Source organism: Longimicrobium sp. (assembly GCF_036388275.1).
GTDB lineage: Bacteria > Gemmatimonadota > Gemmatimonadetes > Longimicrobiales > Longimicrobiaceae > Longimicrobium.
The window spans coordinates 229,933-286,281 of sequence record NZ_DASVSF010000002.1 but is presented as its reverse complement, the minus strand read 5'-3'; the positions used below and the strand labels follow the sequence as shown (position 1 = coordinate 286,281).

Below are 56,349 nucleotides of genomic sequence, written 5' to 3'. Positions count from 1 at the left end.
CACCACCATCGTCCCCTCGAACACCCCCACGCCGCCGGGAACGTGGCTGACCAGCCCCAGCAGCTGCGCGGCCAGAAAGGCACCCAGGAACTCGGCGAAGGTCAGCTGCGTCTTCGGCAGCAGGACGAAGAAGACGGCCGCGGCAAGCGCCCAGTCCACCGTCGACAGCAGGTACTGCATGGCGACGGTGCGCATCGGCGGCACCGGGATCCGCCACTTCCACATCTTCACCGGCTCGCGGCGCACCCCGGCCGCCACCAGGTACGAGAAGGCGGTGATCAGCAGCGCCCAGCCGATGAGGGACACCGTGGTGGCCCCCAGCATGGTCTTCATCCCGGGAAGCGGGTCGAAGGCCAGGCTCCATCCTGCCAGCACCAGGAACCCCAGCCAGAAGGTGCCGGTATAGAAGACGACGATGCGCGAGATGTCCTCGGCCCCCAGCCCCCAGCGCGAGTAGAAGCGGTAGCGCACGGAGGTGCCCGAGATGATGGCGAACCCCACGTTGTTGGCCACCGCGTAGCCGATGAACGAGGTGACGGCCACCTTCCAGTCCGTCAGCCGCCTGCCCACGTAGCGGAACGCCAGCAGGTCGAAGGCGCAGAGGATGGCGTAGTTGGCCGCGGTGGCCAGCACGGCCAGCAGCAGCGACAGCGCGGGAAGGTTGTGGATGGTCGCCCGCACCTCGCGGTAGCTCACCTCGCGCAGCGACTGGTTGAGCACCCACACGGCCGCGGCGAACAGGCCCAGCCCCACCGCCGGGGAGAGCCAGCGGAAGGCGAGCGTCGCCAGCGACGCGCGCTGCGGTGTCGGCTCCTGCGGCGGAGCAGCGGGCGAGGTCTGGGTATCCACGAAAACGCTTGAAATGGCTCGTCAGAGGGGGCGGGGAATATGGCGCCGCCGCAAGGCCGCCGAAAGGCTGCCGGAGGAGGGCACGTGCACCAGATGAAGCGCACGGTTCCGGGTCCCACCGCACTATTCTGGTGCACTCAAACGGCGGAGCAGATGCCGTGTGAAGATGCTAATTACTGAAACGGTATACACTTAGGGTGATGGGCCAGAATGGTCCCGCGCTTGCCTTTCCAGGGGGCGTCCCATCCGCGGGCACCGGTGGGCCTCCCCTGGCCCTAGCCTGCGCCTCTCACCCACCCGGAGGAGATTCCATGCGTCGTTCCATCCCCCTCGCCGCGCTCGCCGCACTGAGCCTGGCCGCCTGTCAGGACGGGCCCGTGACCACCCCGGCGGCCGATGCGTCGCTGTCCGCGTCGGAAAACGCGCCCATCTACATCGTCACCTTCAAGCCCGGCGTCGACGTGGCCTCGGCCGCCGCCGACCTGGCCCGCGGCAACGGCTTCGCCGTCCGCTTCCTGCGGCAGCATGCGGCGCCCGGCTTCTCGGCCGTCATTCCGCAGGGCCGGCTGGCCGCGGTGATGGCCGACCCGCGGGTGGACATCGTAGAGAAGGACGGCGTCGTCGGCCTGCGGCTTCCGCGTGAGACGGCGCGTCCGGGTGGCGGCGGCAGCACGACGCAGACCACGCCCTGGGGCATCACCCGCGTGGGCGGCGCCGGCGACGGCACCGGCAAGACGGCGTGGATCATCGACAGCGGCATCGACCTGAACCATGCCGACCTGAACACCAGCCGCGCCTGCCACACCTACTACGCGGGCACCAGCCCGGCGGACGGCAACGGGCACGGCACGCACGTGGCCGGCACGGTGGCGGCCAAGAACAACGGCCTGGACGTGGTGGGCGTGGCGGCCAACGCCTACGTCTGCTCGGTTCGCGTGCTGGGCAACAGCGGCAGCGGCAGCTGGGAAGGCGTGATCAACGGCATCAACTTCGTGGCAGCCAACGGCGCCTCGGGCGACGTGGCCAACCTGAGCCTGGGCGGCAGCGGCAGCAACGCCACGCTGGAAAAGGCCGTGACCGACGCGGCGGCCAAGGGCATCCGGATGGTGCTGGCGGCCGGCAACGACGGCCAGAACGCGGCCAACTTCACCCCGGCCCGCGCCAACGGCAACAACGTCTTCACCATCTCCGCCATCAACAACGTCGACTGCATGGCGTCGTGGAGCAACTGGGGCAACCCGCCGGTGGACTACGCCGCGCCGGGCGTGAGCATCCTGTCCACCAAGAAGGGCGGCGGCACGACGACGATGAGCGGCACCTCGATGGCGGCGCCGCACGTGGCCGGCGTCCTGCTGATGGGCAGCATCCGCACCAGCGGCAGCGCCAAGTGCGACCCCGACGGCAACCCGGACCCGATCGCCTCGCGGTGAACCGCGGGTAACAACGGTCACTACGGTCGGGAAGGTCACGACGACGGGTGAATGAAAGAGGCCGGCTCCGCGATGCGGGGCCGGCCTCTCTTGGTTCGATGTTACGTTAGTTACCGTTTTGACCGTAGTTACCGTAGTTACCCGCCCCTCGTCCGCGGACGCTCCCAGTCGCGCAGGTGCCCCAGCAGGTAGTCGATGCCGAACACGTGGCGCGAGCCGTCGTCGTCCGCGCGGAACACGACGGACGACCAGCCGCGCATTCCCGTGGGCGTGTAGCGTCGCCCGTGCATCCACAGCTTCTGCCCGCTGATGGCGCGGATCAGCACGCGCTCGTAGCGGCTGCGGCTCAGCTCGGTTTCCGGGAACAGGTTGTCCCAGGTGCACAGCCGCCCCACGTCGTCGTACTCCGCCGGCCGGTCGTCCAGGTCCAGCAGCGACGGCGCGCGCCCCCGCATCACCGAGCCGATCAGCCGGAAGGTCCACGGGTCGCTGATACGGCGGATGGGGTGCCAGAACGTCTTGGTGATCAGCCCCGCGATGTGGCGCAGGCTCATCGTGCGGCCGTCCGTGGTGTCCCACACGGGCGAGTCGATGTCCTGCGCGAACGGGTCCTGGCTGTAGCAGTCCTTGCGCGCCAGCCATCCCTTGCGCGACGTGTGCGGCATGGGCTTGTAGCCGGCGATCACCGGAATGTTGTGCTCCGCGAGCATCTCCAGCTCGAACGACTGCCACTTCATCACCTCGCGGACGATCCCCACGATCAGCGTGCCCGTGGCGATCATCAGGCTGGCGCTGGGGGTGAAGTCCACCGTCACCTCGATGCGGTCGCCGCGCGGACGCACCCCCACGCCGCTCGACTGGCGGTTGGTGGCCAGCAGCATCACCGGCACGGGGAGGATGTAGGAAAGCAGCAGCGCCAGCTTCCGCACCGTGCGGCTGCGCCCCTGCTCCTCACGCGGGAGCTCGAACGACACGTTGTAGTGCGCGCTGAAGCCGGTCAGGCGCACGTCGCGGCCCTCGCGGCGCTCCCACTCGTCGAGCTCCTCGCGCAGGTACAGCACGCTCTCCCACAGGCTGCGCCCCGCGCGCGCCGCACAGCCGCGGTCGATCTCGATCACCGGCGTGGCGACCTCGATGACGCCGGTGTCGAAGTACACGGCCCCGCCCGTGGGCAGGTGGTACGAGGTGCCCACGCGGTGCATCAGGTTGCCGCGCACAAAGGCGCGCGGGCTGCCGAACACGTCTTCGGGCCGCACCAGCTCGCCGTCCACGTGCACCTGGAACTCGGCTTCCATGCCGATGGCCGCCAGCTCCAGCCGGCCGCCTCCGCCTCCTGAACCGGCCGAGCGGGACTCGCCCTTGGCCGAACTGAGCTTCTTGGTATCGTCAGGCATCACGCCTCAGTCTCGCGGGTTTCGGTTTCGTCCGCGTCCCCGCCCTGCAACGGCTCCGCATCTTCGTCGTTCTCTTCGCTGGCACCTTCGTGCGGCGCCAGGGTGGCGTATCCCACGTCCAGGTGCAGGTGGTCGTCCGTTTCGCCCAGGCTGTGCCCGTACGGCAGGGCGAAGAACGCGGCCGACACTTCGCGCGCCAGCCGGGCGTACCGGGTGATGTTCTTCTCGTCGTCCAGCCAGTCGTCGCCAATGCGGTACAGGTTCACCGCCGTGCCCCAGAAATGCGGCGACGCCGGGCCGCTCAGGCGGTGCGCCGGCGAGCGGTACCCCCCGTTGGCCGCCACGTGCACGTAGGTGTTCACCTCTGCCCGGAACACCTCCAGCGCCGCCGCCAGCAGCCCCACGGCCATCGGCAGGTAGCGGGGCCAGCGCAGGCGCTGAAGCTCGTGCTCGCGCACGTCCACGTTCAAAAACTCCCACACCTTGAAGTTGGGCGCCAGCTGCGTTTCGAGCGCCGCCTCCCACGAGGGCACCTCGTAGAACCAGCGCGGAAGCCGGCGCGCCTTGCCGTCGCGTCCCCGCACCAGCTGGCCCGGGCGCAGCACCTGGCGGTGCGCCTCGGCCAGCGTCAGCCCGTCCACCACGCGAAGCAGGGGCATCAGTCCCCCTTCTCCGCTAGGTGGTGGTAGATGGCGCGCGAGATGCGCGCGATGGTGTCCTTGCGCCCCGACGACCGGTCCTTGTCCCACTCCGTCAGCACCACCAGCGCATACGGCTTGCGCCTGGGCAGGTACACGATGCCCGCGTCGTGCGCCACGGTGCTGATCTCCCCCGTCTTGTTGGCCACCTTCGCGCCTTCCGGAAGCCCCGCGGGAATGCCGCTGCGAAACTCCTGCGCGTGAAGGATGTCGAGCATCTGTTCCGATGCCTGGGCGCTGAACGCCTTGCGGTCTTCGATGGCTCGCAGCACGCGCAGCATGCCGTCGGCCGTGCACCGGTTGCTGATGCCGCGTTCGAAGGCGTGCTCGTCCTCTACCCCGCGCCGGAACTCCACCCCGTCGTCCAGGTTCAGGTCCGCCAGCGTCTTGCGCACCGCATCGATGCCCACCACGTCGATCAGCAGGTTGGTGGCCAGGTTGCTGCTGGTGGTGATCATGTGGTACGCCAGGTCGCTCACCTTCATGGTCTTGCCGATGGCCTGCTGCACGTCGGCGTTGGCGTCGCGCGAGCTTCCCACGCGAAACGAGCTGCCGTCGGCCACGCTCAAGAAGCGGTTGCGAACGTGCACGCGGGCGTTCAGCGCCAGCTCGCCCCGGGCGATGGCGGCGAACACCCCCAGCAGCACGGGAACCTTGATGGTGCTGGCCGCGTGGAACCACTCGTCGCCGCGAAAGCTCCACGCCGTGCGCGTTTCGTAGTCGTGATACGCCACCGCCACCGAGAGCGCACCCGCGTCGTCGGCGATCTTGCGGACCTGGGTGCGCAAGGGGTCGTCGTCTTCCTTCCGGTCTTTCCTGGCTGCCATCTGGGTCGTGGCGGGTCGGCGGGCCGGCCGGTCCGTCCCGGCCGGCTGATCGCTCAGAGAAGCGGTCCGCATTGCAGGTTGTACGCCAGCCAGGGGCACAGGCAGGGGTGAGCAGGGCTCAGTTTCACCCGCGCCGCGGAGGGGCCGGACAATGATAGGACGTCAATTATGAGTGTCTCCGGCATGCTACCTGCTTTGGCTGAACGCCGCAGCTTCCTTCGGTCCCGTATCAGGAGATGAGAGCCATGCATGCAGCCCGAGGCGGTACGGCGATGGGGTGGAAGATGGTCGTTTTTGCCCTCGTTCTCTGCGCGATGCCCACACCGCCGGTGCACGCCCAGGATTCGGTGGCATCTACCACGACCACCACCGTCGAGCACGAAGAACGCGAGGGAGGTGGATTCCCGTGGGGCCTGCTCGGCTTGCTGGGTCTCGCGGGGCTCCTGGGCCGGGGCAAGAAGGAGGAGGTGCACACCCATCGCGAGACGGTACGGCCGGTGGAAACGCACCGTGCCACCACGAGCGGGCCGGTGGTCGACCACACGATCGTTCGCCCGGACGACACGCCGGGAAGCATGGGCCGCGGTGGAACCACCGGGGGTGGCAGCCGCAACGTGTAGAAATTTCGGTGTGCGGGGCCCCGGCGCCGTGTTTCCGGGGCCCCGGCCCCGTCGCACCCGCAGGTTCCTGATGTTCAGCCGTTCACCAACGCATTCCGGGGTAAATCATGGATCAGAACGATCACCTGGGTGGGAGCGCCGGCAGCAGCGGTTCCGGTGCCACCGGAGGGTCCGGTACCGGGACCGGGCACTCGGCGGCGTCGGATGATTTCGACGCGTACGATTCGCACTACTACCGGCGCGACTTCGACGCACGTACGGACCGCCCCGCGACTCACAACTACGAGAACGCGCGGTCCGGGTACCAGCTGGGCCACACCGCTGCCGCGAAACCCAGCTACCAGGGTCGTTCGTTCCAGGAAGTGGAGATCGATCTCGAGAAGGAGTACAAGCCGCAGGGGAACAGCACCTGGGTAGACGTGCGGGACTACGTTCGGGGCGGCTTCGAGTGGAAGACGCTTCTGGGTGGGCTGGCCGTCGCGGCCGGAAGCTGGTGGGCCGGGAAGCAGGTGCTGGAGGCGTTCTCGGAGCACAGCGAGGACGACGAAACCCACTACCGCGCCCACTACCAGTCACATCCCGCGCGGACGACCGTCACCTACCCGCAGGCGAGGAACTACTACACCCTCGGCTACGCGGCTTCGCGCAATCCGGAGTACAACGGCCGGAGCTACACCGAGGTAGAACCGGAGATCCGGCGCGGGCTCACCGGCCCGAACGCTGCTTCGTTCGACACCATGCGCGATTTCTGCCGCACCGGGTACGAGCGCGGCACCACCCGGTCCGGGCAGGGCACCGCGAGCTGAGCGCTTCGCTCCCGTCAGCGGTCGGGTAGCCGGGGTTTCGGAGCGGGGGCAGCTTCACCACGTGAGGCTGTCCCCGCTGTTCGATGTTCTTGCCTCGCGCGGGCGCGCCGCACCCAGAGAAGGAGGGGGATCAGCAGCACGCCCGCGATCCCCCCCGCGGTGGCCAGGATGCGCCCCTCCGTCGGGGTGCCGCCGAACGCCGAGGCGGCCGCCTTCAGCACGCCGGAGACGCCCAGCACCAGCGTGGCCGCCACGACGGCGCCCATCACCACGTTGGTCATGGGTCGGTTGATGCCGTCGTCGCCCATCAGCGCGCGGTCGTTCACCACGACCAGCAGGAACACCGCGGCAAAGGGCAGCACCACCCCGTTCAGCGCCTGCGCCAGGATGATGGCCGGGATGGGCGGCACGCCGGCCAGCCCGAACGCCGCGCCCACGGCCAGCACCCCCATCCACACGGCGCGATAGCGCGGGCCGCGCGCGTGCCAGCGGCCGGACCCGTCCTCGAACAGGCTTCCCGCCGTCACCGCCGCCGCCAGGGGCGCGGTGATGGCGGAGGAAAAGCCGGCCGCGAACAATCCCCACGCGAACATCGCCCCCGCCCATCCACCCAATCGCCCCGACAGCATCGCCGACACGGCCTCGTAGCTGAAGGTGCCCCGCAGCCCCGCCCCGGCGACCAGGATCGCCATGGAGATCAAGCCGCCGAGGATCACCGCCACCGTCAGCCCGAAGCGGATCTCGCGCAGGTTCTGCCCCCGCGCCGCGGCCGAGCCCAGGAACAGGTTGTAGGGCACCACCGTCGTCCCCACCAGGCCCAGCAGGAGCAGCCCTGACCCGGTGGGGGCGGACGGAACGAGCGAGCCGCGCAGCACCTCGCCCAACGGCGGCCACAGCATCACCGCGGTCACCAGGAAGGTGATGCCCATCACCCCGACGGTCGCCGCGAGCACGGTGGTCACCACCTTCGGCGTGCCCACCCAGAGGACGGCGAAGGTGACGATGACGATCAGCGCCGTGGCGGCTCGCGACGAGATGGGCGAGCCGAGCGCCGCGCCAGCCGCCGCCCCCAGCACGTTGCCCGCCTCGTACGCCGCGTTGCCGAGGACGATGGCGCCCAGGACCAGGAGGATGACCAGGAGACCGGTTGCGCCGCCGCGGAAGCGGTCGCGGATGGCCTCGGCCAGGTTGCGGCCCGAGATCACCGTCACCCGCGCGCTGGCCTCCTGCAGCACGACGGTGGCGATCGTCGAGAACGTCAGCGCCCACAGCAGGCCGTAGCCGAACCTGGCCCCGGCCGAGGCGGCGGTCGTCACGGTGCCCGGCCCGATGAAGGCGGCGGGGATCAGCGACCAGAACAGCACCTGGAGAAAGCGCTTCATGGGATCGGAAGGAAGGGAAAGCGTGCGTCGCCGGCGGGATGCGTAATGTACACGGGCCCCCCTTCACCCGCACCCGTGCAGAGACACCAGCCAGCTACCGCTAACCTACAATTGTGCGGTGATGAGCGAAGTGAGTAGGCCGGCTATAGCGGCCCGGACGCGGTGGGGCGGGAGTGAGGGGGAGCGGTCGAGAAAGCGGGGCCTCCGTTCTGAAGCCCCCGCTACTCGCTCAGAATAGCCGGGCAGAAACCCCGGTAGCGCGGCCCTGCTGCGGTTGTAGCGGTTCCAAGTAAATAACCGCGTCGATCTCGTTCGGGCCGGGTGCACCATAATGAGCGCTGTGGATGACGTTCCGCACCCGTTGCGGGTCATCGTCCCATACCCGCACCATCTCGCCTATGCAGGGCACCCGCGAAAGCGTGACCTTGATCGGTTCATTCTCGCTGTACCGATCCGCTCCGACAATCTCAACGTATGCAAATCCGGGCTGTCGTTCCATCACAGGCATATGCATCACTCCTGTAGGTAAGATAGTGTGTTCTCCCTCTGGCGTGCCGCACCCGTGAGAGCACTCGGGCGTAGTCACCGGGCGGGACGGAGGCAGTCGGGACCAATGCGCCTTACTCGGCGTCTGGAGCGTACGGGTGGCGTCGAATCACACTACGAATCTGATGCACGGGGACGGCTGCCTGATCCCAGATCGTTGGGTAGTAAACGGCCCCGGCAGTGGTGAACCGCGTGATAGCTTGCGCGATCGTTTCACCCGCCAAGATCTCCGGGCGGACCGTCCTTCGATCAAGCTCCAGCCATACCGACGTAAGCGGCGCGCGCAACGTGAGCCACGGGGTGGGCTGCTGAGCGTCGTCCGCGGTGATGGTAGCTTGCACCCACCCGTCGATCACAAATCGGCGCCGCACAAGCTCAAATCTATCCTGTTGGTCGGCATAGTTGAACGTGCTCACAGGAAGGGGGACACTGGATTCCAGCCACTCCCCATCTGTTGACAGGCGGGCAAATCCAGCGCCTTTGTCGATCTGCCGCTCAACGTCTGAATAGGTCTTGTCAACCCATGGTCCGAGGCCACTGGAAGTGTAGTTCAATTGCGCAAGTTGCGTCTCGTGAAGGTACCTGCGTACATCGTTAGATTCGGTTGGCATCGTATCTCCGATAAAAAAAGCGTGAGCGTGAGGCTAATTTAGCCCCCCGCGTCGTGGGCCGGTAGCGGCGCACTCGATCGGCTTGGCAGTTGTCAGCGCGGGTGTCCACAAAGCCTTTCGTTACACACTTAGCCAATTACGGGAAAACGAATCGAGGCGGTAACAGCGCGCGCATTGTTTCGTAGCGTATGCACGCACAGCACGGACACTTGTGCCGCATCGGCAGGGGCGCCGCCGAACCGGCATCTGGCCACCAGAACCCAGCCGCTTTGGCAGCGGACCGGATTCCGTGGGTTAAGTGTAGATTAGGCAAGCGATTACGGGGCACGCGGGAACCCCTGGAGGGGTATACGAGCGTGGCCGCAAAGATGCAAACTCGATCGACAGCAAGCGGCGGGGACACAGCCGGCCGCATTCGTCTAAAGGATAGACAACATGAGCGAGAAGTTGATGCTGCCCGTTCTGCCCCTGAGGGAAACGGTCATCTTCCCGGGAACGGCCGTGCCCATCTCGGCGGGCCGCCCCGGGACGCTGCAAGCCATCGAGGCGGCGCTCGCGGGCGACCGGCGGATGTTCGCCGTCGCCCAGAAGGAGAACCGCGACGACGTGGAGCACGACAACCTGTACACCGTCGGCACCATCGTGCGCATTGCGCAGGTGCAGAAGGGCGGCGGTGGGGTGCAGCTGCTGATCCACGGCGAGTCGCGCGCCATGGCGCTGCAGTTCGTGGACGCCGGGCACGGGCTGACGGCGCACGCGCGGGCGATGACGGAGCAGCCGCCGGTGAACGCCGAAGACCCGGCGTTCGTGGCGCTGAACCGCGAGCTGCGCGACCGCGCGGCCGAGCTGGGCCGGCGCCGCGGGATCCCCGCCGAAATGCTGCAGCAATTCATGGAGGGCGTCACCGAGCCCGGCGCGTTCGCCGACCTGGTGTCGTTCTACGTGGAAATGCCGCCGGAGGCCAAGCAGAAGCTGCTGGAAAGCCTTTCCGTCGAGGAGCGGCTGCGCTCCCTGCTGCTGATCGTGCAGCGCCAGCTGGCCCTGATCGAGGCGCAGGAAGAGATCCAGCAGCAGGTGCAGGAGGAGCTGGGCGAGCGCCAGCGCGAAATGCTGCTGCGCGAGCAGATGAAGGCCATCCAGCGCGAGCTGGGCGAGGAAGACGAGGGCCGCGAGGTGGAGGAGCTTCGCGAAAAGATCGAGGCGCTGGGGCTGTCGGAGACCGTGCGCGAAGACATCGATCGCGAGCTGGGGCGGCTGGAGCGCACCAACCCGCAGAGCGCCGAGTACCAGGTGATCCGCACCTACCTGGAGTGGGTGACGGACCTGCCGTGGAGCACGCGCACCGAGGACAGCCTGAACCTGGGCGCGGCCGAAGAGGTGCTGAACGAGGACCACTACGGCCTGGAAGACGTCAAGGACCGCGTGCTGGAGTTCCTGGCCGTGCGCCAGCTGGCCGCGCGCCGCGCCGAGGCCGAGGTCAAGGAAGATGCGGCGGTCGAAGCCGAGGCGCTGGAAGGCACCGAGGCCGAGCAGCCGGTGGAGGTGCTGGAAAAGGAGATCGCCGAGGCCAAGGCCAAGGCGACCGCCAAGGGGCCCATCCTGCTGTTCGCGGGCCCTCCGGGCGTGGGCAAGACGTCCATCGCCAAGAGCATCGCGCGGGCGCTGGGCCGCAAGTACGTGCGCATCGCCCTGGGTGGCGTGCGCGATGAGGCGGACGTGCGCGGCCACCGGCGCACCTACGTGGGCGCCATGCCCGGCCGCATCGTGCAGGCGCTGAAGCAGGCCAAGAGCCGCAACCCGGTGATCCTGCTGGACGAGGTCGACAAGCTGGGCGTGAGCTACCAGGGCGACCCGTCGTCGGCGCTGCTGGAGGTGCTGGACCCGGCGCAGAACCACGAGTTCACCGACCACTACCTGGGCGTGCCGTTCGACCTCAGCGAGGTGCTGTTCATCGCCACGGCCAACTACACGGAGAACATCCCGGCGCCGCTGTACGACCGCATGGAGGCCGTGGAGTTCCGCGGGTACACGGAGCTGGAGAAGAAGAACATCGCCCAGCGCTACCTGGTTCCGCGCCAGACGGAGCAGTCCGGGCTGGAAGAGGGCGAGCTGGAGCTCAGCGAGGCGGCGCTGGAGCGGCTGATCACCGAGTACACCCGCGAGGCCGGCGTTCGGCAGCTGGAGCGCGAGGTGGGCAAGGTGGCGCGCAAGGCGGCCCGCCGCATCGCCACGGGCGGCACCACGCGCGTGGTCGTCGAGCGCGACGACGTGAACGAGTTCCTGGGCCGCACGCGGGTTCACCCGGAGCGCGCGAGCACCGAAGACGTGCTGGGCGTGGCGACGGGGATGTACTACACGCCGGTGGGCGGCGACATCATGTTCATCGAGGTGTCGGCGCAGCAGCGCGCGCACACGCCCGCCAGCGGCGACGCCGACGGGGCGCAGCCCGGGTTCGGAAACCTGGTGCTGACCGGGCAGCTGGGCGACGTGATGAAGGAGTCGGCCCGCGCGGCGCTGACCTACGCCCGCGCAAACGCGGCGCGCTACGGCATCGACCCCCGCAAGGCATGGGGATCGGAGCTTCACATCCACGTCCCCGCCGGCGCCATTCCCAAGGACGGGCCGTCCGCGGGCGTGGCGATGACGGCGGCGCTGGTGTCGGCCCTGTCGGGAACGCCCGTCCGCAACGACGTGGCGATGACGGGCGAGGTCACGCTCACGGGGCGGGTGCTGCCCATCGGCGGCGTCAAGGAAAAGCTGCTGGGCGCCCACCGCGCGGGCATCCGCATCATTCTCCTGCCCAGGGAGAACCTGGCGGACCTGGAGGACCTGCCGGCCGAGGTGCTGGAGCAGATGGAGGTGCACGGCGCCGGCACCATCGACGAAGCGCTCTCCATTGCGCTCCGCGGGGCCAAGATGAGCGAGGGCCGCCTGCTCTTTCCCGAGCTGCCGCTGCCCGGCGGCGGTGGCCGGGGGATGGAAGGCGAGCTGCGCCTTCACCGCGGCGCCTGACCCCTCGGCGAAGCAGCAACCCAGCGGCCCCGGAGGATCATCCTCCGGGGCCGCGTCTGTTTGCTCGCAGATGTGATCCCGACGGAGCGGCCCCGCCGCCCCTGCACGCACACCGAGGACGGCAGCGGCCGAAGGATCCGCCACACACTCGACGAAGCGGACGATCCCTCAGAGTGCCCCCGGCTATCGGTTCGGTCCGTCGAAGGCGTTTCGAAGCTGCCGAAGCGCGCCTGTCATCCCGACGGAGCGGCCCCACCGCCCCTGCACACACACCGAGGACGGCAGCGACCGAGGGATCCGCCACACACTCCGCGCCGCGCCGCACCCCGGCCGTGCTCCGGGCCGATCCCGTCCCATCCTTCCCCCCGCGTCCTCCGTATGAGGCCCACCGATCCAGAGTTGTTGATCCACCCGCCGAGCCACGGACGAAAGTAGATGCCCGATCGCGTTCATCTCGTTGCGCGATATTCACTTACGCGGTTCGATGGCGCAATGTCAAGACATTGATCCAGCCCGTATGACAGGTGTTCATGTAGCAGATGTTTCCTGCGCCCTGCCTGGCTGATCCCCCCAAACGGGTGAAGCGACATGACCCTCGTAAGTCGAGTTTCTTGACAGCCACTCCGAACCGCATTACTGTCGAAGTCCCACTCCGCGGTGCAGTACCGTTTCCCAAGACCAAGCAGGTCCGCATGCCGTATCCCGCCCTGCTCGCGTTCGTAGCCGCGTTTTCCGCGGCGACGCCTCCGGACACCACCGTGCCGCCCGACCGCTCGGCGCGCCACGAGCTATCGTCCGCCGCCGCGGCGGGCTTCAGCGCCAGCGCGCTGATCCGCGCCGAAGACGCGGTGCGCGACGAGATCCAGCGCGGCTCCTTTCCCGGGGCCAGCCTGTCGGTGGGCCGCTGGGGTCGCGTGGTGCTGGAGGAGGGCCTGGGCCGCACGGGACGCGGCGAGGGCGAGGTGGATCCGGAAACCACGGTGTACGACCTGGCCTCGCTGTCCAAGGTGGTGGGCACCACCACGGCGGTGATGCTGCTGGTGGAAGACGGCCTGATGCGGCTGGACGAGCCCGTATCGGCGTACCTGCCGGAGTTCCGCGGCGGAAACAAGGACCGCGTCACCATCCGCCACCTGCTGACGCACACGTCGGGGCTCCCCGACTGGGTGGAGCTGGGAGGCAGCACGCCCGAAGAGTCGCTGCGCCGCCTGCTGAACGTGCAGCTGCGGTCCGCCCCCGGCATGCGGGTGGTGTACTCCGACGTGGGATTCGCGGTGCTGTTCGCCGCCGCCGAACGCGCCGCGGGCGAGCCGCTGTACCGCCTGCTGGACCGCCGCGTGTTCGAGCCGCTGGGCATGCACCACACCAGCTACGTGTACGGCGAGGCGTGCCGCGCCTGCGCATCCACCCACCGCCCCATGGGCGACGCCTACCGCGGCCGGGTGCACGATCCCATCGCGCGCAAGCTGGGCGGCTTGGCCGGCAACGCGGGGCTGTTCAGCACCGGCCACGACATGGCGCGCTTCGCGGCGATGATGGCCAACGGCGGCGAGTTCGAGGGCGTGCGCGTGCTGCGCGAGTCCACGGTGCGCGCCTTCAGCCAGCGGCAGCCGGGCACGGGAACGCGCGCGCTGGGGTGGGACACGCCCAGCGGCCCCGGGCAGGGCGCCTCGGGCACGCGCATGTCCAGCCGCTCGTACGGGCACACCGGCTTTACGGGAACCTCCATCTGGATCGACCCGGAGCGCGGCACGTGGGTGGTGCTGCTGGCCAACCGCACCTACGAAGAGGGCCCCAACCGCATGCAGACGCTTCGGCGCACCGTTCACGACCGCGTGGCCGACGCGGTGCGCCCCGGCTCCGAAACGGGCGCGGCCGGACGGTAGGGATTACGAGCCGCCACCGAATGCACCTCTGCGACACCGCGCCGGACATCCGGGCGCGGTGTTTGCTTTTTTGAGCTGAACGACAGCGACCCAGACAGGGAGAACACGCACATGCCCAGCGCAACGCTCCGGACCCGCGGGTCCGTCATTCGGCCGACGGGGCAGCAGGACGAGGAAGCCCTTCGCGAGCTGCTGGGCCCCGCGGCCGACCTTCCCGCGCCCCCCTCCCCCGACGACCGCACCGACCCCACGGAGCAGACGGGCGGCATCATCCCCGGAACGGGCCGCCGGATGGAGGACCACGAGCCGGCGCCGGAGCAGGGGGGAAGTGCGTGAGGTTCGTGAGTGCGGAAGTGCGACGGCGTCCCTGACGTCCATCTGTCATCCAGAGGCCCGAGCGCACCGCACCTACCCGTACGCCATCCTATGCGGGCCGAAGGATCTGGCCTGAATCAGCACTAAACTGGGCGCGGCAGCGACACGCCGGCCCGCCATCCGGATCCCGTCGCCGGAGCGCCGGCTGCCGTGCTGGGGCGGTTGAAACCGCGGCAACCACGGCCCGAAGTCCGCCTTCGCGGACTGTGCGGAACGGTGCCTGCGCGTGTCTGCGGGTGCCGTGTGGCGCCGCCCGAGGCCCACACATCCGTGCCGCTGCCGCGCCCGGGCTCTGATGCGTCCGCCGCAAGATCCTTCGCCCCGCGAGGTGGCGTGCGCGGGCGAGTGTCGCTCGCCTGGGGCTCAGGATGACAGGTCTGTGTGCCGACGGGAGTGAGCGATGTGTCATTCAAGGGCCCGAGCGGCACCATCCCAAAACCACCGTACTCACCCGTGCAGTCCGCGCAGGCGGACTTCGTGCCTTTCCAGCCGCGGTTTCAACCGCCCGTCCCGATGCGGCGGCCGCGCATCCGCTACACGCTGACGCCGGTTGATCGTCCGTCCACCGCGCCTGTCGGTCCACCCCACCCGTCCCGATGTGGCGGCCGCGCGCCCGCAAACGGCTCCGCGCCGGTTGATCGGCCGTCCACCGCGCCAACCGTCCACCGCGCCCGTCACAGAAACAACTTGAGAAAGCCGAAAATCCCGTAACTCGTTTCGTGCTTTCGCACTACGCCCATCCCCGCTGATCCGCTGCTATGGAGCCACCGCCAAGACTCTGGCGCGAGGCGAAAGCGCGCACTATCATGCGCCCACCCGATCAACCTTTACGTCGTGAACGCAGCACCGCCCGCCCGCGCTCCCGGGCACGGCACCGCTCGTTCAGTCCCGGGCCGGCGAAGGTCCCCCGATCGGCGGCAGTATCGGAGCAGCGGTACCCCGGTTCCCTCTCCCGGCCCCAGCGGTCGGAGACCTCAGCGACAACGGCAAACCCGCCGAAAGGCGGCGACGCAAAGCTACGAGGCTACAGCCAGCCCCGCGTGGGCCGCGCCATGCCAGTCGAGCCGCCGGCGAGACCATCCCATGAATCTTCCCCTGAAGCACGCCGCGTTCGCCGTCCTCACCGTGGCCACCCTGGCCCTCCCCGCGCGCGCCGAAGCGCAGTCGCGGCGGCTGCTGGGCAGCCCCGCCGTCATCTCGCGCCTGGAACGCAGCGAGCCGCGCGAAGCGGGCCCCCTGCTGGTGCCGGTGATGGGCGTGCGCCCCGAGCAGCTGCGCGACACCTACCGGCAGTCGCGCTCCGAGGGCCGCACCCACCACGCCATCGACATCCACGCGCCGCGCGGCACGCCGGTGCTGGCCGTGGCCGACAGCAGGGTCCGCAAGCTGCACGCGGGCGACCGCGGCGGGCTGTCCGTCTACCTGGTGGACGAAGACGGCGTCACGCGCTACTACTACGCCCACCTGGATGCCTACGCGCAGGGGCTGCGCGAGGGGCAGCGGGTGCAGCGGGGTGAGGTGATCGGGTTCGTGGGCGACACGGGCAACGCGCAGCCGGGCGACTGCCACCTCCACTTTTCCGTCGCCATCCTGGACGACCCCGCGCAGTGGTGGGAAGGCCGCAACCTGAACCCGTACGACCTGCTGGTGCGCGACTGATCCGCGTCCGGCCCTGATCGAAGACGAAACGCCCCGTCCAGGACACCGGACGGGGCGTGCTGCTTGCGGGAGTTTCCGCCCGCACTAACGCACTCACGCACTCACGCACTTCCCAAGGGATGCAGACCGAGAACCTCTCCGAAACGCTCTCCGTGCTGTCGGCCATGGTCACGCCCGCGGTGCTGATCCTGGCCTCCAGCTCGCTGATCGTGGCGACCTCCAACCGGCTGGGCCGCGCCATCGACCGCACGCGCACCCTCAGCGAGCGCATCGTAGACCTGGCGCGCGAGGACGAGCGCACGATGCTGGAAGAGGAGCGGCGGCTGCTCTTCGACCAGCTTTCGCGCACCGCGCGGCGCGCCAAGCTGCTCACCAGCGCCATGCGCCGGCTGTACATGGCCACGGCCATCTTCATCGGCACCAGCGTGGTGCTGGGGCTGGTGGCCGCCGTGGACGGGTCCTACGCCTGGGTGGCGCTGGTGCTGGGAATGGGCGGCGCGGGGCTGCTGTTCTGGTCCAGCCTCCTGCTGATCCTGGAAAGCCGGCTCGCCTACACCTCCGTGGTCGAGGAGATGGAATTCGTCAGGGAGTTCGGCGCGCACTACGCCCCCGCGGGGCCCCCATCCAACCTGGTGTCGCCCCCGCGGCGGCCCTGGAAGCGGCGCTAGGGCCGCCGCGCCGGCACCAGCCGCATCGGAGGTCCGCCGCCGGTGATCAGCACCTGGGCCACGGCACCGTCGTCCAGCACGAACTCCACCGTCGCCCCGGGCGGCCATCCCTCCGGGTAGAAGCGGGTGGGGGCCGTCGCCACCAGGTACAACGGCGGGCCGTTCCCCAGCTGTGCTCGCAGCCCGCCCGGCCGCGCCTCCACCGTCAAGCGCACGGCCGGCTCGGGGGACGAGTACTCGCCGGCGAAGCGGGCGAGCGCGGCGGAATCCAGCGCCAGGGTCGTTTCCACCTCCAGCACCCACGGCGGACGCCGGATGCGCGGCAGGCAGGTGGTGTCCACCGCCCGCGGATCCGCGCTCCGCATGAAGCCGATGACAGCGGAATCCACGCAGGCCGCGCCCGGCATTCCAGCGTACATGTGCGCGGCCTGCGGAACCACCAGGTGCACGGAGTTGGGCATGTGCGCGGTGATCGCCTCTCCCCACTGCGGCCCGGTGACCGGGTCCCGCTCGCCGGAGATGATCAGCACCGGGGCGTCGGAGCGAACCGGGTCGCGGTAGCCGGGCGGGAGCGCCGCCAGAGGCCAGCCTTCGCACGCCGCCACCGCCTCGCGCACCCGGTACGCGCCCAGGAGCGTCGTGGCGTCCGTGGCCCGCGCGGCGGCGGTGTCCACGAACGGCACGTCCTCGCTGCAGGTGACCGCCAGGAACAGCCCCCACGAAGCGCCGCCCTGCATCCTGCGCCGGTCGCCGATGGCCTCGCGGGCCAGCAGGCCGAAGTCGCCGTTTGCGGCGCGGTGCACCACCAGCGGAAGCCGGCTGGCGGAAACGGGCGCATACAGCAGCTTGCGGAGCGTTTCGGCCACCGTGCCGCGCGAAAGCTCCACCTGCACCGCGCCCGCCTCCACGTCCAGCAGCGTGGCCGTGGCGCTCCCCCCGCGCATCCGCTCCTCCAGCGCCCGCGCCTCTTCCGCCAGCCGCGGGAACGCCGCGCCGCACGCCGCGTCGGCCGCGCAGTCCGCGATCACCCCGTTCAGCGCCGCCTGGAAGTCGTGCGCGTAGCTTTGCGGCGACGCCATGCCGGGGGTCACAACCCCGTGCAGCACCGCGCTCCGCACGCGGTGCGGGTACATGCGCATGTACACCTGCGCCGCGCGCGTGCCGAACGATCCGCCGTGCAGGTTCAGCTGCTCGTACCCGAGCGCCGCGCGCACCGCGTCCAGGTCACGCGCCGCCTCCGTCAACGTGTAGCGCGACAGGTCAGCCCGGGCCGACAGCTGCTCGCGGCAGCGCCGCACCGCGTCCGCGGGAAGGAAGCTGCCGACCAGCGACTGCGGGTCCAGCCGTTCGTGAAGCGTGCAGTCCAGCGGTCCCGAGCCGCCCGTGCCCCGGGCATCCACCAGCAGGATGTCGCGCGTTTCCCGCAGGGGGGCGTACGCCGGTCCCAGCCATCCCACCAGCGAAATGGCGCCCTGCCCCGGGCCGCCGGCCAGGAACGCCACCGCGTCCGGCGCCCGCCGGGCCGCGCGGGCGGGGAGCACGACGACGTTCAGCGCGATCGTCCGCCCGCCCGCCACGTCGCGGTTCTCCGGGACCACCAGCGATCCGCACCGTGCGTCGGGGGGCAGGCCCGGTTGGCGGCACGGCTGCAGCGACAGGCCGCCCTGGGCATGCACGGGCCCCGCGAGGCAGGCCAGCGCCAGGGCGGCACAGGGAATCCATCGGCGAGCGGTCATGGGCATGCGGGGGCGGGGGGCGACGAACCACGTGGAAGATGATCGGTCGGATGCCGCGGCACCGCAATGGGTGGAACGGGCGGGAAACGACGGCCGTCGAATCGCCGGCTCAGGAGCCGACGTCCAGCACCAGTCCCGGATCGAAGCCCTCGACGCCGTCGTGCGGATACCCGCGCTGGTTGGCCACCACGCGCGTGCCGCCGATCTCGTAGTCCACGCAGAGGTGCGTGTGCCCGTGCACCCACAGCGCGGCGCGGCCGTCCAGCATCCACTCCAGGTCGCTGACGTATGCGGCCGTCACGGGGTCGCTTCGATACGCCGGGTTGCACGAGCGCAGGCTGGGCGCGTGATGGGTGACGATCACCGTCGGCCCGGCGAACGGCTCGTCCAGCGCGGCGACCAGCCAGCGGAGGCTGCGCTCGTGCATGGCGGCCGCGTCGTTCGGGTGAAAGCGGCGGTACTGCGGGAGAACGCGGATCACGCGAAAGTCGTTCATCGTCACCTGCGCCTCGGCCATGCACCTCACCCGTTCGCCGAAGACGTCGAAGTCCGTCCACAGCGTGCACCCCAGGAAGCGCGCCCCGCCGATGACCACCGCCCGGTTCTCCAGGTAGTGGATGTCGGACCCCTCCGTCTCCGCCGCCAGCTTTTCATGCAGCCGCGGGATGGTCTCGCGGTAGAACTCATGGTTTCCCGCCACGTAGACGACGGGACGATCCGGAAACCATTCGCGGATGGCGGGCAGGCCGCGCGTGCCCACGCCCACGTCACCCGCGAGGACGATGACGTCGGCGTCCGTGGCCGGCGGCTGGAAGGGCGCGAACTCCGTGTGCAGGTCGCTCAGCAGGTGAATCTTCATCGTGACCGGCGGGGGCGGCAGGCGTCAGGGACCGTGGATGGAAAGAAAACACCGGCGGGCCGCGCCGGGAAGCGGCTCCTCCCTTTGCCTTCGGGGTACGGAGGCGATACATTGGCGCGGCTTTTCCGCAAACACCGATACGGATGCATATCGTGGATAGATCGTCACTTACGCATACGGACACCTTCGTTCGCCGCCACGTGGGCCCCGGCGGCGACGAGATCGCGACGATGCTGCAGGCGCTGGGCTATGGTTCGCTCGACGAGCTGGTGGACGCCACCGTGCCGGCCTCCATCCGCCTGGACCGGCCGCTGGCGCTGGGCCCGGAGCGCAGCGAGTACGAGATGCTGCGCGAGTTCAAGGCGCTGATGTCGCGCAACCGCGTGTTCCGCAGCTACCTGGGAATGGGCTACCACGACTGCATCACCCCGCCCGTCATCCAGCGCAACATCCTGGAGAACCCGGGCTGGTACACGCAGTACACGCCCTACCAGGCCGAGATCGCGCAGGGCCGGCTGGAGGCGCTGCTCAACTTCCAGACGATGGTGGTGGACCTCACCGGGCTCCCCATCGCCAACGCGTCGCTGCTGGACGAGGGCACCGCCGCGGCCGAGGCCATGGCCATGGCGTACGGCATCGCCGGGGCCGAGAACCGCAACACCTTCTTCATCTCGCAGCTCTGCCATCCGCAGACCATCGAGGTGGTGAAGACGCGCGCCTGGGCCCGCGGCTTCGACATCGTCGTGGGCGACCACGAGACGTTCGACTTCACCCAGCCCGTGTTCGGCGTGCTCCTGCAGTATCCGGCCACGGACGGCGAGGTGATCGACTACCGCCCGTTCACGCAGCGCGCGCGGGAAGAGAACATCGTCGTCGTCGCCGCGGCCGACCTGCTGTCGCTCGTCCTGCTGACCCCGCCGGGGGAGTGGGGCGCCGACATGGCGGTGGGGACCACGCAGCGCTTCGGCGTGCCGCTGGGGATGGGCGGACCGCACGCGGCGTACTTCGCCTGCCGCGACGAGTACAAGCGCCAGATCCCCGGCCGCATCATCGGCGTGTCGACCGACGCGGACGGCAACCCCGCGCTGCGCATGGCGCTGCAGACGCGCGAGCAGCACATCCGCCGCGAAAAGGCGACGAGCAACATCTGCACGGCGCAGGTGCTGCTGGCGGTGATGGCGGGGATGTACGCCGTCTATCACGGGCCCAACGGGCTGCGCGACATCGCCGAGCGGACGCACACCCTGGCCGAGCTGCTGGCCGCCGGCGCCGAGCGGCTGAACTACCGCATCGTCCACGACGTGTTCTTCGACACGGTGCGCATCGACGTGGGCACGCGGGTGGGCGGCATCCTGGCCGCCGCGCGCGACCGGGGCATCAACCTGCGCGGCTACGACGAGTCGTCCATCTGCGTGGCGGTGGACGAGACGACGGGGGTGGAAGACGTGGAAGAGGTGCTGATCGCGCTGAACCGCGGCTCGGCCCTGCCGTTCACGGTGGACGAGCTGCTGGGCGGCCTGTCGTCGGGGATCGCGGACGGGTTCCGCCGCTCCAGCGCCATCCTGGGGCACCCGGTGTTCAACCGCTACCACTCCGAAACGGAGATGCTGCGGTACATCCGCTCGCTGGAAAGCCGCGACCTGTCGCTGACGCACAGCATGATCCCGCTGGGGTCGTGCACCATGAAGCTGAACGCCACGGTAGAGATGATGCCCGTCTCCTGGTCGGAGGTGGGCCGCATCCACCCGTTCGCCCCGCGCGAGCAGATCGAGGGCTACCTGGAGATGTTCCGCCAGCTGGAAAGCGACCTGGCCGAGATCACCGGCTTCCATTCCGTGTCGCTGCAGCCCAATGCCGGCTCGCAGGGCGAGTTCGCGGGGCTGCTGGTGATCCGCGAGTACCTGGAGGCCAAGGGCCAGGGCAAGCGCAACGTCTGCCTGATCCCCCAGTCGGCGCACGGCACCAACCCCGCGTCGGCGGTGATGGCGGGGATGAAGGTGCTGGTGGTGGCCACGGACGCCAACGGCAACGTCGACATTGACGACCTGCGCAAGAAGGCCGACGAGCACGCCGACGACCTGGCCGCGCTGATGGTCACCTATCCGTCCACGCACGGCGTGTTCGAAGAGGCCATCCGCGAAATCTGCGACATCGTGCACGGGCACGGTGGGCAGGTGTACATGGACGGCGCCAACATGAACGCGCAGGTGGGCCTCTGCCGCCCGGGCGACTTCGGCGCTGACGTGTGCCACCTGAACCTGCACAAGACGTTTTGCATCCCCCACGGCGGCGGCGGCCCGGGGATGGGGCCCATCTGCGTGGCGGAGCACCTTGCCCCCTTCCTTCCCGGCCACCCGGTGATCCCGGTGGGGCAGGGCGAAACGCGCACGATTTCGGCGGCGCCGTGGGGCAGCCCCAGCATCCTGCCCATCTCGTACATCTACATCAAGCTGATGGGCGCCGAGGGGCTGACGCACGCCACCAAGGTGGCCATCCTGAACGCCAACTACGTCGCCCGGCGGCTGCGGGAGCACTACCCGGTGCTGTACCAGGGCGCCAACGGCACGGTGGCGCACGAGTGCATCATCGACCTGCGCCAGCTGAAGGGGCCGTCGGGGGTGGAGGTGGAGGACGTGGCCAAGCGGCTGATGGACTACGGCTTCCACGCGCCCACCGTCTCCTTCCCCGTGGCGGGGACGATGATGATCGAGCCGACGGAAAGCGAGTCGCTGGCCGAGATCGACCGGTTCTGCGAGGCGATGATCAGCATTCGCGAGGAGATCCGCGAGATCGAGCTGGGCATCCTGGACCGCCGCGACAACCCGCTGAAGCACGCCCCGCACACCGCCGCCGCCGTCACGGGCGACGAGTGGGCGCACGGCTACGGGAGGCAGCGCGCGGCGTTCCCGCTGGCCTGGGTGCGCGATCGCAAGTTCTGGCCGGCCGTGGCGCGCGTGAACAACGCAGCGGGCGACCGCAACCTGGTGTGCAGCTGCCCCCCGGTAGACATGTACGCCCAGGTCTGAGGACTGCGGCCTCACGCAGAGACGCAGAGTCGCAGAGAGAACTTCTCTGCTGCTCTGCGGCTCTAGGTGAGGCCCCGTTTCTGGCTCTTGGACTTTCAGGAAGAAGAACCGCCGCCCCGGCATCCGGAGGCGGCGGTTCGTCGTCATACGGCGGCCGTCCGGCCGCCCCGGGCTACGGGGTGCAGGCGGCGCGGCGCGCGACCATTTCCGTACCGGGCCCACGCCCTGACGGAGACACCCGGAAGACGGTTCCGCGCAGGCCCTCGTCCGCGGCGGCGAGGTCCATCACGAGGCCGGAATGCTGCTCGCGCCAGTACACGCGGACGCGGTCCGGAGGATTCACTTCCCAGGAGGGCTCGCGATACCCCGGCAATTCCAGGTGCACGCGGAAGGAGCCGGGGCCCCTCTCCGCGGGACTCAGCACCAGCCTGCGCCCCCCGACCAGGAGATGGCCGGACGCGAGATCGTAGCAGCCCTGGAGCCGCTCGACGGCAGCCTCTTCCTCGGCGCGGTTGACCACGACGTCGTCGCCGGTGAACGGCCGCCGGTCAGGGCCGGCGGAGCGCAGCTCGTAGCTGCTGCCGTTCAGCCTGCGATAGACGAGCCTCGTCCCCCACCCGTCCCTGGAGTCCCCGGGCGGGCAGGCGCTCGTTCCGGGCGGCGGGCAAAGCTGGGCGAGGCTGTCGGGAACCGCCTGGTGCTCACGCTCGAATGCGTGGATTGCGCCCCTGATGTCCACGATCGTCGCCTCGGTCGTGCTCAGCCGCCACCCGGGAACGAAGGGCCCGAGCAGGACCATGCACCCCGACAGCATCGGCAGCAGCAGCAGCGCCGCGCCCCACCGGGCAGCTCCGTTCATCGTGATCCCGCGGCGTGGGGGAATGGTGACGCGCCAGGGCGCGTGACAACATAGCCCGCGCGACTCCCGGGTGCATCAGGACGTACTGCGCTTGCCGGAGGTCGGGCGGGCGCTCTCCAGGCGCCGTGCCGTCGGATGGCAGGACCGCGGGCCTAGGGAGTTTTCGCGGATTTGCCGCCCACTTGCACATGGTTTCCGCCATCCGGCGCACGCGCTGGTTGACAAACGGCCGCCGAAGTGTGTACGTGATCGTCGTCTTTTGGGCGCGCCCCCCCGCGCCGCGCACCCCACCCGCACCCCCACGGCAACCTGTGAACCGACTTCCCAACAACTGGCGGATGCTCTCCGCCGCGGCGCTCGCCCTCGTGCTGGGTGCCTGCGCCGACCGCGACCCGACGGGTCCCTCGGCGACCGCCGGCGCGCCCTCGTTCGACGAGGTTTCGGCGCAGGCCTTCAACGGCAACATTCGCATCGGCGTGGTGCCCACCGCCACCACGGTGACGCTGGGCAGCGCCGCCGGGTGGACCGTCACCGACAAGGGCAACGGCGCCACGCTGCTGTCGGGCGTGGGCGGGGTGCAGGCTACGGTCACGCTGCAGGCGGGAAGCGTAAGCGTCACGCGGTATCGGCTGCAGGTGATGTGCGGCAGCGCCGCCGCGGTCGACGCGAAGAAGGGGCAGGCGGAGGCGCTGGGGCACGCCACCATGACGGAGGTGATCCCCACGTGCACGCGCCTGTACCTGGGCGACTTCGCCTCGAACGCGGCCTTCGGGATCCGGAACACCTACCGCAACCAGGTGATCGCGCAGGGGCTGGCCGCCAGCGACGCGTTCTGGAAGCTGGTCACCACCACCACGGGCATCACCCAGTACAAGGTGACCGCGGGCTCGCAGACGGCCACCAGCAACGGGCCGGTGGGCTTCACCTCGTCCGACGGGCTGGTCACCATCGGCACGGCGCGCTACCGCGGCGTGGCCGAGGTGCGCCGCAACAGCGCGGGCACGCTGGCGGGCATCAACGAGGTGCACATCGAGGACTACCTGTACGGCGTGGTGCCGCGCGAGCTGCCGCCCACCGTGTGGCCGGAGCTCGAGGCGCAAAAGGCGCAGGCCGTGGCGGCCCGCACCTACGCGCTCAGCGGCCTGGGCAAGCGCGCCGCCGACGGCTACGACCTGCTGCCCACCACCAGCGACCAGGTGTACGGCGGCTACAGCGCCGAGCACCCGCTGAGCACGCAGGCGGTGGACGAGACGCGCGCCGTCGTCGCCACGCACGAGGGCAAGCTGATCGCGGCCCTGTTCAGCAGCACCAGCGGCGGCGTGACGGCCAACAACGAGGACGTGTACAACTCCGCGCCCATCGCGTACCTGCGCGGCGTGCGCGACCGCCAGCACGGCAATTCCGAGCACGTGCTCGACGAAATCCGCCGCAGCCCCAACGCCAACTCGCTGCGCGGCAAGAAGAACGGCGACTACGAGTCCGACTGGTCGCGCTACCACCGCTGGAGCTTCGAGTGGACGGCCGAGGAGATCTCGGAGGTCATCTCCCTCTACGCCGGGCAGGACGTGGGCAAGGTGACGGCGATCAACGTGCTGGAGCGCTCCAACAGCGGCCGGGTGAAGACCATCGAGTACGTGACCGAGGCGGGAACGTTCTACGACACCAAGGACCACATCCGCACCTCGCTCAAGTACGTCAACGCCAGCGGCACGCCCACGAGCCTGCTGAGCACGCTCTTCATCATCGAGCCCGTGATCGACCGCAGGACGGGCGAGGTCGCCGGCTTCGAGGCGTTCGGCGGCGGCTGGGGCCACGGAGTGGGCCTGTGCCAGACGGGCGCCGTGGGCATGGCCGATAAGGGCGCCACGTACGACGAGATCCTCAAGCACTACTACCAGGGCATCGACCTGGCCACCTGGTACTGAGCCGGGCAGGGAGGGACGAAGCGAAGGGCGCGGGGGAACTCCCCCGCGCCCTTCGCGCATCCGCCGGTCTGCCGTCGGGCCGGTGCCTCTATTCCGGCTCCCCGCCTTCCCACCCCGCCAGCAGCCGCTCCATCTCATCCACCTCACGCCGCGCCCCCACGGCCCGGAACCGCTGCCGCGCCGCCGCGGCAAAGGTGTGCGCCTCCGCGTGCCGCTCCTGAGCCCAGCGCAGCCGCGCCCATTCCGCGAGGGTTTCCGCTGCCTCGAGCCCGTAGCCTCCTCGCTCCGCCGCGTCCAAACCCTGCCGCAGGTGGTCGTCCGCGGCATCGTGGTCGCCCTCCGCGCGGGCCAGGGTGGCCCGGATTCGCCGGATCCCCACGGCCAGCTCCGCGTCTTCCAGCTCGTCCAGCATGCGCTCGGCTGCGTCCAGCGACAGCCGCGCACGGCTGAACTCGCCCATGTGGATCAGCGGCTCGGCCACCGCCACCCGCATCCGGGCCAGGTGGGGCCGGTGTCCCTGCATCTCCGCCAGCTCGATGGCGTGCTCGAAGTACAGCTCCGACTCCAGCCAGTCGCGCAGGTCCGAGCACACCGCCCCCAGGTTGGCGTAGGCCCCGATGGCCGCGGCCTTGTCACCCGACCGCAGCGACGCCGCGATGCTCTCCAGGTACAGCGCCCGCGCCTCCAGCAGGTCTCCCTGGATGTTGGCGATCACGCCCAGGTTCTGGCACACCAGGCCGATCAGCTCGTCGTCGCGCACCTGGCGCGCCTCTTCGAGGGCCTGCGCGTAGAGCACCGCGGCACCCTCCAGGTCGCGCAGCGAGTACCGGATCAGCGCGCGGACGTTCAGGGCCCGCGCCGCCGCACGGGGCATCCCGAGCGCCCGCGACATCTCCTCACCCAGCAGCGCCAGCTCCTCGGCCTCGTCGTGCCGGCCCTGCCGGTAGCGGACCCGCGCGCCGCCCCGGATGGCGTTCACCAGCTCGTCCATCGCGCGCTCGGCGGCGGCGAGGCGGAATTGCGCCGAGAAACCGCGAGCCGCACCCTCCCAATCGCCGCGCTGCTCAAGCGCGGCGGCACTCCGCCCCAGCGCGGCGACGGCGTCGTGCCCGCTGGGCGGTGCGGTCGCGTTCACCGATTCCTCAGTTTCCGCCCACGATGTAGATGCTGAAGTGCTCCAGCCACGCGGTGACCTTCTTGTTGCGATTCGCGTTGCCGACCGGCGAAAGGTGGCTGGCCGAGTCGCGGAACAGGGTCTTGCTGGTGTCCGCGCCGAAGTTGCACATGGCGTAGTTCACCGTGAGCGACACCAGTGTATCGTAGGCCACCGGCTCGGGAATCGTCCGCACGTTCACGGCGGCCGTGTCCGGCATGGCCTGCTTGACCACGAACTGGGTCCCCGCAGAGACGGCGTTCATCGGCAGGTAGAGAGCGTGCCCGCCCGGTACGTTGAACGTCGTGTCGTTCGTGCTGATCGTGCTGTCGACCACGAAGACGACGCTGTCCTGGGGGAAGAACCCGTTGCCGTTGCACGTTACGATCTTGGTCGTGGCCAGGTTCTGGATGGCCTTCGCGAACCGGCCGCCTCCTCCCTGGGCCTGGGCCTCCGGGGCGGCCACCTTCGCGGCCGAGGCGTCGGCGCCCGCCTTGGTGTCGCCTTCCGGGGCGGAGCACGAGGCCAGCAGGGCGAAGGCGAGGAGCGAGGCGGTGACGCGGCGGAACAGGGGGTACTGATGCATTCTGGTGTCTCCAATCGAAAGGATGGGAAGATGAACTGCGCCCGCGTCAGGGAGACGCGGGATGGGGCACGGAAAGGGGGCGTGCGGTCGCCGGTTGGGGGACGGCACGTGGGGGCGGCGCCGGGACGCGCAGCACGAAGGTGGAGCCCACGCCCAGGTCGCTCTCCACCGACAGCTCGCCGCCCAGCAGCCGGGCCAGCTTGCGGGAGATGGGCAGCCCCAGCCCCGTGCCGTCGGAGCCGGCCACCTGCTCGTACTCGGCGAACACGCGGTCCAGGTCGCCCGGGGCGATCCCCCGGCCCGTGTCGGCCACGCGAAGCTCCAGCCACCAGCGCGGCTCCGAGGCACCGTGCTCCTCCGCCTCTTCGGCGAGGTGCCGGGCGGACACGGTGACGCTCCCCGCGTCGGTGAACTTCACCGCGTTCGAAAGCAGGTTGGTGAGCACCTGCACCACCCGCTTGCGGTCGGTGTGAAGGATGGGAAGCCCCTCCAGCGGACCGGTGTCCACCCGCAGCCCCTTCTGCCGCGCCATGGGCTCCACCACGGCCACCGACTGCGACACCATCTCGCGGACGCTGACCGGGTCGCGCGCCACCTCCATCTTGCCGGCCTCGATCTTGGCGAAGTCCAGCAGGTCGTTGATCAGCGACAGCAGCGAGAGCGCCGCCGTGCGCGAGTGCTCCACGTATCGCCGCGCCTGGGGCATCAGCTCGCCGCCCAGGCCGTCCAGCAGCAGGTCGCTGTAGCCCTTCACCGCGTTGATGGGCGTGCGCAGCTCGTGGCTCATGGTGGCGAAGAACCGCTCCTTGACCCGCGACAGCTCCGAAAGCTGCGCGTACGCCGCCTCCAGCTCGCGCGAGCGCGACGCCACCGCCCGGTGAAGGCGGGCGTTGCTGATGGCCACCGCCGCGTTGCGGGCCAGCGTCACCGCCAGCCGCGTGTCCTGGCGGGTGACCCCGTAGGGAGCGCGATAGCCCACGATCAGCGCGCCGAAGGTTTCGCCGAACAGCGAAAGGGGCACCCCCAGCCCCGCTTGCATCCCCTGCGCGGCGTGAAAGGGAAACTGCTCCACCCGCGGCGAATCGGCCTGTCCTACGTACACCGGCTTCCCCGAACGTACCACGGAGGCGGCCAGTGGCTCGTCGGCGGGCCAGGGCTCGTCGCCCCGCAGGCCGATGCCCGACCGCTCCCCCGGCAGCCCCGCCTCGCCCGTGATCACCGCCACGTAGTCCGCGCCCAGCAGGGTACGGCTGAACCGCGCGACGAGCGACACTACCTCGTCGGGGTCCAGCGTGCGGTTGGCCGCCAGCCCCAGCACGTCCAGCGCCTCGATCTCCTCCGCCCGGGTGCGCAGCCGGCTGCACTCGCGCTGCGTGGAAAGCAGGACCTCGGCGCGCGCCGCCGTCCGGGCGAGCGCGGCGCCCACCACCGCCCACGACGACGGGTCGTCTCCCAGCGCACCCTCGCGTGCCACCAGCAGCACGCCGCCGCGCCCCTCCTGCCCCGCGGACACCGGAAGCAGCAGCAGCTCGGCATCGGGAAAGCGCGCCGCCAGCACGGGGCTCAGCGACCGCAGGGGAAACACCTCGGCCCGGACGGCGCGGGCGGCCAGCTCCAGCAGCTCGGCAGAGAAGGGGGTGGCGTCAGGATGCGCGGCCACCAGGGTTCCGTCCGCCTCGGCCCACGCGGCGCAGAACAACGCCTCCGGGGGATCGAACGCGCCCACCGCGGCCGCGAACGCCGAGGTGGGGTCGTCGCTCGCGCACGCCTGCAGCGCGGCGAAATGGAAGTCCATGGCGCGGAAAGGGTTCGCTGATTACGTCGGGACGGGACCAGTCGGGTTGGTGATCCCTGGGGCGAGAACGCGCGTCCTTCAGCCAAGGAGGATAGGGTTGTCACCGCGGAAAAACAAGTGACTTTCGCGGTGTTCACGCCGCGCGCCTGGGGACGCCGGGAGATCCTGGCCGGGTGTGCGCCGAATGACGATAAAAGACGTGTATCAGGAGCCGCGATTCCGGGTGCCGGTGCGACGCGCGCCCCTATGTGAAGTCCCCGACGTCGATCGCGGGTAGCTTCGGGCGATCGACGCCGATGTCATTCGCCCTGCCGTCGTGGGCCGCCTAGATTCCGCCCGGGCACACTTCGCATGCGCAACAGGGGAGAGGGGCGTGGAGAAAGCTGCGATTCACGAGGAGGCCGCGGGGATCACCCGTATCGACCACGGCTGGGGCGGGCCGGGGTTCATCGCGTCGTACCTGGTGGCGGACGGGAGCGACCTGGCGCTGGTGGAGGCCGGGCCTGCCTCCACGCTTGAAACGCTGCTCGCGGGCGTCCGCGCCGCGGGGCACGATCCCGCCCGCCTCACGCACCTGCTCCTGACCCACGTGCACCTGGACCACGCCGCGGGCGCGGGCCAGCTCGCGCGGATCGCGCCCCAGGCGCGGATCTACGTCCACGGCCTGGGCGCGCCGCACCTGGAAGACCCCTCGCGCCTGCTGGCCAGCGCCGCCCGGCTGTACGGCGACCGCATGGACGAGATGTGGGGAACCATGCTCCCGGTGCCCCGCGACCGCATTCACGTTCTCGCGGACGGCGAGGCCGTTCGCGTGGGCGGGCGCACGCTGGTGGCGCTGTACACGCCGGGGCACGCCAGCCACCACCTGGCGTTTCACGACCCCGATGCGCGTCTCGTCTTTACGGGCGACGTGGCCGGCATCCGGCTGGACGGGGCGCCGCACGTGCGCCCGCCCACGCCCCCGCCGGACCTGGACACGCCCCAGTGGTTGGAGAGCATCGGCCGGCTGCGGGCGCTGCGGCCCGAGATGCTGCTGCTCACGCACTTCGGCGCCGTCGCCGACCCCGGGTGGCACCTGGACGACCTCGCCGCGCGGCTTTCGGACTGGACCCGCCGGGCAGGGGAGGCCAGCGACCGGGCCACGCTCGCCGCCGCGCTGCAGGCCGATGGCGACGCCCAGCTTCTCGCGGCGACCGGCGACGCGGCCCTGGTGCGCCGCTACGCCGAGTCCATCCCGTACGAAATGATGGCCGCCGGCCTGCTGCGGCAGGCGCATCCGCGGTCCTCCACACCCCGCCTGGAATGATGGGGACGCGCACTGATCCCGGAGATATGAACGTCTTCAAAAGAGGGTGTCTGCGGCTGGTTGTTTCAGGCGACAGGCTTGGGCACTGAGCCGCGCTCAGCGTGGATGGGCAGTTCCGGCAACGCTGGATGGGGAAGCCGGCGGGGTTTGCCGCTCCCGAGACCAAGGCAGCCGAAACGTGCAGGCGTGATAGGTGCGCCGTGGAAAGACCCGCATGTCGCCGCGCGCGGGGCGGCGGCACAGGCGTACGAAACCTGCATCGGCAGGCGTGGGGCGAAGTCCGGCGGCAAGAGCTAAATCGTGCGGGCGGCGGGACTTCGGCGCGGAAACGGTGCTGGCGGGGGGGTGTACCGGTTGCCCTCACGCCGTGGGGAGGGTTCCCGCGGCGGGCCGGGAGAAACAATGGGGCGGTGCCGGTGCTTGACAGGCGAAACGGTACTCTGCACCTTGTTCGGCGTACCCTGTCAGAAAGGGCTCGCGCGGCTGGTCCTCCCGCAGGCGCGAGCGTTTGGTGCCGGCACCCGCGTCCGGGCCCGGGACGTGCGGTTTCGATCAGACGTTCGCTGTGTGGTGGGGCCCGGTGCGCGAGGTGCGCGGGCCGGCGGTCAGAAACAGGAGTGATCGTTCGTTCGAAACATCGGACGGAAGGAAATGCCGCCGGCGCGGCGCACTCAAAGGATCCACGGGGAGGAGGGCAATGTTCAACAAGCTGGTGGCATCGGAAGGCCGCAAGAAGTCCGGCTTCTGGTCGCCCACGAACCTGGCGGTCTCGGCAATTCTCCACGTCGTACTCGTGGGCGGCCTGCTGGCTGCCGGCGTAGGCGCGGCGAACAACGAGAAGGAGCGCGAGGAGATCGTCGACCTCGTGGACCTGGCCGAGGAGGAAAAGAAGGAGCCCGAGCCCGAGAAGCCCAAGGAGCCGGAGCCGCCGCCACCCGAGCCGGAGCCCGAGGCTCCGCCCCCGGTGGTGAAGGGCTTCCAGACCCTGACGCCCCCGGAAGAGCCGCCCCCGGCCATCGCGCCGCCCCCCACCAACCAGGTGGCGGTGAGCGAGGAAGACTTCTCCGGGCGCGGGCAGGAAGGCGGCGTGGCCAAGGGCGTCGAGAGCGGCGTGCAGCAGAGCACGGTAGAGCGCACCGCCCCGCCCGACGTGGGCACGTACGAGCTGTCGGCGGTAGAGGAGCAGCCCCGCCCCACCAACGTGCAGGAGCTGCAGCGGCAGCTGGAGCGGAACTATCCGCCGCTGCTGCGCGACGCGGGCGTGGTGGGCACGGTGCAGGTGCGCTTCCGCGTGCTGGAGAACGGCACGGTCGACGTGCCCAGCATCTCGGTGACGAGCTCCACGCACGAGGGGTTCAACGAGCCGAGCATCCGGTCCGTTCAGCGGCTGCGCTTCCGCCCGGCCAAGGTGAACAACCGGCCGGTGAAGGTGTGGGTGGAGCTGCCCATCCAGTGGCAGACCTCGCGCTGAGCGCGAACAACGCAGGGCGACGACGAGCGAATGGTGCGGCGCGGCCTACGGGGGCCGCGCCGGGAGAACGGAAGGATCACCCAACCTGGAAGGCGCAGGCGCGCTGAGGAGAACGTAGAACAATGGATATTGCGAAGATTTGGGCCGACACGGGCATGGTCAACCGTGGCATCGTGATCTTCCTCATCCTGATGAGCATCGCGTCGCTGACGGTGGCCATCTGGAAGTGGCTGCAGTTCCGCAAGATGGCGGTCGCCACCAAGCAGTTCGCCCCGGCCTTCTCGGCGGCGCTGGAGAGCGAGAACATCCCCGAGGCGCTGGCCCTCGCCGACCAGTACCCCAAGAGCCACGTGGCCCGCGTGCTGGGCGAGTCGCTTCGCGAGGTGGCCCCGCTGCTGGGCGACCCCCGCGCCGCCGGCGCCGCCATCGTGTCGTGCGAACGCTCCGTGGAGCGTGAGCAGATCCTGCTGGCCAACGAGCTGAAGAGCGGCCTGGGCGTGCTTGCCACCATCGGCTCCACGGCCCCGTTCGTGGGCCTTCTGGGCACCACGCTGGGCATCGTGAACTCGTTCATGGGCATGGCCGAAAAGGGCGGCGGCCTCGAGGCCGTGTCGGGCGGTATCGCCGAGGCGCTGATCGCCACGGCCATCGGCCTGGTGGCGGCCATCCCCGCGGTGTGGCTGTACAACTACTTCACGGCCAAGCTCGACACGCTGTTCTCGGAGCTGGCCTACGCCGGCCGCGAAATGATCGACTGGATGATGACGCGCCAGGCACGCCGTGAGCTTACGGGCGGCGCCTCCTCCTACGGAGACTAAACACCATGGCGGGTGGATCTTTCGGCGGCTCGCCGCTGCCACGGGTGGCGGGGATCACCTCTGAGGTGACCTCCGAAATCAACGTGACGCCGATGATCGACGTGATGCTGGTGCTGCTGATCATCTTCATGGTGGTCACCCCGGCCCTGGGCTACGAGGCGAAGCTGCCCAAGGCCAAGACGGCGGCGCCCGAAAAGGAAGAACGCATCACGCTGGGCATCGACAACCAGGGCAAGTACTACATCGAGGACGTCCCCAACCCGGGGCCGATCCCGCTGGCCCAGCTGGAGGGGCGTCTTCGCACGGAGTACCAGAAGCGCCCCGAGGACCACATCCTGTACCTGAAGGCCGACAACGGCGTGCAGTACGGGGTTGTCCTGAGCGCGATCGACGCGGCCCGCAACGCCGGGGTGCGCCGCATCGGCACCATCACCGAACTGCCCGAGGGCGCCAAGGTTACGCGCAAGTAGCCTTGCGGCGCCGAATCGCTCCCTTCCGGCGGCCCCGCGGGGCCGCCGGAAGGGGCGCCGACAACTGAGACGGAGGAGTTTGGCCCATGTCAATGGGAGTTGGCGGAAAGAGTGGCGGCGCGATGAGCGAGATCAACATGACGCCCATGATCGACGTGCTGCTGGTGCTGCTGATCATCTTCATGGTGGTGCAGCAGGGCCTTCAGCGCGGCCTGAGCGTTCAGGTGCCGCCGCCGAAGGAAAAGGAAGAGATTTCGCAGAAGCCGCCCGACGACGAGCAGATCGTGCTCGAAGTCCTGCCCGGCCCGGCGTACCAGGTCAACCGGCAGCCGGTGCCCGCCGCGGACCTGGAGCGATTCCTGCGCGACGTGTTTGCGCAGCGTGCGCGCAAGGTGATCTTCGTCAAGGGCGCGGAGGAGCTTTCGTACGGTGACGTGATCCGCGCCGTAGACGCCAGCCGCGCGGCCGACATCACCATCGTGGGCCTGGTGCCCCGGGCGACGGTCGGCCCCGCCACGGTAACGCCGGCGCAGTAGCCCAGCGCGCTTCTTCCGCAAAACAGGACCGGCGGCCCGTCACTCACGGGCCGCCGGTTCTGCGTTCATCCCCCGTTTCGACGGGCGGGAACTGCGGGGGTACAGAGATACAGAGAAAAGCCTGAGATACAGAGGAAGGACGGGTGGGTGGTCCTCTGTATTTCTGGCTGTTCTCCGTTCCCTCTGTACCCCCCGCAGTGTCTTTTCAGCTCGCCGTGGAAGCCGCGGTGAAGTCGGCGTCGGGGGTGAAGTCTTCGCCGGGGTTGATGAAGCGGTCGTGCTCGAACGCGTACTGCCGGTCGTGCAGCTCGCGGTAGCGGCCGCCCAGCGCCATCAGCTGCGCATGGCTGCCGCGCTCCACCACGGTGCCCTGTTCCAGCACCAGGATCTGGTCGGCGCTGCGGATGGTGGACAGGCGGTGCGCGATCACGAAGCTCGTGCGGCCCTCGCGAAGCCGGCGTAGCCCTTCCTGGATCTTGTACTCGCTTTCGCTGTCGAGCGACGAGGTGGCTTCGTCCAGGATCAGGATGCGCGGGTCGGCCAGCAGCGCCCGCGCGATGGCGATGCGCTGCCGCTGGCCGCCGCTGAGCTTGATCCCCCGCTCGCCGACGATGGTGTCGTACCCCTGCGGAAACGCGCGGATGAAGTCGTCGGCGTTGGCGATGCGGGCCACGTTCTCGACGTCGGCGCGGGTGGCGTCGGGGCGGGCGAAGCGGATGTTCTCGGCCACGGTTCCGTCGAAGAGGAAGTTCTCCTGCAGCACCACACCCAGCTGCGCGCGGTAGTCCGCAAGCCGCAGCTGGGCCAGGTCCCGCCCGTCCACCAGCACGCGCCCCTGCGTGGGGCGGTTGAAGGCCATCACCAGGCTCACCAGCGTGCTCTTGCCCGAGCCGCTGCTGCCCACCAGGGCCGTGGTGGTTCCCGGCGGCGCGTCCAGGTCGATGCCCTTGAGCACCGGCTCGCCCGGGTTGTACTCGTACCACACCTCTTCCAGCCGCACGTGGCCGCGCAGGTGGCCCACCGCGCCGCGATCGTGGTCTTCCTGGTCTTCGGTCTTCATTTCCAGCACCTCGCGGATGCGGTCCAGCCCCGCGAAGGCCTCGCTGACCTGGGTGCTGATGGAGGCCACCTGCACCACCGGCGCCGCCAGCAGCCCGGTGAAGAAGACGTAGGCGAACAGGTCGCCCATCGTCATCTGCCCGTCCAGGAGCGCCCGTCCGCCCACCAGGATGAGCGCTACGCTCACCAGCCCGATGACGAGGATGGCGAACGAGCCCACCGCCGACACGCCCGTGATGGACTGCGCGATGTTGCGGAACAGCCGGTGCGCGCCCTTGGTGAAGACGCGCTGCTCGCGCCGCTCGGTGCCGTACGCCTTGACCACGCGAATGCCGCCCAGCGTTTCCGTGAGCCGGCCGACGACCTGGGCGTTGATCTCGCCGCGCTCGCGGAAGACGGGGCGGAGGCGCTTGAAGGTGATGGTCATGGCGGCCGAGAACGCCGCCAGCACCACCACGATGGCCACGGTCAGCTGCCAGTTCAGGTAGAGCAGCGCGGCCAGCGCCAGCGCCGCCGTGAACACTCCGCCCACCAGCTGCACGATGCCCGTGCCCACCAGGTTGCGGATGCCCTCGGCGTCGGTCATCACCCGCGACACCAGGACGCCCACCTGGGTGTTGTCGAAGTAGGGGATGGGCAGGCGCGTGATGTGGCGCTGCACGCGGCGGCGCATGCTGGTGATGGCGTGCTGGGCGGTGACGCTGATCACCTGCGACACGGCGAACGAGGTGACACCCTGCACCAGCGTGGCCGCCAGCACCGCGCCTGCCAGGGGCAGCAGCAGGCTGCTGCGGCCCTTGCCCACCACCTCGTCGATCAGGTACTTGGAGCTCGCGGCCGGCACGATGCCCGCCAGGCGGCTGACGACCATCAGCGCCAGCCCGATCCCCAGGTACCGGCGGTGGTGCCACATCAGGGCGCGCGCCTCGCGCCAGGCGGCGGCCGAGCGCAGGGCGTTCTGTTTCTTGGTCTTGGTATCGGTCACGTTCGGATTCCCGGAATCGTTCGGTCGTCCGCGGCCACGCGGCGGCGGGGTGCTTCGAGGGGCGCGGCGAGGGCAGGCGCGCCGGTTTGGTCCAGCTGCGGCACGGCGCCCGCCACCTGCGCGGGCCGCAGCCGCCCCACGAGCACGAGGGTGGCAAGGGTGGCCGCGATGGCCAGGGCGCCTACCGCCGGGTAGCCCGTGATGGGCGCGTTGCTCCCGCCGCCCCCGGCGATCATCAGCCCGCCCACGGAGGCCGCCAGCCCGGCGGCGCCCTGCTGCACGGACGAGTTGAGGCTCATGAAGCTTCCCCGGCGCGCGGGGTGCACCACGCCCGTCACCAGCGCGGTGGCGCTGATCATTCGCCCCGACGCCATGATCATCATCAGCGTGGTGACGGTGAGGATCACCCACAGCGGCGAAACGGGCAGGTTGGTGACCACCGCGATGGGCAGGATGCTTCCCACGGCCACCCAGGCGAACACGCGCGCGTGGCCGTAGCGGTCGGCCAGCGGGCCGAACACCGCCGGGCCGGTGACCAGCGTGGCCAGGCCGCCGGCGAAGTAGATCAGGTCCAGCTTGTCCTCGGCCATCCCCACGTTGCCCACCAGGTAGGGGCTGAGGAACGGCACCACCGTAAAGGCCGAGAACATGATGGCCGTCGTCAGCGTGAACGCCTTGACGTGCTCCGGGTCGCGCGCCACCTGCACCAGGTCGCGGAACACGTTCCCCTCGCGCCGGTGCGCCAGGTGGGCGTTCATGGGCGGCAGCAGCCAGGTGCCCAGCACCAGGATCACCCCCGTCACCCCGGCCAGCACCAGGAAGGGCGTCTGCCAGCCGGTGGCCTCGGCCAGCGAAAGGCCAAAGGGAAGTCCCAGCACCGAGGCCGCGCTGAACCCGCCCATCACCACACCCATGGCCGTGGCCCGCCGCTCGGGGCGAATCTGGTCGCCCACGATGGCGAACACCACGCCCGCCAGCACCCCGCCGAACCCGCCGGCCACCACGCGCGCGGCCATCAGCGTCGCGTACGAGTCTACCAGGCCGCACAGCAGCGTTCCCACGCCGAAGCCGGCCAGCAGCACCATCAGCATCCGCTTGCGGTCGAAGCGGTCCATGTAGGCCGACGCCACCAGCCCCGTGATGGCCGCGCTGAACGTGTACGCCGACACCAGCAGCCCGAACTCCTTGGCCGACGCGTCCAGCGACCGCATGAGCATGGGGCCCAGCGGCATGATCAGCACGAAGTCCAGGATGTGGCAGAACTGCACGGCCAGCAGAATTCCCAGCAAGCCCCACTCACGCCCGGTAAACGCCCCGGCGGCGCGCTTTATCATCAGATCGTTGCTTTCATCGGACCGTCGAAACCCGCGTCACCCGTGGGCTGACGCGGCACTTTGCCCTCTCGTGGAGCGGCGCGCAGGCGCGAGACTGGTGCCACGCGGAAGAGCACGCGCTACGCCTCCGCGTGCGGCCGTCCGGCGGGCTGGCGGCATTCCCCCGTCGCCCGCTGCGGTCCGCAACACGAGCGCCCCGTGACGTCGTGGAAGACGTCGGCGATGGTGACGGCGCCCAGCTCCCGCTGCATGGCTTCGTGCGCACGGCAAAAGACGCCGCGGAGCACGCCGCGGATGTTTCCGCCGATGTCGCAGTCGCCCCTGGGCTCGGCGTGCAGCGCAAACAGGTCGGGCTTTTCCTCTACCGCGCGGTACACGTCGAGCACGGTGATGTTCTGCGGCTCGCGGGCCAGCTGCGCGCCGCCGCGTGCCCCCGGCTGCACCTGCACCAGCCCGGCGTTGCGAAGGGAGCCCATCAGGCGGCGTACTACGACAGGGTTGGTGTTCACGCTTCCCGCGATGGTGTCGGATGTCACCGCCTCGCCCCGGCGCCGGGCCAGGAACGCCAGCACGTGCACCGCCATCGCCACCCTGCTGCTGATCGTCGACATCCGCCTGGGCCTCTCCGGGTGCTGAATTGTAACCAGTCTAGTTGCGAATGTCGCGTGTGTCAATGTCGGGAAATGGGCCCGCGCGGTGGCGGCTCGCGGTATTGGAGATTCGGCCTCGGCGCGCTATCCTTCTGCCCTGTTCACGATGTTCTCTTTCGCCAGAACATCCCCCTTGACAGTCGCGTGGCCGGGTGTTAAACTGGACATACGACGGTCGCCGCCTGCCTGCGGGCAGTGTCGGTACGTAACTCCGGGGGGTTGTGCCAGAAATGGTGCAACCCCTCGTTACTTTGCCTGCGACCGTGACCTCGAATGCCTCCCCCGCTCGGTCGCCCAAGGTCGAGATCTTCGTCGACGGCAGCAACTTCAACCTGGCGCTGCACCAGCGGGCGACACGGACTACGTTCGCGCCGTCCGTGCCGTTCAATCACGCGGAAAGCGCGTGACCCGGTGCCACCTTCCCGCCCAGAAGCACACCGACCAGCTGGCGCAAACCTGCGATACGCAATGTGAGCTGGACGAGAAGTTCCTGCGCACCTGCGCCCTTGGCCGGCGAGCGGACTGAGCGGGTCGTCAGGGGGTGGATGTCGGGAAATGGGCCCGCGCGGTGGCGGCTCGCGGTATTGGAGATTCGGCGCTGGGAGAGTATCCTTCGGGCGTGTTCACGGTGTTCCCTTTCTCTCTGCTTCACCCGCGCGGGCCGGAGCAGTTGGAAGAGCGCCGCAGCGGTGTTATCGTCAACCATCAGCGATCGCGGCCCTCGCCGCGGTGGAGGATCTCCGATGACCACAATCATGATGGACATCCCCAACGAAACGCTTCTTTCGGAACCGCACGAGAAGCGCCTCGGCATCTTCATCGCGCTGCGCAAAAGCTTGGGCGACCGGGATGAGGAGATCCTGGACGAACTCATGGCGGAGGCCCGCCGCGAGCTCGATGATCCTTGCGAGGACGACGGCGATCCTGACCCGTCCCTCGTCCCGAAGGAGGAGTTCCTCGACCAGTTCCGTGCGTACCTTGAGAGCGATGTGGTGCAATCGGAAACGGCGGGGGGCGCGGACCAGGCGGACGTCTCGATACAGCATCTTCTCGCCATGCCGCCCGAGGAGCGGATTCGGATCGCGAGCGTGATGATGCAGGGTTTTGAGGACGGCGGGATCTTTCCGATGTCGGATGAGATCATCGCGGATTCGCTTCGGGAGATCGAGGCCGACGCAGCTGATCCGGACTCGTCAATTCCGTGGGAAACCGTGCGCGCGCGACTGCGCGCAGGGGATCAGTGAATCGCGCGCTGGAAATTCGTCCGAGGGCTGAACGAGGGATGGAGCGCGCCGCACGGTGGTACGAGAAGCGAAACGCCTCAAAACGCGTGGAGTTTCTGGACGCGGTGGAGAGCACTATCAGCGCGCTTCGGGAGAACCCGTTGAGATTCCTGCGTGTTGGCCGGGTCCGCCGAGCGCTGGTCCATGGGTTTCCATATATGATCGTATTTCAGGTTTCGGACGAGCGAATCATAGTCACTAACTGCGTTCACCAGCACCGGGATCCGCGGCGCTGGATGAGAGGATGAAACAAAGGGCTCCCGCGCGATCGCGCGGGAGCCCTTTGTCGGCGTGGATCCGGCTGCGGTCAGTTGGGCGCGGCTTCGACGATCATCACGAAGCCCATGGCGCCAGCGGCGCAGACGCTGATCATGCCGAACTGCTCGCCGCGGCGGCGCATCTCGTTCAGCAGGGTCACGGTGATGCGCCCGCCGGTGGCGCCGAAGGGGTGGCCGATGGCGATGGAGCCGCCCATTACGTTGATCCGGTCTTCCGGCGGCAGGCCGATGGCCTTGTCGCGCCCCAGCCGCTCGCGAGCGATCTTGTCGGAATCGAACCACTGCAGGTTGCTGAGCACCTGCGCCGCGAACGCCTCGTGGATCTCCAGCAGGCCGATATCCTTCATGGTGAGCCCGGCGCGGTCGAACGCGGTCGGCGCGGCGTACACGGGGCCTTGCAGCAACTGGTCGTTGGGGTCCAGCGCGGCGTACGCGTAGCTGCGGATGAAGCCCAGCGGCTTGTGCCCCAGCTCCTTCGCCTTCTCCTCGCTCATCAGCAGCACGGCCGAGGCGCCATCCGTCAGCGGCGAGGCGTTGCCGGCCGTCACCGTTCCGTAGCGGCGGTCGAACACGGGCTTGAGCGTGGACAGCTTTTCGAGCGAGGTGTCGGCGCGCACGCCGTTGTCGGTCGTCGCCACGCGGTCGAACTTGGGCGGCACGTAGAACGGCGCGATCTCGCGCGTCAGGCGGCCGTCCTCGGTGGCCGCGGCGGCCAGCTGGTGCGAGCGCAGGGCCCAGCGGTCCTGCGCCTCGCGGGTGATGCCGTTTTCCTTGGCCATCTTTTCCGCCGACTCGCCCATCGTAAGCCCGGTCGTGGGCTCGGCGATGGCGGGGGCGATGGGGGCCAGGTGCCGCGGGCGGATGGCGCGGAAGGCTTGGATGCGCTCGCCCAGCGACTTGGCCTTGGAGGCGCGCACCAGCGCGTTCCGCATCTCGGGCGAGAACAGGATGGGCACGTCGGTCAGCGACTCGGCGCCGCCGGCGATGACCACGTCGGCCATGCCCAGCGCGATGTGCTCGGCGCCGGAGGTGATGGCCTGGTTGCTGGAGGCGCAGGCCCGCCCCACGGTGAACGACGGCACCGTCGGCGGAATGCCGGCGCCCAGCGTGACCTCGCGGGCAATGTTGGGCTCCTGCACCGACTGCACGACGGTGCCGTACACCACGTGATCCACCAGCTTCGGGTCGATCTCCGTCCGGGCGATCAGCTCGCGCACCGACGCCTTGCCCAGCTCCACCGCCGACACGTCGCGGAAGTCGGTGCCCGACTTGGCGAAGGGGGTACGGCACCCGTCGATGATGGCGACCCTGCGTCCCTGTCCGTTCATGTGCACCCGTCGTTGTCCGGGCCCAGGGCCCGAGGTGAACCGCCCGCCACCGTTCGCACGGGCAATCTTCGCCTGAGCCAGGCTCAGATCAAGGGACGCCCGCGTTTCGTCGCGAGGATGGGTCGGCCGACCCATCCGCCCGGGCGTCGTGCCCTGCATGTTTGTGTCGCGCGCATGGTGTGGGCCACGCGCGCCACGGACACGAGCCAGGTACGGCGATGAAACGGATAGTGAAGTGGGGGCTGCGCATCGGCGGGGGGCTGCTGGTGCTGGTGATCGTGGCGGTCGGCGCCGCGTACGGCGTGGCCGAGGCCAAGATGCGCAAGGACTACGGCCACGTCCGCGCACCCATTGCCGCGGTGACGCCGAACGCCGCGCTGATCGCGGAAGGCAAGCGGCAGGCGACCATCCGCGGCTGCAACGACTGCCACGGCGCGGACATGGGCGGAAACACGCTGGTGGACCAGTTCCCCGTGGGACGCATCTCCGGCAGCAACCTCACGCGCGGCAAGGGCGGCGTGGGCGCCCGCTACGCGACGGACGACGCGTGGGCGCGCGCCATCCTGCACGGCGTGGGATCGGACGGGCGGCCGCTGCTGCTCATGCCCAGCCAGGAGTTCCAGGGCCTCACCGACGCCGACGTAGCGGCGCTGGTGGCCTACCTGCGCACCCTGCCGCCGGTGGACCGCGAGACGCCCGCGAACGCCGTCTGGCCCCTGGGGCGCGCGCTGGTAGCTGGCGGGGTGCTTCCCCTGGCGGCCGAAGTGATCGACCACGACGCACCGCGGGTGCAGGTGCAGCCGGCGCCCACGGCCGAGTACGGCGCCAAGGTAGCCGGGGTGTGCACCGGCTGCCACGGGCCCGGGCTGTCGGGCGGCAAGGGTCCGGGCGAGCCGGCGGACTGGAAGCCGTCCGCCAACCTGACGCCGGACCGCGCCACCGGCCTGGGAACGTGGACGGAGGCCGACTTCCTCCGCGCCATGCGCACCGGCAAGCGCCCGGACGGCACGCTGATCGACCCGCGGATGCCCTGGAAAGCGTTCGGCCAGATGAACGACGTGGAACTGCGGGCGCTCTGGGCGTATTTGCAGACGGTGCCCGCGAAGGCTGAGGGCGGCAGGTGAGGGGATAGTACCAAGTACCAAGTACCAAGTACCAAGTACCAAGTGTCTCCTGGGCACTTGGTACTTGCCGCTTGGTACCTCGCAGTCACCTCACGCCCCACTCCCACAGGCCGAAGGCGGTCTTCTTGTCCAGCGGGTGCCCGGCGCCCTTGAGCGCCACGGCGATCTGCCCACGGTGGTGGGACTCGTGCGAGACCAGGTATCCCAGGAAGGCCACCGGGTGCGGCTTGAACCCGCGCAGCTTTCCCGCCTCCAGGGCGCGAGCCAGCATCGTTTCGATCGCCGCCGCGGAGGATTCGAGGGCTGCCCGGAGCGAGGCGTGGTCCACCGGCGCGCCCTTCTCGATCTTCTGCAGGCCGTCCAGCAGGTCCGGCGCGCCCTCCTTGATCCACATCAGCCGCACGTTGTGGATGTGGGCGAACTGCTCGGCCACGCTGCGGCCCTTGGTCAGCCCGATGGCCGCGAGTGCATCGGGCTGAACTGCATCCAGCAGGTAGCGGTTGATGCGGTCGTGGATGCGCCAGGTTTCAGCAAGCTGTGCGGGAAGGGCGTCCGTGCTCATCGGTGGACGGGGTTCCGAGGGATGGACGGCGGAAGTGCACGCAATATCCTCGTCCGGGTGCCAGCGGTGCAATGATCGTGATGGTCTGGCACGAACGCGTGTCCGCGTTGTATGTTTCGGAGGCAATAACCTCCTGTCCGCAGTTGTTCCGCCGCATCAATACCGGTGATCCCGTGTTCGACGAGCTTTCCACGGCCGAAATTTCCCTGCTGCGCGACCTGGCGCAGCGCGGCTCGCCTACCTCCGAGGCGCGCCTGAACGCCGACGCCCTGCGGACGCTGGCCATGCGCCGCTACGTCAAGCGCCTCAGCGGGTTCGCGGTGATCACTCCCGACGGCCGCCGCGCGCTGTCGTCGCTGGACCAGGGAATCGCGCCCACGCCGGCCGCCGTGCCCGCGCGCATCAGCCATCCTTCCGAAGCAGCGCCCGCCGCCGCCGAACCGGATGCACCCGCCGAGAACGGCGAGGTGATGCTCAATTCCACGCAGGAGGACATGCTGCGCCAGCTGGCGTTGGCGGAGTCGCCGGTGCCGTTCGACGACCTGGACGGGCGCGTGGTGCGGGCGCTGGAGGGGCGCGGGCTGGTTCGGCGCGAAGACGGGCGGGTGGTGCTGACGGACAGCGGCCGCGAGTTCTACCAGAGCCGCGTGCGCCGCCGCCGCCGGGCCCGGGCGGGGGGATGGGCGATCACCTCGCAGCCGGTGCAGCCCGCCGAGGAGCCGGCGGACATCGAGAACCGCGCCGCGCAGTCCCTTCGCGAGGCCGTGGACATCCTGCGGCACGCCATCGGCGGCGCGGACCCGATCGAGGTGGCCGACATGGAGGCGCCGGCGGATGACACCTTCGCCGCGCTCATCGAGCTTGCCGACCGCCTCGAGCGCGGCGGGGACCCGCGACGTATTCCCCCGCGCCCCCGCCGCTGATCGCATCGCGAGTTTCGCGCGGGAAACGAGGAGAGCCGCGGACGGGCGGTCGTGCCCCTCTGCGGCTCTCTTATTTTCTCTGCCCTTCGAAATGAAGAAATTCGAAGATATTCAGGGCGCGTCCCCGATCTTCTTTTCCGCCTCGTCCAGGGCGTCCCAGGCCAGCATGGCGCACTTCACCCGGCGCGGCAGCTTCGATACGCCGGCCAGCGCACGCATGTCGCCCAAAGCCTTGTCGCGCGCGGCGGTTTCGTCGCCGTGGATCATCTCGCGGAAGCGGCCCGCGACGGCGTGCACCTCATCCCACGTCTTGCCCACGGCGTGCTCGCTCATCATGGACGCGGCCGCCTGCGAGATGGCGCACCCGTGGCCGCTGAAGCGGATCTCCGAAATCCGCCCCTCGCGCACCTGCACCTGCAGCAGGATGTCGTCGCCGCAGACGGGGTTGCGCATGGGCACCACCGCATCGGGCGACTCCAGCTCGCCGCGGTGCTTGCTGCTGCGGTAGTGCTTCAGGATCAGCTCCTGGTACACGGAGTCCAGCGCCGAGCGTTCCATCGGGCTATCCCTGCTGCTGTTTCTGGAAGGCCGCCTTGTCGAGCGCCTTGCCGTACGCCTCGTCGGCGTCGACGGTGCCGGCCATCATCAGGTTCATGATCGACTGGTCCATCAGGATCATCCCGTCGCGCTTGCCCGTCTGGATGGACGACGGGATCTGGAAGGTCTTGGCCTCGCGGATCAGGTTGGACACCGCCGGCGTGCCCACCATGATCTCGTGCGCGGCCACCCGCCCCTTGCCCCCCTTCTTCCGCAGCAGCTGCTGCGCGACCACCCCCCGCAGGCTCTCGGAAAGCATCGAGCGCACCTGGTGTTGAAGCTCGCCCGGGAAGGTGTCGATGATGCGGTCCACCGTCTTGTGCGCGCTGTTGGTGTGCAGCGTTCCGAACACCAGGTGGCCGGTCTCGGCCGCCGTCAGCGCCAGCGAGATGGTTTCGCGGTCGCGCATCTCGCCGATCAGGATGACGTCCGGGTCTTCGCGCAGCGCCGCCTTGAGCGCAGAAGCGAAGCTTTTGGTGTGCGGCCCCACCTCGCGCTGGTTGACCAGCGCCCGCTGGCTCTGGTGCACGAACTCGATGGGGTCTTCGATGGTCAGGATGTGCTCGGGGCGCGTCTGATTGATCAGGTCGATCATGGCCGCGAGCGTGGTCGACTTGCCCGACCCCGTGGGCCCCGTCACCAGCACCAGCCCCTTGTTCAGCTCGGTGAACTTGCGGATGGGATCCGGCAGCCCCAGCTCGTCGGCCGTGAGCACGCGCGAGGGGATGATGCGGAACACCGCCGCGGGCCCGCGGTGCTGGTTGAAGAAGTTGCCGCGGAAGCGCGCCGCCCCCGGGATCTCGTACGCGAAGTCGAGGTCCATGGTGGCTTCGTACTGTTCCTTCTGCCCCTCGCTGAGGATCTCGTAGAACAGCGTCTTCAGGTCCGCCGCCGTGAGGGGCCGGAACTTCACGCGCTGCAGATGGCCGTGCACCCGCATCACCGGCTCGCTGCCGCAGCTCAGGTGAAGGTCGGAGCCTTCGTGCTTGAGGAGAAGTTCCAGGAACTGGTCAATCTTGGGCATGTGCCTGCTCTGAAGGCGACCACGTGAACCCGTCGGCGCCGGCCGCCAGCCGGAGGGTCAGATCGAAGGAGGGGCGCATCGCATCGGCGCCGCGCAGCAGCACGGCCGAAAAGGGCGCCGCGCTGCGCAGCGCGGCCTCGTCCCCGGGCGCGAGATGATGGACGTCCACCGTCAGCGCCTGGGGCGAGAAGACGGCCAGCCGCTCCGCCGCCGCGGCGACGGAGCCGTCCAGCGGCAGCGCGAGTGTGTTGGCCGGGATAGCGGCGGACCGATCTGCCAGGTGGATGGACCGCGTCTGGGCGCCCAGGAGGAGCGAGGGGAGGGCGGGGAGGGCCATCGACAGCGCGTCATCCAGCCCCGGCGCGCCGTCCGCCTGCACGCCGACCAGCACGGGCGCGTTCGCCATCGCGCGCCGCACCGCCTCCGTTGCCTCTGGATCTACCTCCACGGACGCGAGCTCCCGCGGAAGCGGTTCCACCAGCCGCGCCGCCCATTCCATCGTGCCGTCGTGGCCGGCGGCGTGGCACTCCACCCGCCACGCGGCGCCGTCCACCGTCAGCGTGGCGGGCCACGCGTGCATTTCGCCTCCACCCGTCGTCGGAGTGAGCGGGGAGAGCGCGCAGGCGAGTTCGCCCTGCCAGCCGGCCAGGAGCGGGCGGTGGACCGTTTCTACCACGCGGTACCAGCCGATGGCCGATGCGCCGCGCACCGAGACGCCCAGGCTGCCCGCGCCGTAGGCCAGCGCGTCCGTCATCAATTGCAGGAGCGAGCCGGCGGGCTGCACCGCGGGCCCGTACACGGCGTCGATCAGCTCGCGGATGGTCTCCGGCGCGGCCAAGGCCGGCTCGGCTGACGCCGCGCCGGTCAGCCGGCAGACCTCGTCCAGCAGCTCCAGGTTGGTGACGTCGGCGATGACCACGGTGACGCGGTCCCCGTCCTGCAGCACGGGGAGCACGTTGTGCTCGCGTGCCCACGCCGCCGACACGCGAGCCGCCAGCCCATGGTCGATGTGCTCCGGCCGCAGCCGCACGAACGGAATGTCGTGCTGGTCGGCCAGGGTCCACGTCAGCTCGTCGCGGGTGATCAGCCCCAGCCGGATCAGCGCGTCGCCCAGGAACCCGCCGCCCGCGCGCTGCTCCTCGAGCGCGCGCGCAACGTCGTCGGGGGTAATGCGCCCCAGCTGCACCAGCAGCTCGCCCAGCCGGATGGGCCGCTTGTTGACGGTCAAAGGAATCCTCTCATCGTGCTGCCGGTGGCCGGGGGCCCTGCCGCTTCCGTTCGGGCGAGTACGGCTCCACGCTCACCGCGATGCCGTACAGCGCGCCCGCCCGCACCCATCCGTTGATGCCGCCCCGGTTGTTGCCGATCTGGTAGCGCTCGCCATCCACCGCGGTGACCAGGTGCAGGTAGTCCGTTCCGTGCACCCGCACCAGGACGATGTCGCCGGGCTCGAGCGTGGCCGGGTCTACCGGGGCGAGCGTCACCAGGTCACCATCGTTCACCTTGCCCTTCATGGAGTGGCCGCGTGGACGGATCATCACCGTCTCACCGCGGCGCAGCGCTTCCTTGGCGTGCTTCGCCCAGCTCATCGGCGCGTCAGTAGCCGAACAGGCTGCGCGCCTTGTGGAGCGCGTCCACCAGCGCGTCTACTTCGGCCGGGGTGTTGTACAGGTAGAACGAGGCGCGCGCGGTGGATCCCACGCCCAGGCACTTCATCAGCGGCTGGCAGCAGTGGTGGCCCGCGCGGATGGCCACGCCCTCGCTGTCCAGGATGGTCGCCAGGTCGTGCGGATGCACGTCTGCCAGGGTGAACGATACCACGCCGGAGCGCTCCGACAGGTCGCGCGGCCCCAGGATGCGCAGGTCGGGGATTTCGCTCATGCGCTCTACGGCGTACGCGATCAGTGAACGCTCGTGCGCCAGGATGGCATCGCGCCCGATGCCCGCCAGGTAGTCGGCCGCGGCGGCCAGCCCCACCGCGCCGGCGATGTTGGGCGTGCCCGCTTCGAACTTGTGGGGGAGGGCCGCGTAGGTGGACTGCTCCAGGTCCACCCACTCGATCATGTCGCCGCCGCCGTGGAAGGGCGGCATGGCCTCCAGCACCTCGCGCCGCCCCCACAGCCCGCCGATCCCCGTGGGCCCGCACATCTTGTGGCCGCTGAACGCGTAGAAGTCGCACCCCAACGAGGGGACGTCCACGGGAAGATGCGGGGCGGACTGCGCGCCGTCCACCACCATCAGCGCGCCGACGGCGTGCGCCTTCGCGGCGATCTCCTTGACCGGGTTGACCGTTCCCAGCGCGTTGCTGACGTGGGACAGGGAGACGAGCTTCGTCCTTTCCGTCAGCAGCTGGTCCAGCGGCTCCAGGTCCAGCCGGCCCTGATCGTCGATGCGCAGGAAGCGCAGCTTCGCCCCGGTGCGCTGCGCGACGAGCTGCCAGGGGACCAGGTTGGAGTGGTGCTCCAGCTCGGAAAGCAGGATCTCGTCGCCGGGCTTCAGGTTGGCGAAGCCCCACGAGTAGGCGATCAGGTTCAGCGACTCGGTGGTGCCGCGCGTCCAGATCAGCTCTGCCTCGTCCGCGATGCCGAACAGCCTGGCGACGCGCGTCCGCGCGCCGTCGTACGCGTCGGAGGCGCGGTTGGAAAGCTCGTGGATGCCGCGGTGCACGTTGGCGTTGTTGTGCCGGTAGTGCTCCGAGATGGCGTCGATGACCGCCGTCGGCTTCTGCGTGGACGCCGCGTTGTCCAGGTAGACGATCTGCTTGCCGTTCGACGTCTCGCGCAGGATCGGGAAGTCCTCTCGGATGCGCTCCACGTCCAGCGTGGAGGCCGGCGCGTCCAGCAGCGATGCGTTGCTCATGATCAGGCTCCAGAAACGGAACGCGAGGCCGGGCGCTCACCCGGCCTCGCGCCGCGAACAATCGAAAATCAGGGCAGATCCACCATCACATCCGACCCATCCACTCGGGCGGCGAAAACCGCGATAGGCCGAAAGGCGGGGCCGCAGGTGGGGTCGCCGGTGCGGATGTCGAAGGCGGCCCCGTGCCACTCGCAGGTGACGGTGCACGTCTCCGCGTCCACCTCGCCGAGCGAGAGCGGAAAATCGCGGTGCGTGCAGTTGTCGGCGAAGGCGTACACCTCACCGTCGACCAATGCCAGCGCGACGCGCCGTCCCCCCGCCTCCACTCCCAGCACCGCCCCCTCGGCCGGAAGCTCCGAGAGGGCGGCGGCCCTGATCCACGCCAACGGTCAGCGCGACGCGTCGAGCTTGCGCTCCACCACGCGCAGCAGCTCCTGCTTGACGCCTTCCAGCGGCAGCTGCTCCAGCACCTCGCCGAAGAAGCCGAAGACGACGAGGCGCACGGCCTCGGCCTTGGGAATGCCGCGGGAAAGGAGGTAGAACACCTCTTCCTCGTCCAGCTGCCCCACCGTGGCGGCGTGCGAGCAGCGCACGTCGTCGGCCTGGATCTCCAGGTTGGGGAGCGAGTCGGCCCGCGCCTTGTCGCTGAGGATCAGGTTGCGGTTGGTCTGGTACGCGTCGGTCCGCTGTGCCTTGGGATGCACGCGGATCAGCCCGCGGAACACCGACCGGCCGGCGTCGTTCAGCGCGCCCTTGAACAGCAGGTTGCTGCTGGCGTGCGGCGCCAGGTGGTCCTGCAGCGTCTGGTTGTCGAAATGCTGCGTGCCGTCGGCGATGTACAGCCCCAGCATGTCGACGTGGCTTCCCGGCGCACGAAGCCGGCACTGTACGTCCGCACGGGCCAGGTCGGCGCCGAAGGTGGCGTACAGCGTGGTGATCTTCGAGTCGCGCCCCGCCACCAGCCGGTCCGTCGACAGGTGGATCACGCCGCGGCCGTAGCGCTGCACCGAGGTGTAGATGGCCGTGGCGCCCTCGTCGGCGAAGATCTCGGCCGCGCCCACGGAAAGCGCCTGCCGGGCGAAGTCGTCCGAGCCAAGCGTTTCCACGACGGCCACCTTCGCGCCCTGCTCGGCGACGACCAGCGTGCGCCCGAACGCCGCCGTACCGCCTTCGCCAATCCAGCGGTAGACGCGGAACGGAGCCTCTACCTGCACGTTTCGCGGAACGTACAGGAACGCGCCGCCCGTCCACAGCGACTCGTTCATCGCGGCGAACTTGCCGTCCTCGGGCGTAACGCCGGTGCCCAGGAAGCGCTGCACCAGCTCGGGGTGCTGCTGGATCGCCATCTCCAGGGAGGTGAAGATCACCCCCTGCGCAGCCAGCTCCTCGGGAAGCTCGCGCAGCACCACGGAGGCATCCACCTGCACCAGCGTGGCAGCCGACTCGCCCGCCTCGTCCATCAGCGTGGTCAGACCGGGGGCGAACCCGCCGGCCGCCACCGGGCCACGCTCCTCGGCAAACGAAAAGGCGTCGAGCTTGAGCGCCTTCTTGATGTCGGTGTAGCGCCAGTCTTCCAGGCGCGTGCTGGGCATGGGCGCATCGGCGAACGCGCCGTGCGCACGCATGCGCGCGTCGAGCAGCCAGCCGGGCTCGCCCTTTCGCGCGGAAAGGATCTCCACCTGGTCGCGGGTGAAGATGCCGGTTTCGGGTGCTGCGGTGATCGTATCGGGCACTGTTGCTTGGTCGGGCTCAGGTTCGTCGTCGGAGCGGCGGTGGTTGGGGTATCAAGTTCCAAGTACCAAGTGCCGAGGTACGCACCTTGGCACTTGGTACTATGCACTTGGAACTGCCCTTACCCCACCGACCCTTCCATCTCCAGCTCGATCAGCCGGTTCAGCTCCACCGCGTACTCCAGCGGGAGCTCCTTGGCGATGGGCTCGATGAAGCCGCGCACCACCATCGTAGCCGCCTCGTCTTCGGAAAGGCCGCGTGACATCAGGTAGAACAGCTGCTCGTCGCCGATCTTGCTGACCGTGGCCTCGTGGCCGATCTGCGCGTTCTGGTCTTCGATGTTGATGTACGGATAAGTGTCCGTACGTGCCTCCTCGTCCAGCAGGAGCGCGTCGCACTCCACGTTGCTGCGCGAGTGGTGCGCGCCGGGCTGCACGTGCAGCAGGCCGCGGTACGACGACCGGCCGCTGCCGCGCGAGATGGACTTGGAGACGATGCGCGACGACGTGTGCGGCGCCGCGTGCACCACCTTGCCGCCCGCGTCCTGGTGCTGGCCCGGGCCGGCGTAGGCGATGGAAAGGATCTCGCCGCGCGCGCCCTCGCCCATCAGGTAGCAGCTGGGATACTTCATGGTCAGCTTGCTGCCCAGGTTGCCGTCCACCCACTCCATGGTGCCGTGGCGGCCCACCTTGGCGCGCTGGGTGACCAGGTTGTAGACGTTGTGCGACCAGTTCTGGATGGTCGTGTAGCGGCAGCGGGCGTTGTCCTTGACGATGATCTCGATGACGCCCGAGTGGAACGAGTCCTGGCTGTACGACGGGGCCGTGCAGCCCTCGATGTACTGCACTTGGGCGCCCTCTTCCACGATGATCAGCGTGCGCTCGAACTGCCCCATCGCCTCGGCGTTGATGCGGAAGTACGCCTGCAGCGGCATGTCGAGCTTCACCCCCTTGGGGATGTACACGAACGACCCGCCCGACCACACCGCCGTGTTCACCGCGGCGAAGAAGTTGTCGCGGAACGGGACCACCGTGCCGAAGTACTCGCGCACCAGGTCCTCGTGCTCGCGCAGGCCATCATCCATCCCCTTGAAGATGACGCCGGCGTCTTCCCACTCGGCCTTGAGCGAGTGGTAGACGACCTCAGACTCGTACTGCGCGCCCACGCCGGCCAGGATGCGGCGCTCCTGGTCGGGAATGCCCAGCCGCTCGAAGGTGTTCTTGATGGCCTCGGGCACCTCGTCCCACGTCTTCCCCACCTTTTCGTTGGGGCGGATGTAGAAGAAGATGTCCTCGAAGTTGAGCCCCGACAGGTCGCCGCCCCACTCCGGCCAGGGCCGGGCCTGGGCGTGCTTGAGCGCCTTGAGCCGGTTCTTGAGCATCCACTCCGGCTCGTTCTTCTGCGCGCTGACCATCCGGACGATCTCCTCGTCGAGCCCCTTGCGGCTCTTGAAGAGGTACTCGATGTCGTCCTTGAAGCCGAACTTGTAATCGTCGAGCCCGAGTGCGGCTACGTCCTCATTGAACGGCATTGCTGCCTCCTCAGTTCAGTTGAAAAGTGCCAGGTGCCAGGTACCAAGTGCCAGGATCTGCAGTCCGGCCACTTGGCCCCTGGTACTACGCACTCGGTACTTCTTCTCTCAGCCAGTCGTAGCCGCGCTCTTCCAGCTCAAGCGCCAGTTCGGGGCCGCCCGTGCGGATGATGCGCCCGTCCACCATCACGTGCACCTTGTCGGGCGTGATGTAGTTGAGCATGCGCTGGTAGTGCGTGATCAGGAGCACCGACATGCCGGTGCGCTCCGACTTGATCTTGTTGATCCCGGCGGTGACGATCTTCAGCGCGTCGATGTCCAGGCCGGAGTCCGTTTCGTCCATCACGGCCAGAGCGGGCTCAAGCATGGCCAGCTGCAGGATCTCGTTGCGCTTCTTTTCGCCACCCGAGAAGCCGTCGTTCACCGAGCGCTGCGCGAACACGGGGTCCATCTCCAGCATCTCCATGCGGCCTTCCAGCTCTTCCTGGAAGTCGAAGATGTCTACCTCTTCGCCGCGCTTGGCGTTCAGCGCCGTGCGCATGAAGTTGGCGACCGACACGCCGGGAATTTCCACCGGGTACTGGAAGGCCAGGAAGATGCCGGCGCGGGCGCGCTCGTCGGGCTGCATGTCCAACACGCTCTGGCCCTGGAACACGATGTCGCCGTCCGTCACCTCGTAGGCCGGGTGGCCCGAGATCACCTTGCTGAGCGTGCTCTTTCCGGAGCCGTTGGGGCCCATGATCGCATGGATCTCGCCCTCGTTCAGCTCCAGGTTCAGCCCCTTGAGGATCTCCGTGCCGTCTTCGGCGATCTCGGCATGAAGGTTGGTGATCTTGAGCAGCGGTTCAGCCATCTATCGGTTCTCCTGGGCACGCCGGCGCGCGCCGGCCGTCTCGGGTTCGTGTCCGCTTCGTATCTAGCAAGAATGATTCTTACTATCATCCACAAACTAGGTTCCGGGGGCTCCCGGGTCAAGGTTCCGCCCCTTGCGCGGCACCGGGGGGAGGGGCCCAAGTTGCGGGCCGGACCCGCCTTTCTCCGCCCCCGTTTTCCCCAGCCCGCGAGTACGCCGTTGACCGACGCAGATCCGCAGCCGTCCCCGGGGCCGCGCACCGTGCTGGTGCTGGGCGGCGGAGGGATGAAGGGCACCGCGCACGTGGGCGTGTGGAAGGCGCTGGACGAGGCGGGCATCGTCCCCGACGCCATCATCGGCACCAGCATCGGCGCGCTGATCGGGGCATCCATCGCGGGCGGCATGGGGTGGCGGGACCTGGGCGAGCTGGCGCGCAGCCTGACGCGCGAGGACATCGTTTCCATCAACCGGCGCGCGGTGTGGATGGGCGGCGTGCGCGAGGAGGCCGTGTTCGACGGCGGGCACTTCCGCCGCTACCTGTCGGCGAACCTGCCGCTGAAGTCGTTCGCCGAGGCCGGGATTCCGCTGCGGATCAACGCGGTGTCGCTGATGGGGTGCGGCGAGGTGTGGTTCGGCACGGGGGTGCGCGAGGACGTGGACCCGGTGGATGCGGTGTACGCGTCGTGCGCCATTCCCATCTACTTTCCGCCCCTGCGGCTGGACGGGGACGTGCTGGTGGATGGGGGCATCTTGAACGTGCTTCCCGTGAAGCAGGCGTTCGAGTGGGGGGCGGAGCGGGTGATCGCGGTGGACGTGGGTTCGGAGATCCTGCCACCCGCCGCCGGCCACTTCGACCGCGGGATGATCGCCATCCACGACCGCATTCTCACGATGAACATCGCCGCGCAGCGTGTGCGCGCGCTCGAAGAGTGGAAGGGGCTGCCCGTGACGCACGTCAGGCCCCGCATCGGGCACCTGGGCTCGTGGGACTTCCACCGCACGCAGTACTTCCTGGAGGAGGGCTACCGCGCCATGAAGGAAGCCCTCGCGCGTTTTCCGAAATAAGGAGATGCGGCCTCACACGGACGAGACGGAGAGGAACTGCACAGGACTTCCCGTGCTGGCTGGCGTTGGACAGAAACTCGGGATTCCGCGACGACGCAGCGGCCTTCACTACCCAGCGGTGAGTGGTGGAAAGATACCGCCTCTACTTGGCCCGTGCGCATGCGAATTCGGAGATTTCAGTGCTGATGGAGCCTGGAACCAGCTCACCCATACTTCCACGATTGGGACTGTCTTCCTCCGCCTGCGCGCGCGTATCGCCCTCACCTACATAGCGGAACGTCATGTTTCGGCAGTCGGTCTCCCGTCGCGCGTAGGAAGTGCCGGACGAGCCGTCCCGCCGCGTGAGCACCTCGAGATTGCCGTTCGACATCTGAGACATCTCGATAAGTTGGTATACTGCCCGCGCTGGATCCCCGGGTACTGGAATGAGCACGCCCTCCCCCTCGCGCTCGACCTCATTCGGATCTGGGGCTTGCGGCCGGTCTTCGGCGCCGCCGCTGCACGCGGGCAGCAACAAAACGGACACGGCGACTAGGAAACGGATTACCGCCGTGATTTTCGTGTGGGGTGCAAATGCAACGATGAAGCGAAAAGTCATCATCTAGCAAAGAAGGATGTTGGACAGGCCTAAGCTAACGACACGAGGGTTAGGGGCGTGGGACCGTCGCGCAAGACTTTCATCGCGCTGAAAACATGCCCCGCATCTCCTGCAGCGATTGTAGGCTGTGGCTCAGAGTCAGAAGGGGGATTGTCGCATCAAAGCGGTTTGGCCGGTTACTCCTTGGCCGTGAGACCCGCAAAATATCGTCCTACCCCGACGACAACTACGCCCAGACCAATGAGAATCTGAACGTCGGATAAGAGCCGGCTGTACCATCTTGTAGGAGTCATATCGCCGTAACCGACCGTCGTCATAGTCACGACGCTAAAGTGGAAGCAATCCGCGAACGACTGGATCACGTTTCCTACCTCGAGTATCCGTCCCTGCGTACCTCCCAGCCACTTCCATGCTGGATGAATACCATCGTAGGCTATGTGTCCTTCGTCAAAAAACAGCACCAGTTGAAAATGGAGAACGGAGAAGATTAGGATCAGCGAAAAGTAAAGAGCGACTAAACTACTCAGCCGCCGCTCATGGCTCGGATAGAAAACGAGAACGGCGACTAACGAGGCAATTGGAACCGCTATTACCAGTAGAAAAATCGGTGCAGTAAAAACAGAATTGAGAAATGGAGCTGCGACAAGGGTATCCCCAATGCCGACTACCGTTCCTATCACGGCCCAGATCAGCGGATTGGTGCCACCATTCTGGAGATGACGGTAGATTCTCGCTCTACGCCCGTCTGTTGACACTATACGATTCGTTCATCAGGTGTAGAGCCTAACGGCACAAGGGTCCGGGGTGCGGGGCCTGCGCGCAAGACTTTCGTCCGCTGAAAGCATGCAAGGCCCGGCATCTACTGCAGCCGATTGTTAGGCCACGTGCGCGGGGGTGCAGCGGCTTGGCTGTCACTCACTGACAACCTGGAAGCAGATATAACTCGTAGGCGCCAGGGCGAGCCTTTCCTTCATAACCCGGCGTGTAGCGGGCGGTGAATTTTGCGGCCGAACACCCCTTACCCTCGAAGTAGCGATTGGCGATCGTAGCGATCTCCTGAGCGACTACTGAGTCCGTGTGCGTAGTGTAAAAGAAACGCACCTGAGATCGACTCAGCGGTTCACTAATCGGAGCACCCGCAGTAGCTGCGATCCATCTCTCCCGCAAGATTTCGCGGAGCGAACGAATTGCCGTCGTGTCGATAGCACCCTTGTAGTTTAGGTACACCACCGGCAGGACAGGTCGCTGAACCCACTGGTCGAGAGCCGATTGCAAGCTGTCCCTCTTAGTAGCGAGGTCTTGGTTCGTGCCTATGAGTTGTTGGCGGTTCAATGCGAGCCGAGCAATCGGCCACATAATAATGTACCCGCCTCACGTCCGGTTCACAATCGTCTCATCTTCGGCTCACAACCGGCTCGATTCCGGTTCACTCGCACGTAGCTATCTACTTGAGGCGATGGAGTGGGCGAGGTTGCGAGGGGTAGCACCGCTTGCGTGAGGATTGCAAGGGCAGCCGCAGGAAACCGTCTGCGGCTGCCACGATGCTTTCCCAGCGGCCTAACGACACAAGGGTCAGGGGCGCGGGGCAGGGCCCGTAAGACTCTCCCGGCCCGAAGCATGCAAGGCCCCGCATCCCTGCAGCCGATTGTTAGGCCGCTCTCGTGCTAGAGGCAACTCGACGGCAGCAGGTCTATTCCTCCGCGCCCTCGCCAGAGTCATATTCAAGGTTCAAAAGTGCTTCAACTGGCTCCTTTGCAACTCTGGCGCGCTGTTCATACTCGCCAGCAATGCCGTTTAAGGCTCCTAAGAGGTATCCGATGGCAAATTGCAGCTGTTCAGGTATCGTAAATTCTTCCTCCTCCGCGTGGTAATCCGGGCCAGGATAATCCTCCCGGGTCGACGTTATTAACTCGCGTGCTTTACGGTCTCTCTCCGAAGATGTCAGACGGTGGGCAAGATCGTTTCGCAACACGTTAAGTGCTGCGACTGCGCGCCAGACTGGCTCGTCGGGGTGCCGTATGTTGAACGCCCGAGTAAGCTGGATCTTCTGGAAGAAAGTCAGCCGAGCAGCGTCAACATCCTGAGGCCGTTGGACGAAGGCACGTACAGCCCGATCGAGTTGCTCCTCGACCAATAGGTGACCGCGCAAGACCATATTGAGCAAGTCATCCGGAGACCGTAGGGCATCCATGAACCTTCCATATAGCTTCTCAACCTGATCCCTACGTTCGGCCGACATCCACTCAAATTCCTCCATGCCACGTCGCCTTCCAAGGGTGAGAACGCCTAACGCTCAGGATAAGGCGCGGAGGACCGGTGGACCAGAGCTGAAGAATGCCCTAAAACATGCCCGGCCCTCCGTCGCCTTCATCCACTCGTTGGTCCTCGCGCGAGCGGATTTCAACTCACAAGCACTTGACGTCCCCGATTACGAGGAAAGTTTGCGGAAACCTTCCGACGAGATGTTGAACAAGACTTCTCGGCCCATCTCGGCATTCGTCTCCGGCACGAGCTGCTGAACGGGCACGCCGGCAAGCCACTTGTTATAGATCCGCCGATTCGCGTCTAGGGCGTCCGCCACGTAGAGGTCCTCCTTCGCGCCAATCAACCCGAAGAACGGATACGGGCCGCTGCCCTCTGTGATCTTCACGCCGTGCAAACCTTTACACGTGCTCATGTTGAGCAACAACGTGTTCTCTGTCGCCGCATGAATCCGCTGGAGAAACGGTCGCATCGTTGCCCAATCGACGAACTCCGATCCTGCGGCGACGCCATCCCTATTTCCGTGCGAGACGAAATGAAGCATGAATCGCTTACCGCTCACCGCTTCCTTGTTGAAGGTCTTCAATGCGCCTAGCATTTCTCGCGCAGACCGGACGTCCGCCAAGGCCGTCGTGACGCCTGCGCCGTTCAGGAACGTCTTCAACTTCTCGGTGATGGCGAAGCCTCGTCGGTCGTTCGGCTCCAGCCCGTCGATAATCCCGACGTAGTCGTACTCGACTTCGAGGCTCGGTTGCTCATAGACGATCGGGTTGATGATCACTTTCAATGCGCGAAGAAGATCGTGTGAGGGCGAGTCAACCGTTCACCCGCGCCGGCCGACAGAGCGCCATCGACGGAGGACGGCGTCGGGTACAACGCCTTGTTAGCCTGCATTGTCAGGCGATGGATCGTCCGATGAAGTTGACGTCTGAGTCGACCGTAGCAGGTCAGCGCTCATGGCAGCGGGCGTGAATCCAAGCTCATCATAGTTGTAGACCAC

Annotated in this window: 54 protein-coding genes and 1 riboswitch (2 of these 55 cut by a window edge); of the genes, 22 read left to right on the top strand and 32 right to left on the bottom strand. The window is 68.5% G+C overall.

Annotated elements, in window-relative coordinates; all coding sequences use genetic code 11:
* A protein-coding gene (gene mprF, locus VF632_RS01290; RefSeq protein ID WP_331021026.1) for a bifunctional lysylphosphatidylglycerol flippase/synthetase MprF crosses the window boundary here: on the bottom strand, nt 1-849 show its beginning. Its footprint begins 1,773 nt before the window's first position; only the first 849 of its 2,622 coding nucleotides appear in the window; it begins with the start codon at nt 847-849; the stop codon falls past the left edge of the window.
* Nucleotides 850-1,160: 311 nt separating this feature from the next.
* Here mprF and VF632_RS01285 point away from each other — a divergent pair, with 311 nt between their 5' ends.
* Nucleotides 1,161-2,279, top strand: coding sequence for a S8 family serine peptidase (locus tag VF632_RS01285; RefSeq protein WP_331021025.1), 1,119 nt, complete (start codon nt 1,161-1,163; stop codon nt 2,277-2,279).
* 137 nt (nt 2,280-2,416) lie between these two features.
* Here VF632_RS01285 and VF632_RS01280 read toward each other — a convergent pair whose 3' ends face one another.
* Genes VF632_RS01280 through VF632_RS01270 form a run of 3 tightly spaced genes read right to left on the bottom strand, consistent with a single transcriptional unit; the run spans nt 2,417 to nt 5,198 of the window.
* A complete protein-coding gene (locus VF632_RS01280; protein WP_331021024.1) occupies nt 2,417-3,673 on the bottom strand; it encodes a hypothetical protein in 1,257 nt (418 codons plus the stop codon).
* Nucleotides 3,673-4,332 (bottom strand): hypothetical protein, encoded by a 660-nt coding sequence (locus VF632_RS01275; protein ID WP_331021023.1) that lies wholly within the window; start codon nt 4,330-4,332, stop codon nt 3,673-3,675. The genes VF632_RS01280 and VF632_RS01275 overlap by 1 nt, the downstream gene beginning before the upstream one ends.
* On the bottom strand, nt 4,332-5,198 hold the full coding sequence (locus VF632_RS01270) for a serine hydrolase (protein WP_331021022.1): 867 nt from the start codon (nt 5,196-5,198) through the stop codon (nt 4,332-4,334). The genes VF632_RS01275 and VF632_RS01270 overlap by 1 nt, the downstream gene beginning before the upstream one ends.
* Nucleotides 5,199-5,443: 245 nt before the next feature.
* Between VF632_RS01270 and VF632_RS01265 the strand changes: the two genes are divergently transcribed.
* Complete coding sequence (locus tag VF632_RS01265; protein ID WP_331021021.1) at nt 5,444-5,818, top strand: WGxxGxxG family protein; 375 nt, start codon at nt 5,444-5,446, stop codon at nt 5,816-5,818.
* Nucleotides 5,819-5,925: 107 nt separating this feature from the next.
* Nucleotides 5,926-6,624 (top strand): hypothetical protein, encoded by a 699-nt coding sequence (locus VF632_RS01260; RefSeq protein ID WP_331021020.1) that lies wholly within the window; start codon nt 5,926-5,928, stop codon nt 6,622-6,624.
* Between the two features lie 14 nt (nt 6,625-6,638).
* Here VF632_RS01260 and VF632_RS01255 read toward each other — a convergent pair whose 3' ends face one another.
* The 3 genes from VF632_RS01255 to VF632_RS01245 all read right to left on the bottom strand — a co-directional run bounded on the left by VF632_RS01255 (nt 6,639) and on the right by VF632_RS01245 (nt 9,163).
* Nucleotides 6,639-8,006 carry an Nramp family divalent metal transporter gene (locus VF632_RS01255; protein WP_331021019.1) on the bottom strand — a complete coding sequence of 456 codons (1,368 nt, stop codon included), beginning with the start codon at nt 8,004-8,006 and terminating at the stop codon, nt 6,639-6,641.
* Between the two features lie 229 nt (nt 8,007-8,235).
* Entirely contained in the window at nt 8,236-8,514 is a 279-nt protein-coding gene (locus VF632_RS01250) for a hypothetical protein (RefSeq protein WP_331021018.1), read from the bottom strand.
* A 112-nt stretch (nt 8,515-8,626) separates the two neighbouring features.
* The gene (locus VF632_RS01245) at nt 8,627-9,163 is read right to left on the bottom strand and encodes a hypothetical protein (protein ID WP_331021017.1); all 537 of its coding nucleotides are present in this window, start codon (nt 9,161-9,163) and stop codon (nt 8,627-8,629) included.
* 435 nt (nt 9,164-9,598) lie between these two features.
* Between VF632_RS01245 and lon the strand changes: the two genes are divergently transcribed.
* The 5 genes from lon (at nt 9,599) to VF632_RS01220 (ending at nt 16,763) form a co-directional block, all read left to right on the top strand.
* Complete coding sequence (gene lon, locus VF632_RS01240) at nt 9,599-12,175, top strand: endopeptidase La (RefSeq protein WP_331021016.1); 2,577 nt, start codon at nt 9,599-9,601, stop codon at nt 12,173-12,175.
* Nucleotides 12,176-12,867: 692 nt separating this feature from the next.
* On the top strand, nt 12,868-14,061 hold the full coding sequence (locus tag VF632_RS01235; protein ID WP_331021015.1) for a serine hydrolase domain-containing protein: 1,194 nt from the start codon (nt 12,868-12,870) through the stop codon (nt 14,059-14,061).
* Nucleotides 14,062-14,172: 111 nt separating this feature from the next.
* Nucleotides 14,173-14,397, top strand: coding sequence for a hypothetical protein (locus VF632_RS01230; RefSeq protein ID WP_331021014.1), 225 nt, complete (start codon nt 14,173-14,175; stop codon nt 14,395-14,397).
* 1,014 nt (nt 14,398-15,411) lie between these two features.
* Nucleotides 15,412-15,508: riboswitch (cyclic di-GMP riboswitch) on the top strand.
* Between the two features lie 11 nt (nt 15,509-15,519).
* Nucleotides 15,520-16,095 carry a M23 family metallopeptidase gene (locus tag VF632_RS01225; protein WP_331021013.1) on the top strand — a complete coding sequence of 192 codons (576 nt, stop codon included), beginning with the start codon at nt 15,520-15,522 and terminating at the stop codon, nt 16,093-16,095.
* Nucleotides 16,096-16,214: 119 nt separating this feature from the next.
* Nucleotides 16,215-16,763 carry a DUF2721 domain-containing protein gene (locus VF632_RS01220; RefSeq protein ID WP_331021012.1) on the top strand — a complete coding sequence of 183 codons (549 nt, stop codon included), beginning with the start codon at nt 16,215-16,217 and terminating at the stop codon, nt 16,761-16,763.
* Here VF632_RS01220 and VF632_RS01215 read toward each other — a convergent pair.
* The gene (locus tag VF632_RS01215) at nt 16,760-18,499 is read right to left on the bottom strand and encodes an alpha/beta hydrolase (RefSeq protein ID WP_331021011.1); all 1,740 of its coding nucleotides are present in this window, start codon (nt 18,497-18,499) and stop codon (nt 16,760-16,762) included. The genes VF632_RS01220 and VF632_RS01215 overlap by 4 nt on opposite strands.
* Nucleotides 18,500-18,608: 109 nt before the next feature.
* Nucleotides 18,609-19,358: a metallophosphoesterase gene (locus VF632_RS01210; protein ID WP_331021010.1), complete on the bottom strand. Its 750-nt coding sequence runs from the start codon at nt 19,356-19,358 to the stop codon at nt 18,609-18,611.
* A gap of 143 nt (nt 19,359-19,501) precedes the next feature.
* Between VF632_RS01210 and gcvP the strand changes: the two genes are divergently transcribed.
* A complete protein-coding gene (gene gcvP / locus VF632_RS01205; RefSeq protein ID WP_349263956.1) occupies nt 19,502-22,384 on the top strand; it encodes an aminomethyl-transferring glycine dehydrogenase in 2,883 nt (960 codons plus the stop codon).
* 172 nt (nt 22,385-22,556) lie between these two features.
* Here gcvP and VF632_RS01200 read toward each other — a convergent pair whose 3' ends face one another.
* Nucleotides 22,557-23,243 (bottom strand): hypothetical protein, encoded by a 687-nt coding sequence (locus VF632_RS01200; protein WP_331021008.1) that lies wholly within the window; start codon nt 23,241-23,243, stop codon nt 22,557-22,559.
* Nucleotides 23,244-23,554: 311 nt separating this feature from the next.
* Between VF632_RS01200 and VF632_RS01195 the strand changes: the two genes are divergently transcribed.
* Nucleotides 23,555-25,168 carry a SpoIID/LytB domain-containing protein gene (locus VF632_RS01195; RefSeq protein WP_331021007.1) on the top strand — a complete coding sequence of 538 codons (1,614 nt, stop codon included), beginning with the start codon at nt 23,555-23,557 and terminating at the stop codon, nt 25,166-25,168.
* 88 nt (nt 25,169-25,256) lie between these two features.
* On the opposite strand, the gene VF632_RS01190 is transcribed toward VF632_RS01195, so the two are convergent.
* The 3 genes from VF632_RS01190 to VF632_RS01180 are packed head-to-tail and all read right to left on the bottom strand — an operon-like array spanning nt 25,257 to nt 28,702.
* Nucleotides 25,257-26,303 (bottom strand): tetratricopeptide repeat protein, encoded by a 1,047-nt coding sequence (locus VF632_RS01190; RefSeq protein ID WP_331021006.1) that lies wholly within the window; start codon nt 26,301-26,303, stop codon nt 25,257-25,259.
* A gap of 7 nt (nt 26,304-26,310) precedes the next feature.
* Nucleotides 26,311-26,907 carry a hypothetical protein gene (locus VF632_RS01185; protein ID WP_331021005.1) on the bottom strand — a complete coding sequence of 199 codons (597 nt, stop codon included), beginning with the start codon at nt 26,905-26,907 and terminating at the stop codon, nt 26,311-26,313.
* A 46-nt stretch (nt 26,908-26,953) separates the two neighbouring features.
* Nucleotides 26,954-28,702, bottom strand: coding sequence for a GAF domain-containing sensor histidine kinase (locus tag VF632_RS01180; protein WP_331021004.1), 1,749 nt, complete (start codon nt 28,700-28,702; stop codon nt 26,954-26,956).
* A 373-nt stretch (nt 28,703-29,075) separates the two neighbouring features.
* Here VF632_RS01180 and VF632_RS01175 point away from each other — a divergent pair, with 373 nt between their 5' ends.
* The 5 genes from VF632_RS01175 to VF632_RS01155 all read left to right on the top strand — a co-directional run bounded on the left by VF632_RS01175 (nt 29,076) and on the right by VF632_RS01155 (nt 33,303).
* Nucleotides 29,076-30,008 (top strand): MBL fold metallo-hydrolase, encoded by a 933-nt coding sequence (locus VF632_RS01175; protein WP_331021003.1) that lies wholly within the window; start codon nt 29,076-29,078, stop codon nt 30,006-30,008.
* Between the two features lie 697 nt (nt 30,009-30,705).
* Nucleotides 30,706-31,479 carry an energy transducer TonB gene (locus VF632_RS01170; RefSeq protein WP_331021002.1) on the top strand — a complete coding sequence of 258 codons (774 nt, stop codon included), beginning with the start codon at nt 30,706-30,708 and terminating at the stop codon, nt 31,477-31,479.
* A 122-nt stretch (nt 31,480-31,601) separates the two neighbouring features.
* Nucleotides 31,602-32,297 (top strand): MotA/TolQ/ExbB proton channel family protein, encoded by a 696-nt coding sequence (locus VF632_RS01165; RefSeq protein ID WP_331021001.1) that lies wholly within the window; start codon nt 31,602-31,604, stop codon nt 32,295-32,297.
* A 5-nt stretch (nt 32,298-32,302) separates the two neighbouring features.
* Nucleotides 32,303-32,767, top strand: coding sequence for an ExbD/TolR family protein (locus VF632_RS01160; protein WP_331021000.1), 465 nt, complete (start codon nt 32,303-32,305; stop codon nt 32,765-32,767).
* An 86-nt stretch (nt 32,768-32,853) separates the two neighbouring features.
* Nucleotides 32,854-33,303 carry a biopolymer transporter ExbD gene (locus VF632_RS01155; protein ID WP_331020999.1) on the top strand — a complete coding sequence of 150 codons (450 nt, stop codon included), beginning with the start codon at nt 32,854-32,856 and terminating at the stop codon, nt 33,301-33,303.
* A gap of 205 nt (nt 33,304-33,508) precedes the next feature.
* Here VF632_RS01155 and VF632_RS01150 read toward each other — a convergent pair whose 3' ends face one another.
* The 3 genes from VF632_RS01150 to VF632_RS01140 all read right to left on the bottom strand — a co-directional run bounded on the left by VF632_RS01150 (nt 33,509) and on the right by VF632_RS01140 (nt 37,292).
* A complete protein-coding gene (locus tag VF632_RS01150) occupies nt 33,509-35,347 on the bottom strand; it encodes an ABC transporter ATP-binding protein (RefSeq protein ID WP_331020998.1) in 1,839 nt (612 codons plus the stop codon).
* Complete coding sequence (locus VF632_RS01145; protein ID WP_331020997.1) at nt 35,344-36,681, bottom strand: MFS transporter; 1,338 nt, start codon at nt 36,679-36,681, stop codon at nt 35,344-35,346. Before VF632_RS01145 ends, VF632_RS01150 begins: the two co-directional genes overlap by 4 nt.
* A gap of 119 nt (nt 36,682-36,800) precedes the next feature.
* A complete protein-coding gene (locus tag VF632_RS01140; RefSeq protein ID WP_331020996.1) occupies nt 36,801-37,292 on the bottom strand; it encodes an Rrf2 family transcriptional regulator in 492 nt (163 codons plus the stop codon).
* A 302-nt stretch (nt 37,293-37,594) separates the two neighbouring features.
* On the opposite strand from VF632_RS01140, the gene VF632_RS01135 reads away from it, so the two are divergent.
* The 4 genes from VF632_RS01135 (at nt 37,595) to VF632_RS28185 (ending at nt 38,862) form a co-directional block, all read left to right on the top strand.
* Nucleotides 37,595-37,738, top strand: coding sequence for a hypothetical protein (locus VF632_RS01135; RefSeq protein WP_331020995.1), 144 nt, complete (start codon nt 37,595-37,597; stop codon nt 37,736-37,738).
* Nucleotides 37,735-37,857: a hypothetical protein gene (locus VF632_RS01130; RefSeq protein WP_331020994.1), complete on the top strand. Its 123-nt coding sequence runs from the start codon at nt 37,735-37,737 to the stop codon at nt 37,855-37,857. The genes VF632_RS01135 and VF632_RS01130 overlap by 4 nt, the downstream gene beginning before the upstream one ends.
* A 217-nt stretch (nt 37,858-38,074) precedes the next feature.
* A complete protein-coding gene (locus VF632_RS01125) occupies nt 38,075-38,575 on the top strand; it encodes a hypothetical protein (protein ID WP_331020993.1) in 501 nt (166 codons plus the stop codon).
* A complete protein-coding gene (locus VF632_RS28185; RefSeq protein WP_414682873.1) occupies nt 38,533-38,862 on the top strand; it encodes a type II toxin-antitoxin system RelE/ParE family toxin in 330 nt (109 codons plus the stop codon). The genes VF632_RS01125 and VF632_RS28185 overlap by 43 nt, the downstream gene beginning before the upstream one ends.
* Before the next feature lie 59 nt (nt 38,863-38,921).
* Here the strand turns inward: VF632_RS28185 and fadI are convergent, their stop codons facing one another.
* On the bottom strand, nt 38,922-40,220 hold the full coding sequence (fadI, locus tag VF632_RS01120; RefSeq protein WP_331020992.1) for an acetyl-CoA C-acyltransferase FadI: 1,299 nt from the start codon (nt 40,218-40,220) through the stop codon (nt 38,922-38,924).
* Nucleotides 40,221-40,438: 218 nt separating this feature from the next.
* Between fadI and VF632_RS01115 the strand changes: the two genes are divergently transcribed.
* Complete coding sequence (locus VF632_RS01115; RefSeq protein WP_331020991.1) at nt 40,439-41,344, top strand: c-type cytochrome; 906 nt, start codon at nt 40,439-40,441, stop codon at nt 41,342-41,344.
* Between the two features lie 85 nt (nt 41,345-41,429).
* Here VF632_RS01115 and VF632_RS01110 read toward each other — a convergent pair whose 3' ends face one another.
* Complete coding sequence (locus VF632_RS01110; protein ID WP_331020990.1) at nt 41,430-41,906, bottom strand: DinB family protein; 477 nt, start codon at nt 41,904-41,906, stop codon at nt 41,430-41,432.
* Nucleotides 41,907-42,079: 173 nt separating this feature from the next.
* On the opposite strand from VF632_RS01110, the gene VF632_RS01105 reads away from it, so the two are divergent.
* Nucleotides 42,080-42,829 (top strand): hypothetical protein, encoded by a 750-nt coding sequence (locus VF632_RS01105; RefSeq protein WP_331020989.1) that lies wholly within the window; start codon nt 42,080-42,082, stop codon nt 42,827-42,829.
* Nucleotides 42,830-42,940: 111 nt separating this feature from the next.
* Here VF632_RS01105 and sufU read toward each other — a convergent pair whose 3' ends face one another.
* The 9 genes from sufU to sufC form a co-directional block, all read right to left on the bottom strand.
* Nucleotides 42,941-43,387, bottom strand: a complete 447-nt coding sequence (gene sufU / locus VF632_RS01100) for a Fe-S cluster assembly sulfur transfer protein SufU (protein ID WP_331020988.1) — start codon at nt 43,385-43,387, stop codon at nt 42,941-42,943.
* 4 nt (nt 43,388-43,391) lie between these two features.
* Nucleotides 43,392-44,450: a type IV pilus twitching motility protein PilT gene (locus VF632_RS01095; protein WP_331020987.1), complete on the bottom strand. Its 1,059-nt coding sequence runs from the start codon at nt 44,448-44,450 to the stop codon at nt 43,392-43,394.
* The gene (locus VF632_RS01090; RefSeq protein ID WP_331020986.1) at nt 44,437-45,678 is read right to left on the bottom strand and encodes a hypothetical protein; all 1,242 of its coding nucleotides are present in this window, start codon (nt 45,676-45,678) and stop codon (nt 44,437-44,439) included. Before VF632_RS01090 ends, VF632_RS01095 begins: the two co-directional genes overlap by 14 nt.
* 10 nt (nt 45,679-45,688) lie before the next feature.
* Nucleotides 45,689-46,039, bottom strand: a complete 351-nt coding sequence (locus VF632_RS01085) for a S24 family peptidase (protein WP_331020985.1) — start codon at nt 46,037-46,039, stop codon at nt 45,689-45,691.
* A 7-nt stretch (nt 46,040-46,046) separates the two neighbouring features.
* Nucleotides 46,047-47,309: a cysteine desulfurase gene (locus VF632_RS01080; protein ID WP_331020984.1), complete on the bottom strand. Its 1,263-nt coding sequence runs from the start codon at nt 47,307-47,309 to the stop codon at nt 46,047-46,049.
* A 68-nt stretch (nt 47,310-47,377) separates the two neighbouring features.
* The gene (locus tag VF632_RS01075; RefSeq protein ID WP_331020983.1) at nt 47,378-47,695 is read right to left on the bottom strand and encodes a non-heme iron oxygenase ferredoxin subunit; all 318 of its coding nucleotides are present in this window, start codon (nt 47,693-47,695) and stop codon (nt 47,378-47,380) included.
* Nucleotides 47,696-47,698: 3 nt separating this feature from the next.
* Complete coding sequence (sufD, locus tag VF632_RS01070; protein WP_331020982.1) at nt 47,699-49,042, bottom strand: Fe-S cluster assembly protein SufD; 1,344 nt, start codon at nt 49,040-49,042, stop codon at nt 47,699-47,701.
* 119 nt (nt 49,043-49,161) lie between these two features.
* Nucleotides 49,162-50,571, bottom strand: coding sequence for a Fe-S cluster assembly protein SufB (gene sufB / locus VF632_RS01065; protein ID WP_331020981.1), 1,410 nt, complete (start codon nt 50,569-50,571; stop codon nt 49,162-49,164).
* 85 nt (nt 50,572-50,656) lie between these two features.
* Nucleotides 50,657-51,424 carry a Fe-S cluster assembly ATPase SufC gene (gene sufC, locus VF632_RS01060; protein WP_331020980.1) on the bottom strand — a complete coding sequence of 256 codons (768 nt, stop codon included), beginning with the start codon at nt 51,422-51,424 and terminating at the stop codon, nt 50,657-50,659.
* 219 nt (nt 51,425-51,643) lie between these two features.
* Between sufC and VF632_RS01055 the strand changes: the two genes are divergently transcribed.
* On the top strand, nt 51,644-52,489 hold the full coding sequence (locus VF632_RS01055; protein WP_331020979.1) for a patatin-like phospholipase family protein: 846 nt from the start codon (nt 51,644-51,646) through the stop codon (nt 52,487-52,489).
* A gap of 142 nt (nt 52,490-52,631) precedes the next feature.
* On the opposite strand, the gene VF632_RS01050 is transcribed toward VF632_RS01055, so the two are convergent.
* The 5 genes from VF632_RS01050 to VF632_RS01030 form a co-directional block, all read right to left on the bottom strand.
* Nucleotides 52,632-53,090 carry a hypothetical protein gene (locus VF632_RS01050; protein WP_331020978.1) on the bottom strand — a complete coding sequence of 153 codons (459 nt, stop codon included), beginning with the start codon at nt 53,088-53,090 and terminating at the stop codon, nt 52,632-52,634.
* Between the two features lie 173 nt (nt 53,091-53,263).
* Nucleotides 53,264-53,842 carry a potassium channel family protein gene (locus VF632_RS01045; RefSeq protein WP_331020977.1) on the bottom strand — a complete coding sequence of 193 codons (579 nt, stop codon included), beginning with the start codon at nt 53,840-53,842 and terminating at the stop codon, nt 53,264-53,266.
* A gap of 935 nt (nt 53,843-54,777) precedes the next feature.
* Complete coding sequence (locus tag VF632_RS01040) at nt 54,778-55,344, bottom strand: hypothetical protein (RefSeq protein ID WP_331020976.1); 567 nt, start codon at nt 55,342-55,344, stop codon at nt 54,778-54,780.
* 171 nt (nt 55,345-55,515) lie between these two features.
* Nucleotides 55,516-56,130: a hypothetical protein gene (locus VF632_RS01035; protein ID WP_331020975.1), complete on the bottom strand. Its 615-nt coding sequence runs from the start codon at nt 56,128-56,130 to the stop codon at nt 55,516-55,518.
* Between the two features lie 102 nt (nt 56,131-56,232).
* Nucleotides 56,233-56,349 carry the 3' portion of an HNH endonuclease signature motif containing protein gene (locus tag VF632_RS01030; protein WP_331020974.1) on the bottom strand. Its footprint extends 777 nt past the window's final position, so only the last 117 of its 894 coding nucleotides appear in the window; the start codon falls outside the window, past its right edge; its stop codon occupies nt 56,233-56,235.

Coding starts and splice junctions, on each gene's coding strand:
- VF632_RS01285 (WP_331021025.1), top strand. CDS start 1,161: ATGCGTCGTTCCATCCCCCTCGCCGCGCTCGCCGCACTGAGCCTGGCC.
- VF632_RS01280 (WP_331021024.1), bottom strand. CDS start 3,673: ATGCCTGACGATACCAAGAAGCTCAGTTCGGCCAAGGGCGAGTCCCGC.
- VF632_RS01275 (WP_331021023.1), bottom strand. CDS start 4,332: ATGCCCCTGCTTCGCGTGGTGGACGGGCTGACGCTGGCCGAGGCGCAC.
- VF632_RS01270 (WP_331021022.1), bottom strand. CDS start 5,198: ATGGCAGCCAGGAAAGACCGGAAGGAAGACGACGACCCCTTGCGCACC.
- VF632_RS01265 (WP_331021021.1), top strand. CDS start 5,444: ATGCATGCAGCCCGAGGCGGTACGGCGATGGGGTGGAAGATGGTCGTT.
- VF632_RS01260 (WP_331021020.1), top strand. CDS start 5,926: ATGGATCAGAACGATCACCTGGGTGGGAGCGCCGGCAGCAGCGGTTCC.
- VF632_RS01255 (WP_331021019.1), bottom strand. CDS start 8,006: ATGAAGCGCTTTCTCCAGGTGCTGTTCTGGTCGCTGATCCCCGCCGCC.
- VF632_RS01250 (WP_331021018.1), bottom strand. CDS start 8,514: ATGCCTGTGATGGAACGACAGCCCGGATTTGCATACGTTGAGATTGTC.
- VF632_RS01245 (WP_331021017.1), bottom strand. CDS start 9,163: ATGCCAACCGAATCTAACGATGTACGCAGGTACCTTCACGAGACGCAA.
- lon (WP_331021016.1), top strand. CDS start 9,599: ATGAGCGAGAAGTTGATGCTGCCCGTTCTGCCCCTGAGGGAAACGGTC.
- VF632_RS01235 (WP_331021015.1), top strand. CDS start 12,868: ATGCCGTATCCCGCCCTGCTCGCGTTCGTAGCCGCGTTTTCCGCGGCG.
- VF632_RS01230 (WP_331021014.1), top strand. CDS start 14,173: ATGCCCAGCGCAACGCTCCGGACCCGCGGGTCCGTCATTCGGCCGACG.
- VF632_RS01225 (WP_331021013.1), top strand. CDS start 15,520: ATGAATCTTCCCCTGAAGCACGCCGCGTTCGCCGTCCTCACCGTGGCC.
- VF632_RS01220 (WP_331021012.1), top strand. CDS start 16,215: ATGCAGACCGAGAACCTCTCCGAAACGCTCTCCGTGCTGTCGGCCATG.
- VF632_RS01215 (WP_331021011.1), bottom strand. CDS start 18,499: ATGACCGCTCGCCGATGGATTCCCTGTGCCGCCCTGGCGCTGGCCTGC.
- VF632_RS01210 (WP_331021010.1), bottom strand. CDS start 19,358: ATGAAGATTCACCTGCTGAGCGACCTGCACACGGAGTTCGCGCCCTTC.
- gcvP (WP_349263956.1), top strand. CDS start 19,502: ATGCATATCGTGGATAGATCGTCACTTACGCATACGGACACCTTCGTT.
- VF632_RS01200 (WP_331021008.1), bottom strand. CDS start 23,243: ATGAACGGAGCTGCCCGGTGGGGCGCGGCGCTGCTGCTGCTGCCGATG.
- VF632_RS01185 (WP_331021005.1), bottom strand. CDS start 26,907: ATGCATCAGTACCCCCTGTTCCGCCGCGTCACCGCCTCGCTCCTCGCC.
- VF632_RS01180 (WP_331021004.1), bottom strand. CDS start 28,702: ATGGACTTCCATTTCGCCGCGCTGCAGGCGTGCGCGAGCGACGACCCC.
- VF632_RS01170 (WP_331021002.1), top strand. CDS start 30,706: ATGTTCAACAAGCTGGTGGCATCGGAAGGCCGCAAGAAGTCCGGCTTC.
- VF632_RS01165 (WP_331021001.1), top strand. CDS start 31,602: ATGGATATTGCGAAGATTTGGGCCGACACGGGCATGGTCAACCGTGGC.
- VF632_RS01160 (WP_331021000.1), top strand. CDS start 32,303: ATGGCGGGTGGATCTTTCGGCGGCTCGCCGCTGCCACGGGTGGCGGGG.
- VF632_RS01155 (WP_331020999.1), top strand. CDS start 32,854: ATGTCAATGGGAGTTGGCGGAAAGAGTGGCGGCGCGATGAGCGAGATC.
- VF632_RS01145 (WP_331020997.1), bottom strand. CDS start 36,681: ATGATAAAGCGCGCCGCCGGGGCGTTTACCGGGCGTGAGTGGGGCTTG.
- VF632_RS01140 (WP_331020996.1), bottom strand. CDS start 37,292: ATGTCGACGATCAGCAGCAGGGTGGCGATGGCGGTGCACGTGCTGGCG.
- VF632_RS01125 (WP_331020993.1), top strand. CDS start 38,075: ATGACCACAATCATGATGGACATCCCCAACGAAACGCTTCTTTCGGAA.
- fadI (WP_331020992.1), bottom strand. CDS start 40,220: ATGAACGGACAGGGACGCAGGGTCGCCATCATCGACGGGTGCCGTACC.
- VF632_RS01115 (WP_331020991.1), top strand. CDS start 40,439: ATGAAACGGATAGTGAAGTGGGGGCTGCGCATCGGCGGGGGGCTGCTG.
- VF632_RS01110 (WP_331020990.1), bottom strand. CDS start 41,906: ATGAGCACGGACGCCCTTCCCGCACAGCTTGCTGAAACCTGGCGCATC.
- sufU (WP_331020988.1), bottom strand. CDS start 43,387: ATGGAACGCTCGGCGCTGGACTCCGTGTACCAGGAGCTGATCCTGAAG.
- VF632_RS01095 (WP_331020987.1), bottom strand. CDS start 44,450: ATGCCCAAGATTGACCAGTTCCTGGAACTTCTCCTCAAGCACGAAGGC.
- VF632_RS01085 (WP_331020985.1), bottom strand. CDS start 46,039: ATGAGCTGGGCGAAGCACGCCAAGGAAGCGCTGCGCCGCGGTGAGACG.
- VF632_RS01080 (WP_331020984.1), bottom strand. CDS start 47,309: ATGAGCAACGCATCGCTGCTGGACGCGCCGGCCTCCACGCTGGACGTG.
- sufB (WP_331020981.1), bottom strand. CDS start 50,571: ATGCCGTTCAATGAGGACGTAGCCGCACTCGGGCTCGACGATTACAAG.
- sufC (WP_331020980.1), bottom strand. CDS start 51,424: ATGGCTGAACCGCTGCTCAAGATCACCAACCTTCATGCCGAGATCGCC.
- VF632_RS01050 (WP_331020978.1), bottom strand. CDS start 53,090: ATGATGACTTTTCGCTTCATCGTTGCATTTGCACCCCACACGAAAATC.
- VF632_RS01040 (WP_331020976.1), bottom strand. CDS start 55,344: ATGGAGGAATTTGAGTGGATGTCGGCCGAACGTAGGGATCAGGTTGAG.